Source organism: Streptomyces sp. CC228A, from assembly GCF_021390935.1.
In the GTDB taxonomy this organism is placed as follows: Bacteria; Actinomycetota; Actinomycetes; order Streptomycetales; family Streptomycetaceae; genus Streptomyces.
In genome coordinates, this window is record NZ_JAJPUI010000001.1 from 513,862 (window position 1) to 570,708 (window position 56,847).

Annotated in this window: 50 protein-coding genes and 1 pseudogene (2 of these 51 cut by a window edge); 7 read left to right on the plus strand and 44 right to left on the minus strand. The window is 72.9% G+C overall.

The annotated features are described in order from the left end of the window. The 6 genes and pseudogenes from carB to pyrR form a co-directional block, all read right to left on the minus strand. Positions 1 to 1,048, minus strand: the 5' portion of a protein-coding gene (carB, locus tag L6E17_RS02265) for a carbamoyl-phosphate synthase large subunit (RefSeq protein WP_236239087.1). Its footprint begins 2,261 nt before the window's first position; only the first 1,048 of its 3,309 coding nucleotides appear in the window; its start codon is at positions 1,046 to 1,048; its stop codon lies off the left edge, out of view. Continuing rightward, positions 1,041 to 2,180: a glutamine-hydrolyzing carbamoyl-phosphate synthase small subunit gene (carA, locus tag L6E17_RS02270; protein WP_236239088.1), complete on the minus strand. Its 1,140-nt coding sequence runs from the start codon at positions 2,178 to 2,180 to the stop codon at positions 1,041 to 1,043. Before carA ends, carB begins: the two co-directional genes overlap by 8 nt. Further along, positions 2,177 to 2,761, minus strand: a complete 585-nt coding sequence (locus L6E17_RS02275; protein ID WP_236239089.1) for a hypothetical protein — start codon at positions 2,759 to 2,761, stop codon at positions 2,177 to 2,179. Before L6E17_RS02275 ends, carA begins: the two co-directional genes overlap by 4 nt. Further along, positions 2,758 to 4,044: a dihydroorotase gene (locus L6E17_RS02280; RefSeq protein WP_236239090.1), complete on the minus strand. Its 1,287-nt coding sequence runs from the start codon at positions 4,042 to 4,044 to the stop codon at positions 2,758 to 2,760. Before L6E17_RS02280 ends, L6E17_RS02275 begins: the two co-directional genes overlap by 4 nt. 30 nt (positions 4,045 to 4,074) lie before the next feature. Beyond that, positions 4,075 to 5,043, minus strand: a complete 969-nt coding sequence (locus L6E17_RS02285; protein ID WP_236239091.1) for an aspartate carbamoyltransferase catalytic subunit — start codon at positions 5,041 to 5,043, stop codon at positions 4,075 to 4,077. Between the two features lie 245 nt (positions 5,044 to 5,288). Continuing rightward, positions 5,289 to 5,861 (minus strand): annotated as a pseudogene (gene pyrR, locus L6E17_RS02290) (bifunctional pyr operon transcriptional regulator/uracil phosphoribosyltransferase PyrR); the annotation flags it as partial. 199 nt (positions 5,862 to 6,060) lie between these two features. On the opposite strand from pyrR, the gene bldD reads away from it, so the two are divergent. Continuing rightward, positions 6,061 to 6,561, plus strand: coding sequence for a transcriptional regulator BldD (gene bldD, locus L6E17_RS02295; protein WP_030607052.1), 501 nt, complete (start codon positions 6,061 to 6,063; stop codon positions 6,559 to 6,561). A gap of 909 nt (positions 6,562 to 7,470) precedes the next feature. Here the strand turns inward: bldD and nusB are convergent. The 14 genes from nusB to L6E17_RS02365 form a co-directional block, all read right to left on the minus strand. Then, complete coding sequence (gene nusB, locus L6E17_RS02300; protein ID WP_071269365.1) at positions 7,471 to 7,899, minus strand: transcription antitermination factor NusB; 429 nt, start codon at positions 7,897 to 7,899, stop codon at positions 7,471 to 7,473. A 2-nt stretch (positions 7,900 to 7,901) separates the two neighbouring features. Beyond that, entirely contained in the window at positions 7,902 to 8,468 is a 567-nt protein-coding gene (gene efp / locus L6E17_RS02305; protein ID WP_071269366.1) for an elongation factor P, read from the minus strand. Positions 8,469 to 8,535: 67 nt separating this feature from the next. Beyond that, entirely contained in the window at positions 8,536 to 9,651 is a 1,116-nt protein-coding gene (locus L6E17_RS02310) for an aminopeptidase P family protein (protein WP_236239092.1), read from the minus strand. 505 nt (positions 9,652 to 10,156) lie between these two features. Continuing rightward, a complete protein-coding gene (locus L6E17_RS02315) occupies positions 10,157 to 10,990 on the minus strand; it encodes an AAA family ATPase (RefSeq protein WP_236239093.1) in 834 nt (277 codons plus the stop codon). A gap of 134 nt (positions 10,991 to 11,124) precedes the next feature. Beyond that, a complete protein-coding gene (aroQ, locus tag L6E17_RS02320) occupies positions 11,125 to 11,565 on the minus strand; it encodes a type II 3-dehydroquinate dehydratase (RefSeq protein WP_236239094.1) in 441 nt (146 codons plus the stop codon). Further along, complete coding sequence (aroB, locus tag L6E17_RS02325) at positions 11,562 to 12,650, minus strand: 3-dehydroquinate synthase (RefSeq protein WP_236239095.1); 1,089 nt, start codon at positions 12,648 to 12,650, stop codon at positions 11,562 to 11,564. The genes aroQ and aroB overlap by 4 nt, the downstream gene beginning before the upstream one ends. Continuing rightward, complete coding sequence (locus L6E17_RS02330; RefSeq protein WP_236239096.1) at positions 12,647 to 13,165, minus strand: shikimate kinase; 519 nt, start codon at positions 13,163 to 13,165, stop codon at positions 12,647 to 12,649. The genes aroB and L6E17_RS02330 overlap by 4 nt, the downstream gene beginning before the upstream one ends. Beyond that, positions 13,162 to 14,346: a chorismate synthase gene (gene aroC, locus L6E17_RS02335; RefSeq protein WP_236239097.1), complete on the minus strand. Its 1,185-nt coding sequence runs from the start codon at positions 14,344 to 14,346 to the stop codon at positions 13,162 to 13,164. The genes L6E17_RS02330 and aroC overlap by 4 nt, the downstream gene beginning before the upstream one ends. A 180-nt stretch (positions 14,347 to 14,526) precedes the next feature. Next, positions 14,527 to 15,369 (minus strand): shikimate dehydrogenase, encoded by an 843-nt coding sequence (locus L6E17_RS02340; protein WP_236239098.1) that lies wholly within the window; start codon positions 15,367 to 15,369, stop codon positions 14,527 to 14,529. After that, positions 15,350 to 17,068 carry an endolytic transglycosylase MltG gene (mltG, locus tag L6E17_RS02345; protein ID WP_236239099.1) on the minus strand — a complete coding sequence of 573 codons (1,719 nt, stop codon included), beginning with the start codon at positions 17,066 to 17,068 and terminating at the stop codon, positions 15,350 to 15,352. The genes L6E17_RS02340 and mltG overlap by 20 nt, the downstream gene beginning before the upstream one ends. 101 nt (positions 17,069 to 17,169) lie before the next feature. After that, the gene (gene ruvX, locus L6E17_RS02350; RefSeq protein ID WP_236239100.1) at positions 17,170 to 17,643 is read right to left on the minus strand and encodes a Holliday junction resolvase RuvX; all 474 of its coding nucleotides are present in this window, start codon (positions 17,641 to 17,643) and stop codon (positions 17,170 to 17,172) included. A gap of 5 nt (positions 17,644 to 17,648) precedes the next feature. After that, complete coding sequence (gene alaS, locus L6E17_RS02355) at positions 17,649 to 20,318, minus strand: alanine--tRNA ligase (protein WP_236239101.1); 2,670 nt, start codon at positions 20,316 to 20,318, stop codon at positions 17,649 to 17,651. Further along, positions 20,318 to 20,668, minus strand: coding sequence for a hypothetical protein (locus tag L6E17_RS02360; RefSeq protein WP_236239102.1), 351 nt, complete (start codon positions 20,666 to 20,668; stop codon positions 20,318 to 20,320). The genes alaS and L6E17_RS02360 overlap by 1 nt, the downstream gene beginning before the upstream one ends. An 8-nt stretch (positions 20,669 to 20,676) precedes the next feature. Beyond that, a complete protein-coding gene (locus tag L6E17_RS02365) occupies positions 20,677 to 21,126 on the minus strand; it encodes a DUF948 domain-containing protein (RefSeq protein WP_236239103.1) in 450 nt (149 codons plus the stop codon). 178 nt (positions 21,127 to 21,304) lie between these two features. Between L6E17_RS02365 and L6E17_RS02370 the strand changes: the two genes are divergently transcribed. Next, positions 21,305 to 23,449 (plus strand): AAA family ATPase, encoded by a 2,145-nt coding sequence (locus tag L6E17_RS02370; RefSeq protein WP_236239104.1) that lies wholly within the window; start codon positions 21,305 to 21,307, stop codon positions 23,447 to 23,449. Positions 23,450 to 23,534: 85 nt separating this feature from the next. Here L6E17_RS02370 and rpsD read toward each other — a convergent pair whose 3' ends face one another. Then, a complete protein-coding gene (rpsD, locus tag L6E17_RS02375; protein ID WP_236239105.1) occupies positions 23,535 to 24,149 on the minus strand; it encodes a 30S ribosomal protein S4 in 615 nt (204 codons plus the stop codon). A 191-nt stretch (positions 24,150 to 24,340) separates the two neighbouring features. Here rpsD and L6E17_RS02380 point away from each other — a divergent pair, with 191 nt between their 5' ends. Then, positions 24,341 to 25,126: a DUF2470 domain-containing protein gene (locus tag L6E17_RS02380; protein WP_236239613.1), complete on the plus strand. Its 786-nt coding sequence runs from the start codon at positions 24,341 to 24,343 to the stop codon at positions 25,124 to 25,126. Between the two features lie 29 nt (positions 25,127 to 25,155). On the opposite strand, the gene L6E17_RS02385 is transcribed toward L6E17_RS02380, so the two are convergent. The 4 genes from L6E17_RS02385 to L6E17_RS02400 all read right to left on the minus strand — a co-directional run bounded on the left by L6E17_RS02385 (position 25,156) and on the right by L6E17_RS02400 (position 29,367). Next, positions 25,156 to 26,514 carry a replication-associated recombination protein A gene (locus L6E17_RS02385; RefSeq protein ID WP_236239106.1) on the minus strand — a complete coding sequence of 453 codons (1,359 nt, stop codon included), beginning with the start codon at positions 26,512 to 26,514 and terminating at the stop codon, positions 25,156 to 25,158. Positions 26,515 to 26,583: 69 nt separating this feature from the next. After that, positions 26,584 to 27,204: a vitamin K epoxide reductase family protein gene (locus tag L6E17_RS02390; protein WP_236239107.1), complete on the minus strand. Its 621-nt coding sequence runs from the start codon at positions 27,202 to 27,204 to the stop codon at positions 26,584 to 26,586. Positions 27,205 to 27,384: 180 nt separating this feature from the next. Then, entirely contained in the window at positions 27,385 to 28,647 is a 1,263-nt protein-coding gene (hisS, locus tag L6E17_RS02395; RefSeq protein ID WP_236239108.1) for a histidine--tRNA ligase, read from the minus strand. A gap of 12 nt (positions 28,648 to 28,659) precedes the next feature. Next, positions 28,660 to 29,367 carry an MBL fold metallo-hydrolase gene (locus L6E17_RS02400; RefSeq protein ID WP_236239109.1) on the minus strand — a complete coding sequence of 236 codons (708 nt, stop codon included), beginning with the start codon at positions 29,365 to 29,367 and terminating at the stop codon, positions 28,660 to 28,662. A 153-nt stretch (positions 29,368 to 29,520) separates the two neighbouring features. Here L6E17_RS02400 and L6E17_RS02405 point away from each other — a divergent pair, with 153 nt between their 5' ends. Both L6E17_RS02405 and L6E17_RS02410 read left to right on the plus strand, forming a co-directional pair. Continuing rightward, the gene (locus L6E17_RS02405) at positions 29,521 to 30,306 is read left to right on the plus strand and encodes a peptidylprolyl isomerase (RefSeq protein ID WP_236239110.1); all 786 of its coding nucleotides are present in this window, start codon (positions 29,521 to 29,523) and stop codon (positions 30,304 to 30,306) included. A 237-nt stretch (positions 30,307 to 30,543) separates the two neighbouring features. Next, complete coding sequence (locus L6E17_RS02410) at positions 30,544 to 31,773, plus strand: DUF349 domain-containing protein (RefSeq protein WP_236239111.1); 1,230 nt, start codon at positions 30,544 to 30,546, stop codon at positions 31,771 to 31,773. 89 nt (positions 31,774 to 31,862) lie between these two features. Here the strand turns inward: L6E17_RS02410 and L6E17_RS02415 are convergent, their stop codons facing one another. From L6E17_RS02415 to pgsA, 15 genes are all read right to left on the minus strand, one after another. Then, entirely contained in the window at positions 31,863 to 34,403 is a 2,541-nt protein-coding gene (locus L6E17_RS02415) for a bifunctional (p)ppGpp synthetase/guanosine-3',5'-bis(diphosphate) 3'-pyrophosphohydrolase (RefSeq protein ID WP_236239112.1), read from the minus strand. Positions 34,404 to 34,575: 172 nt separating this feature from the next. Continuing rightward, a complete protein-coding gene (locus tag L6E17_RS02420; protein ID WP_236239113.1) occupies positions 34,576 to 35,118 on the minus strand; it encodes an adenine phosphoribosyltransferase in 543 nt (180 codons plus the stop codon). Next, positions 35,115 to 36,194, minus strand: coding sequence for a protein translocase subunit SecF (gene secF, locus L6E17_RS02425; RefSeq protein WP_236239114.1), 1,080 nt, complete (start codon positions 36,192 to 36,194; stop codon positions 35,115 to 35,117). Before secF ends, L6E17_RS02420 begins: the two co-directional genes overlap by 4 nt. A 1-nt stretch (position 36,195) precedes the next feature. Further along, entirely contained in the window at positions 36,196 to 38,025 is a 1,830-nt protein-coding gene (gene secD, locus L6E17_RS02430) for a protein translocase subunit SecD (protein WP_236239115.1), read from the minus strand. 147 nt (positions 38,026 to 38,172) lie between these two features. Further along, entirely contained in the window at positions 38,173 to 38,658 is a 486-nt protein-coding gene (gene yajC, locus L6E17_RS02435) for a preprotein translocase subunit YajC (protein WP_308315810.1), read from the minus strand. A 212-nt stretch (positions 38,659 to 38,870) separates the two neighbouring features. Beyond that, the gene (gene ruvB, locus L6E17_RS02440) at positions 38,871 to 39,962 is read right to left on the minus strand and encodes a Holliday junction branch migration DNA helicase RuvB (protein ID WP_236239116.1); all 1,092 of its coding nucleotides are present in this window, start codon (positions 39,960 to 39,962) and stop codon (positions 38,871 to 38,873) included. A gap of 49 nt (positions 39,963 to 40,011) precedes the next feature. After that, positions 40,012 to 40,629: a Holliday junction branch migration protein RuvA gene (ruvA, locus tag L6E17_RS02445; RefSeq protein ID WP_236239117.1), complete on the minus strand. Its 618-nt coding sequence runs from the start codon at positions 40,627 to 40,629 to the stop codon at positions 40,012 to 40,014. Continuing rightward, positions 40,626 to 41,159 (minus strand): crossover junction endodeoxyribonuclease RuvC, encoded by a 534-nt coding sequence (ruvC, locus tag L6E17_RS02450; protein WP_236239118.1) that lies wholly within the window; start codon positions 41,157 to 41,159, stop codon positions 40,626 to 40,628. The genes ruvA and ruvC overlap by 4 nt, the downstream gene beginning before the upstream one ends. Before the next feature lie 195 nt (positions 41,160 to 41,354). Beyond that, a complete protein-coding gene (locus L6E17_RS02455) occupies positions 41,355 to 42,104 on the minus strand; it encodes a YebC/PmpR family DNA-binding transcriptional regulator (protein WP_236239119.1) in 750 nt (249 codons plus the stop codon). 62 nt (positions 42,105 to 42,166) lie between these two features. After that, entirely contained in the window at positions 42,167 to 42,760 is a 594-nt protein-coding gene (gene pdxT / locus L6E17_RS02460) for a pyridoxal 5'-phosphate synthase glutaminase subunit PdxT (protein ID WP_236239120.1), read from the minus strand. A 6-nt stretch (positions 42,761 to 42,766) separates the two neighbouring features. Next, on the minus strand, positions 42,767 to 43,687 hold the full coding sequence (gene pdxS, locus L6E17_RS02465) for a pyridoxal 5'-phosphate synthase lyase subunit PdxS (RefSeq protein ID WP_308315811.1): 921 nt from the start codon (positions 43,685 to 43,687) through the stop codon (positions 42,767 to 42,769). Positions 43,688 to 44,530: 843 nt separating this feature from the next. Next, complete coding sequence (locus L6E17_RS02470; protein ID WP_236239121.1) at positions 44,531 to 45,079, minus strand: hypothetical protein; 549 nt, start codon at positions 45,077 to 45,079, stop codon at positions 44,531 to 44,533. Positions 45,080 to 45,379: 300 nt separating this feature from the next. Further along, positions 45,380 to 46,543, minus strand: coding sequence for a glycosyltransferase family 4 protein (locus L6E17_RS02475; RefSeq protein ID WP_236239122.1), 1,164 nt, complete (start codon positions 46,541 to 46,543; stop codon positions 45,380 to 45,382). Continuing rightward, positions 46,540 to 47,472, minus strand: a complete 933-nt coding sequence (locus tag L6E17_RS02480; protein WP_236239123.1) for a phosphatidylinositol mannoside acyltransferase — start codon at positions 47,470 to 47,472, stop codon at positions 46,540 to 46,542. The genes L6E17_RS02475 and L6E17_RS02480 overlap by 4 nt, the downstream gene beginning before the upstream one ends. Then, positions 47,469 to 48,200: a phosphatidylinositol phosphate synthase gene (gene pgsA / locus L6E17_RS02485; protein ID WP_236239616.1), complete on the minus strand. Its 732-nt coding sequence runs from the start codon at positions 48,198 to 48,200 to the stop codon at positions 47,469 to 47,471. Before pgsA ends, L6E17_RS02480 begins: the two co-directional genes overlap by 4 nt. 263 nt (positions 48,201 to 48,463) lie before the next feature. Between pgsA and L6E17_RS02490 the strand changes: the two genes are divergently transcribed. Together L6E17_RS02490 and L6E17_RS02495 are read left to right on the plus strand one after the other, a co-directional pair. Continuing rightward, positions 48,464 to 50,665, plus strand: coding sequence for an elongation factor G-like protein EF-G2 (locus tag L6E17_RS02490; protein WP_236239124.1), 2,202 nt, complete (start codon positions 48,464 to 48,466; stop codon positions 50,663 to 50,665). Between the two features lie 247 nt (positions 50,666 to 50,912). After that, entirely contained in the window at positions 50,913 to 52,535 is a 1,623-nt protein-coding gene (locus tag L6E17_RS02495) for a hypothetical protein (protein ID WP_236239617.1), read from the plus strand. A gap of 113 nt (positions 52,536 to 52,648) precedes the next feature. Here L6E17_RS02495 and L6E17_RS02500 read toward each other — a convergent pair whose 3' ends face one another. From L6E17_RS02500 to L6E17_RS02515, 4 genes are all read right to left on the minus strand, one after another. After that, positions 52,649 to 53,209, minus strand: coding sequence for an HIT domain-containing protein (locus L6E17_RS02500; RefSeq protein ID WP_236239125.1), 561 nt, complete (start codon positions 53,207 to 53,209; stop codon positions 52,649 to 52,651). A gap of 76 nt (positions 53,210 to 53,285) precedes the next feature. After that, positions 53,286 to 55,262, minus strand: a complete 1,977-nt coding sequence (gene thrS / locus L6E17_RS02505) for a threonine--tRNA ligase (RefSeq protein WP_236239126.1) — start codon at positions 55,260 to 55,262, stop codon at positions 53,286 to 53,288. 114 nt (positions 55,263 to 55,376) lie between these two features. Next, entirely contained in the window at positions 55,377 to 56,531 is a 1,155-nt protein-coding gene (locus L6E17_RS02510) for a hypothetical protein (protein WP_236239127.1), read from the minus strand. Next, positions 56,531 to 56,847 carry the 3' portion of a DUF4365 domain-containing protein gene (locus L6E17_RS02515; protein ID WP_236239128.1) on the minus strand. 166 nt of this gene lie beyond the right edge of the window, so 317 of the gene's 483 nt are visible here — the last part of the coding sequence; its start codon lies off the right edge, out of view; it ends in the stop codon at positions 56,531 to 56,533. The genes L6E17_RS02510 and L6E17_RS02515 overlap by 1 nt, the downstream gene beginning before the upstream one ends.

Below are 56,847 nucleotides of genomic sequence, written 5' to 3' on the forward strand. Positions count from 1 at the left end.
GGGTCTCGCGGGTGATGTCGTTGGGGATCTCGTCGAGCGTGTAGCCGACGGCCAGCTTCGCGGCGATCTTGGCGATGGGGAAGCCGGTGGCCTTCGACGCCAGGGCGGAGGAGCGGGAGACGCGCGGGTTCATCTCGATGACGATGACCCGGCCGTCCTCGGGGTTGACGGCGAACTGGATGTTGCAGCCGCCGGTGTCGACGCCGACCTCGCGGATGACGGCGATGCCGATGTCGCGCAGCACCTGGTACTCGCGGTCGGTGAGGGTCATCGACGGGGCGACGGTGATGGAGTCGCCGGTGTGGACGCCCATGGGGTCGAAGTTCTCGATGGAGCAGACGACCACGACGTTGTCGTGCTTGTCGCGCATCAGCTCCAGCTCGTACTCCTTCCAGCCGAGGATGGACTCCTCCAGGAGCACCTCGGTGGTCGGGGACAGGGCCAGGCCCTGGCCGGCGATGCGGCGCAGTTCGTCCTCGTCGTGGGCGAAGCCGGAGCCGGCGCCGCCCATGGTGAAGGAGGGGCGGACGACGACGGGGTAGCCGCCGAGCTCCTCGACGCCCCGCAGGACGTCGTCCATGGAGTGGCAGATCACCGAGCGGGCGGACTCGCCGTGGCCGATCTTGGCCTTGACGGCCTCGACGACCATCTTGAACTGGTCGCGGTCCTCGCCCTTGTGGATGGCCTCGACGTTGGCGCCGATGAGTTCGACGCCGTACTTGTCGAGGACGCCGTTCTCGTGGAGGGAGATCGCGGTGTTGAGCGCGGTCTGGCCGCCGAGGGTGGGCAGGAGCGCGTCGGGGCGCTCCTTGGCGATGATCTTCTCGACGAACTCGGGGGTGATCGGCTCGACGTACGTGGCGTCGGCGATCTCCGGGTCGGTCATGATCGTCGCGGGGTTGGAGTTGACGAGGATGACCCGCAGGCCCTCGGCCTTGAGGACGCGGCACGCCTGGGTGCCGGAGTAGTCGAATTCGGCGGCCTGGCCGATGACGATCGGGCCGGAGCCGATGACCAGGACGGACTGGATATCGGTGCGCTTAGGCACGCTCGGCCTCCATCAGGGAAACGAAGCGGTCGAACAGGTACGCGGCGTCGTGCGGGCCGGCGGCCGCCTCGGGGTGGTACTGGACGCTGAAGGCCGGCTGGTCGAGGAGCCGGAGGCCCTCCACCACGTCGTCGTTGAGGCAGACGTGGGAGACCTCGGCGCGGCCGTAGGGGGTCTCGGACACCGTGTCGAGCGGGGCGTCGACGGCGAAGCCGTGGTTGTGCGCGGTGACCTCCACCTTGCCGGTGGTCCGGTCCTGCACGGGCTGGTTGATGCCGCGGTGGCCGTACTTCAGCTTGTAGGTGCCGAAGCCGAGGGCGCGGCCGAGGATCTGGTTGCCGAAGCAGATGCCGAACAGCGGCGTCCTGCGCTCCAGCACGGCCCGCATGACGGAGACCGGGTGGTCGGCGGTGGCGGGGTCGCCGGGGCCGTTGGAGAAGAACACCCCGTCGGGGTTGACGGCGTAGACGTCGTCGGCGGTGGCGGTGGCGGGCAGCACGTGCACCTCGATGCCGCGCTCGGCCATCCGCTGCGGGGTCATGCCCTTGATGCCGAGGTCGATCGCGGCGACGGTGAACTTCTTCTCGCCGATCGCGGGGACGACGTACGGCTCGGAGGTGGCGACCTGGGCGGACAGGGCGGCGCCCTTCATCTGGGGCTGCGCCTGCACCTTGGCGAGCATCTCGTCGTCGCCGAGGACGGCGTCGCCGGAGAAGATGCCGACCCGCATCGCACCGCGCTCGCGCAGGTGGCGGGTGAGGGCGCGGGTGTCGACGCCGCTGATGCCGACGACGCCCTGCCGCTCCAGCTCCTCGTCGAGGGAGCGCGTGGCGCGCCAGTTGGAGGGGGTGCGGGCGGGGTCGCGGACCACGTAGCCGGAGACCCAGATGCGGGCCGACTCGGGGTCCTCGTCGTTGACGCCGGTGTTGCCCACGTGCGGGGCGGTCATGACGACGACCTGGCGGTGGTACGAGGGGTCGGTCAGGGTCTCCTGGTAGCCGGTCATGCCGGTGGAGAAGACGGCCTCACCGAAGGTCTCCCCCACGGCCCCGTAGGCGCGGCCGCGGAAGGCGCGGCCGTCCTCCAGGACGAGTACGGCGGGGGTCCTGGTCCCCCTAGAGGAGGTCGTCATCGTGCGGCGCCTTCCGTGTCGTTCTTGCTGTGCTTGTCGGTCATGGAGTCGAGGGCCTCGACCCAGTCGGTGTGCTCGGCGGCCCGGTCGGAGCGGAAGCCGGAGTCGATCAGCTGTCCTCCGTGCTCCCAGGTGACGACCAGCAGGCCGCCCTCGGCGAGGACCTTGCCCGCGATGCCCTTGTCGAGCCGGGCCCCGCGCAGCCGGTCGGCGGGGACGAAGAAGTCGTCCGCCCCGGGCCGTACGACGTGCAGGCCGGCGTCGGTGAGCGTGAGCTCGGCGCGGCTGCGGGTGCCGAGCCCGTGGGCCACGATCCGGTCGAGCCACTGCCCGGCGGTGGTGGACCCGTGGTAGCGGCCGCTCATGCTCAGTCTGGCCTCGCCGGGGGTTTCCGGCATGCCCGGCAGCTCCGGGAGGGCGGACTGGAGGCTGCCGCGCCACTTCCAGCCCTGGCACATCAGCCAGTACACGAGGGCGATGAAGAGCAGCAGTCCCGCGACCCAGCCGAGCCGGGCGGCCCAGTCGGTCACCTCCGCCGAGCGGGGTTCGTCGGCGGCGAGCAGGAGGAGAGTGGTGGTCACGCGAGCTTCCCGTCCATGAGCGTGGCGCGGCCCCGCAGGAAGGTGTGGGTGACGCGGCCCGGCAGCTCACGCCCCTCGTAGGGGGTGTTGCGGCTGCGGGACGCGAAGCCCGCGGGGTCCACGGTCCCACGGTATGCCGGATCGACCAGCGTCAGGTTGGCGGGCTCACCTGCCGAGACGGGGCGTCCGTGGCCGGTGGCGCCGCCGATCCTGGCGGGGCTGGAGGACATGCGGTCGGCGACGCCGGCCCAGTCCAGCAGCCCGGTCTCGACCATCGTGTGCTGGACGACGGACAGCGCGGTCTCCAGGCCGACCATGCCCATGGCGGCGGCGGCCCACTCGCAGTCCTTGTCCTCGTGCGGGTGCGGGGCGTGGTCGGTGGCCACGATGTCGATGGTGCCGTCGGCGAGGGCCTCGCGCAGCGCCATGACGTCGCGCTCGGTGCGCAGCGGCGGGTTCACCTTGTAGACCGGGTTGTACGTCCGGACCAGCTCGTCCGTGAGGAGGAGGTGGTGCGGGGTGACCTCGGCGGTGACGTCGATGCCGCGGGACTTCGCCCAGCGGACGATCTCGACGGAGCCGGCGGTCGACAGGTGGCAGATGTGGACGCGGGAGCCGACGTGCTCGGCGAGCAGCACGTCCCGGGCGATGATCGACTCCTCGGCGACGGCGGGCCAGCCGCCGAGGCCGAGCTCGGCTGAGACGACGCCCTCGTTCATCTGGGCGCCCTCGGTGAGGCGGGGCTCCTGGGCGTGCTGGGCGATGACGCCGCCGAAGGCCTTCACGTACTCCAGGGCGCGGCGCATGATCTGGGCGTCGTCGACGCACTTGCCGTCGTCGGAGAAGACGGTGACGCCGGCGGCGGACTCGTGCATGGCGCCGAGCTCGGCGAGCTTCCTGCCCTCCAGGCCGACGGTGACGGCGCCGATGGGCTGGACGTCGCAGTAGCCGTGCTCGCGGCCGAGGCGGTAGACCTGCTCGACGACGCCGGCTGTGTCGGCGACGGGGAAGGTGTTGGCCATGGCGAACACGGCGGTGTAGCCGCCGGAGGCGGCGGCGCGGGTGCCGGTGAGGACCGTCTCGGAGTCCTCGCGGCCCGGCTCGCGCAGGTGGGTGTGCAGGTCGACGAGGCCGGGCAGCAGGATCAGGCCCTCCGCCTCGACGACGGTGGCGCCCTCCGCGTCGAGGCCGGTCCCCACCTGGGCGATGGTCTCGCCGTCGACGAGGACGTCCCGGGCGTCGCCGCCGAGGACCTTCGCACCACGGATCAGGGTCTTGCTCATGGGTCGTACGTCTCCTCGGTACGGGGCCGGCTAGGCGGACGGGGTGGTGACGGCGGGCTCGTTGCCGCCGAGCAGCAGGTAGAGGACGGCCATGCGGACGGACACGCCGTTGGCGACCTGCTCGACGACGGTGCAGCGCGGGGAGTCGGCGACCTCGGCGGTGATCTCCATGCCGCGGACCATGGGGCCGGGGTGCATGACGACGGCGTGCTCCGGCATCCGCGCCATGCGGTCGGCGTCGAGGCCGTAGCGGCGGGAGTACTCGCGCTCGGTGGGGAAGAACGCCGCGTTCATGCGCTCGCGCTGGACGCGCAGCATCATCACGGCGTCCGACTTCGGCAGGACGGCGTCGAGGTCGTACGAGACCTCGCAGGGCCAGGCGTCGACGCCGACGGGGACGAGGGTGGGCGGGGCGACGAGGGTGACCTCGGCGCCGAGCGTGTGCAGCAGGGCGACGTTGGAGCGGGCGACCCGGCTGTGCAGGACGTCGCCGACGAGGGTGATGCGCTTGCCGGAGAGGTCCTGGCCGAGCCCGGCGTCGGGTCCGACGAGGCGGCGGCGCATGGTGAACGCGTCGAGGAGGGCCTGCGTGGGGTGCTGGTGGGTGCCGTCGCCGGCGTTGATGACGGGTGCGTCGATCCAGCCGGAGGTGGCGAGCCGGTAGGGCGCGCCGGACGCGCTGTGCCGGATGACGACGGCGTCGACACCCATGGCCTCCAGGGTCTGCGCGGTGTCCTTGAGGGACTCGCCCTTGGAGACGCTGGAGCCCTTGGCCGCGAAGTTGATGACGTCCGCGGAGAGCCGCTTCTCGGCCGCTTCGAAGGAGATGCGGGTGCGGGTGGAGTCCTCGAAGAAGAGGTTGCAGATGGTCCGGCCGCGCAGGGTGGGGAGCTTCTTGATCGGCCGGTCGGCGACCCGGGCCATCTCCTCGGCGGTGTCGAGGATGAGGACGGCGTCGTCGCGGGTGAGGTCGGCGGCCGAGATGAGGTGGCGCTTCATCAGGGGGTCTCTCTGGGTGTGGAGGGCGCTCGGTTCCGTGGGCCGGTCGTGGCAGGGCCGGGTGGCCGCGGTGGTGCCGTCCCGGTCCGGCGCGTGCGGGGGCGCTGTCCTGTGCGGGAGGGCGTGGGCGGTCGGGGCGGGCGTGCGGCCGGGTGCCGGTGCGGCACGGGGCTGCTGCCGGTCGGCCGACCGGGGTCGGCGGGGCCGGTGCGGGCGCGCGGGTGGGGCGCGCCGCCGCGGCTAGTTCCGCCGGGCGCGGCGGGTTCGCGCAGCCCGAGCAGCACGGCGTCGCGGCCGTCCTCCTCGGTCAGCTGGACCTTGACGGTCTCCCGCAGCGAGGTGGGCAGGTTCTTGCCGACGTAGTCGGCGCGGATGGGCAGCTCCCGGTGGCCGCGGTCGACGAGGACGGCGAGCTGGACGGCGCGGGGGCGGCCGATGCCGCCGAGGGCGTCGAGGGCGGCGCGGATGGTGCGGCCGGAGAAGAGCACGTCGTCGACGAGGACGACGAGGCGGCCGTCGACGCCGTCGCCGGGGATGTCCGTGCGGGCCAGCGCCCGCGCGGGGCGCATCCGCAGGTCGTCGCGGTACATGGTGATGTCGAGCGAGCCGACCGGGACCGGGCGGCCGGTGATCTGCTCCAGCTTCCCGGCGAGGCGCCGGGCCAGGAAGACCCCCCGGGTGGGGATGCCGAGGAGGACCACGTCGTCGGCGCCCTTGGCGCGCTCGACGATCTCGTGGGCGATGCGGGTCAGCACACGGGCGATGTCGGGGCCCTCGAGAACGGGGCGGGCGGCATCGGCCTGCTGGATGGTGTCCATACGGAAAGGACCTCCTTCTCCGCCTCACGGGACGGACCTTAAAGGACGTCTGGGTTTGCGTCGTCCACCGTACCAGGCCCCGGAAGGAGGTCGGCACGGACCGTTCGGCTTGACGGGCGCAGGTAACGCTGCGTAACCTCACAGTGAGTTACGAACCCGCGGCGGAGCCGCCACGTTGTCACAGTGTCCAGGGAGCTCTATGTCCAGCGAATACGCCAAACAGCTCGGGGCCAAGCTCCGTGCGATCCGCACCCAGCAGGGCCTCTCGCTCCACGGTGTGGAGGAGAAGTCCCAGGGCCGCTGGAAGGCCGTCGTGGTCGGTTCGTACGAGCGCGGCGACCGTGCCGTGACCGTGCAGCGCCTCGCCGAGCTGGCCGACTTCTACGGGGTCCCGGTGCAGGAGCTGCTGCCGGGCACCACGCCGGGCGGCGCCGCGGAGCCGCCGCCGAAGCTCGTCCTGGACCTGGAGCGCCTGGCCCACGTGCCCGCCGAGAAGGCCGGTCCGCTGCAGCGCTACGCGGCGACGATCCAGTCGCAGCGCGGCGACTACAACGGCAAGGTGCTGTCGATCCGCCAGGACGACCTGCGCACCCTCGCGGTCATCTACGACCAGTCGCCGTCGGTCCTGACCGAGCAGCTGATCAGCTGGGGCGTGCTGGACGCGGACGCGCGCCGCGCGGTCGCCCACGAGGAGAGCTGAGACCTCTCGGTCCCTGCCCCGCACCAGCAGAAACGTTGCCGCCGGAGGGTGGTCCCGGAAGGTTCCGGGGCCACCCTCCGGTGTTTCCCTCGAGGACGCGGGACGCTGAGCCGCTGGGCTGGGGTGGGCTGGGCTGGGCTGCCGGGTGTGCCCGCGTGCCGCCCACCACTGCGCCCCCGGCCTGGCGCCCTCGGCCCGCTGTTCCAAGCCGGCTGCGCTGCCTGGGGCCTGCCTCAGCGCGCCTTGGGCAGGCGGCGGGCGGTGTGGCCGTTCGGCGTGACGCACATGAGCGGCGAGGACGGGCACACCACAGCCCGGACGGGCAACCAATGGCGGCGGCCTGCGGACCTGCGCCCACGGGCCCGCGGCGAGCGGCGGGCGGTCGGGAGCCCGTACGGCACGATGTGAGCCTGGCGGGCCCTCGGCGGGCGGGCGGTGTCCTGTGGGGCGTGGCCCAGGGGCAGCCTCCCTGTGGGGCCGGGCGAGGCGGCAGCCGAGGCGGTCTCGGCGCTACGCGGGCCCAGGGGGCGGCGGGCGCCCGGCGGGGCGGGGGCCGGCCCCAGGGGGCGGGGGCCGGCCCCAGGGGGCGGGGGCCGGCCCCAGGCGCCCCACAGGCAGCAGTGTGCACGGCGGCCCTCCAACGCCCTGCGCGGCCCTCCAACGCCCTGCGGACGCGCCCGTCCGCCGGAACCACGTGACCGCGCGGACAGACACCACCGACGCACCCCTTCAGCGCACCGGCACGGGCACCACGCCCACGGACGCGCCCGCCTGCCGGAACCGCGTGGCCCCGGACCGGTGGCGCCTCCTCACGCGCAGGCGGCGGCCTGGCGCGAGAAGAAGCCGTACGGTACGCCGAAGGGCCCGCTGACGCGGGCCCTTCGGGCGGGTGCGGGCCGGGCGCGGCGGTCAGTCGCGGCGGATGCCGGGCTTCAGGTCCTTGAACCGGGCCAGGAGTCCGTTCACGAAGGACGGCGACTCGTCCGTCGAGAACTCCTTCGCGAGCTGCACCGCCTCGTCGATCGCCACGGCGTCCGGCACCGTGTCGACCCAGACCAGCTCGTACGTGCCGAGGCGCAGGATGTTGCGGTCGACGACCGGCATGCGGTCCAGCGTCCAGCCCACCGCGTAGGTGGCGATGAGCTCGTCGATGCGCCGGGCCTGCTGGGCGTACCCCTCGACCAGCTCCATCGTGTACTCGTTGACCGGCGGCTGCCGGTCGTCGGACCGCGCGTGCCGGATCCAGTCCGCGAGGACCTCCTGCGCGGAGGCCCCGCGCTGGTCGGCCTCGAAGAGGATCTGGAAGGCGCGCTTGCGGGCCTTGTTGCGGGCAGCCACGGTTAGCTGTTCACCCGGCCGAGGTAGTCGCTCGTGCGGGTGTCGACCTTGATCTTCTCACCGGTGGTGATGAAGAGGGGGACCTGGATCTGGTGGCCGGTCTCCAGGATGGCGGGCTTGGTGCCACCGGTGGAGCGGTCGCCCTGGACGCCCGGCTCCGTCTCCTTGATGACGAGCTCGACGGCGGCCGGGAGCTCGACGTACAGCACCTCGCCCTCGTGGGTGGCGACGGTGGCGGTGAAGCCCTCGATGAGGAAGTTGGCGGCGTCGCCGACGGCGGCGCGGGCGACGTGCAGCTGGTCGTAGGTCTGCATGTCCATGAAGACGAAGTAGTCGCCGTCCATGTACGAGAACTGCATGTCACGGCGGTCGACGGTGGCCGTCTCGACCTTGACACCGGCGTTGAAGGTCTTGTCGACGATCTTGCCGGAGAGCACGTTCTTGAGCTTGGTGCGCACGAAGGCCGGGCCCTTGCCGGGCTTGACGTGCTGGAACTCGACGACGGACCAGAGCTGGTCGTTGTCGAGCTTGAGCACCATGCCGTTCTTGAGGTCGTTCGTGGTGGCCACGGTTGCGGAATCTCCTGGACTGACGCTGTGGACGACCGAGGAAAGGGTGACTCGTGCGGCGCGCCGGCTACAGCGCGAGCAGCTCCTTGGTCGTGATGGTGAGTAGCTCGGGTCCGCCGTCCGCCTCCTGGCGCACGACGAGCGTGTCATCGATCCGGACCCCGCCCCGTCCCGGGAGGTGGACCCCTGGTTCGACGGTGACCGGCACGCAAGCGTCCAGTTTACCCATGGCGGACGGGGAGAGCTGCGGGTCCTCCTCGATTTCCAGCCCCACCCCGTGCCCGAGGGAGTGCGCCAGCCCCTCCCCGTACCCGGCCCCGTCCAGGATCTGCCGGGCTGCGCGGTCCACGTCGCGGCAGGCGGCGCCGGGTGCGAGCGCCTCCCGGGCGGCCCGCTGCGCGGTGAAGACGAGGTCGTACAGCTCGATCTGCCAGTCGGCGGGAGCGGAGCCGATGACGAACGTGCGGCCGATCTCGCAGCGGTAGCCGCGGTAGTTGGCGCCGAGGCACACGGAGAGGAAGTCGCCTTCCTCGACGCGCCGGTCCGAGGGCCGGTGGCCGCCGCGGCCGGAGTTCGGGCCGGTGGCGACGGAGGTGGGGAAGGCCGGGCCGTCGGCGCCGTGGTCGACGAGGCGGCGCTCCAGCTCCAGCGCGAGGTGCCGTTCGGTGCGGCCGACGAGGATCGACTCCAGCAGCTCCCCGAGGGCCTGGTCGGCGATCTCCGCGGCGATCCGGAGGCAGGTGATCTCCTCGTCGTCCTTGACGATCCGCTCCTGCTCGATGGCGGTGCCGAGGTCGGCGAGGCGCAGGCCGTCCGCGACGGAGCCGAGGGCCCGGTACCGGGCGACGCTCAGGTGGTGCTCCTCGACGGCCAGCACGTCGGCTCCGCTGCCGGCGGCGAGGTCGGCCGCGGCCACGGCGGCGTCCCCGTCGGCCTGCGGCAGCACGGTGACGCGCAGCGCCTCGTCCACGCGGCCTTCGGCGGGGTCCCCCACGGGCGGCCGCGGGCACAGGAGCACGTCCTGCTCCGCGCTTCCCGCGCGGAGCAGCAGGACGGCGCCGAGCGGGGCCCCTCCGGCGAGATAGCGGACGTTGGCGGGGCGGGAGACGAGCACCGCCGCGGATCCGCCGGCCGCGCAGCGCTCACGGAGCCTTTCGCGGCGGGGCGCATACACCTCGGACATGCCCCGAGCCTACGAGCCCTCCGGCGACCCGGCAGGTCGTGCGCGTCCGACCGGGTCCCCGCGCCGGGATACGGCACCGGTGCCGGCGGCCTCCGCCCACACGCGGCGGCCCGGGACGCGGGCCGAGAGCAGGCACGTGGGCCCCGGCGCATGGCGGGCGGACGCGCGGCGGACCGGCGCATGGCGGACGAACGCCTGGGCGGACGGGCGCATGGCGGCCCGGCACATGGCGGACAGGCGCATAGCCGGCCGGCGCGTGACGGACGAACGCGTGGGCGGACAAGCGCATGGCGGACAAACGCGTGGGCCCCGGCGCGTGGCGGACAGCGCGTTGCGGGCGGACGCGCGGCGGACCGGCGCGTGGCGGACAGCGCCTTGCGGGCGGACACGTGGCGGAGCGGCGCATGCGGCCCGGAGCACGGCGGACAGGCGTGTGGCCGGCCGGCGTATGGCGGACAGGCCTGTGAACGGAGGACGCGGGCCGGTAGGCCGGGGGCCTCGCGGGCTACCAGTTCGGGGGGCTGGCGACGGCCCGGCCGAGGATCTCGTCGAGGACGCGGGCGGTGGTCTCCACGTCGTACGTGGAGTTGTCGATGATCGGCAGGCCCGAGGCGTGCCAGCCCGCCATGCGGCCGTGGATGCCGGCGACCTCCTCGTCCGACAGGCGGCGGTTGCCGGTACGCCGGGCGTTGCGCTCCAGGACGACCTCCAGCCCGGGGAGCAGCACCACGGGCAGCAGGCCGGGCCCCACATGGCGCTTCCAGCCGCCGAGCCCGACCACCGGGCGGTCGGGGAAGACGGCGTCGTCGAGGATGCAGGAGATGCCGTTGGCGAGGAAGTTGCGGGCGGCGAAGCCGCAGGTGCGGCGGGCCAGGCGGTACTGCGCCTCGGAGCGGTCGTTCCAGCCGTCCTGCGGGTCGGCGAAGCCGGCGCACACCCATTCGCGCACGTCGTCGAGGCTGATGTGCGCCGTGGGCACCCGGCGGCGCTGCGCCCAGTGGCGGGCGACCGTCGTCTTGCCGGCGCCGGCCGGGCCGATGAGGAGGACGGCGAGGGTGGCGGTGCCCGTGCCGGGACCGCCGCCGCTCCGGACCGGGGGCGCGGTGGGCGCCGCGACGGGACCGCCCGGCGGAAGCCGGACGTGCCCGGTGGCGTCGGGGCCGGCGGGCGCCGGAGGCGGCGCGGACGGCAGGTGCGGGACGGGGCCGGAGCCCGGGGGCGGGGTCCAGCCGGGCGGCGCCGGCGGGTGGGCGGCCGCGTGGGTCGGCGGATGGGCCGGGGGCGGGGGCGTGCCGGGCCTGTGCGCCTGCTGCGTCCACCCCGCCGCTGCGTGCTGCATCCGGTGCCACTCCGTCTCGTCCGACTGACGCTGTTCGTGCGGCCATTCGGGTCCGCCGTTACCAAACCGTACCCTCCCGCACCGGAAGACGGGCAACGGTGCGGGAGGGTTCCTGGTAAGACGTGGCCGGTTTGTCAGTCCGTCAGTTCCTCGGCGAGTGCGCGCAGCGCCAGCCGGTAGGAGCCGATGCCGAAGCCGGCGATGGTGGCGGTGGCGACCGCGGCGACGACCGAGGTGTGCCGGAACTCCTCGCGGGCGTACGGGTTCGAGATGTGCACCTCGATCAGGGGTGCGGTGCGCTGCGCCGCCGCGTCCCGCATCGCGTACGAGTAGTGGGTGAACGCGCCGGGGTTGAGGACGACGGGGACCGATCCGTCCGCCGCCTCGTGCAGCCAGCGCACCAGCTCGCCCTCGTCGTTGGTCTCGCGGACCTCCACGTCGAAGCCGAGCTTCTCGCCGAGGGCGCGGCAGGTCTCCACGAGGCCGGTGTAGGAGGTGGCGCCGTACACGTCCGGCTCGCGTGAGCCGAGGCGGCCCAGGTTCGGGCCGTTGAGGACGAGCACGCGGCGGCTCACGCGGAGACCTCCCCGTACGCGGCGAGCAGGACCGCCGGGTCCGGGCCCTCCAGGACCGCGGGCTTGCCCAGGCCGTCGAGGACGATGAAGCGCAGCAGGTCGCCGCGGGACTTCTTGTCCACCTTCATGGTCTCCAGCAGCTTGGGCCACTGGTCGCCGCGGTAGGTGAGCGGGAGTCCGACGGCCTGGAGGACCGTGCGGTGCCGGTCGGCGGTCGCGTCGTCGAGCCGGCCGGCGAGCCGGCCGAGCTCGGCGGCGAACACCATGCCCACGGACACGGCGGCGCCGTGGCGCCACTTGTACCGCTCGTTCTTCTCGATGGCGTGGGCGAGGGTGTGCCCGTAGTTGAGGATCTCGCGGAGCCCGGACTCCTTGAGGTCGGAGGACACCACGTCGGCCTTCACCCGGATCGACCGCTCGATCAGCTCGGCGGTGTGCGGCCCGGCCGGGGTGCGGGCGCCCTCCGGGTCGGCCTCGACGAGGTCGAGGATCGCCGGGTCCGCGATGAACCCGGCCTTGATGACCTCGGCGAGGCCGCTGACGTAGTCGTGCACGGGCAGCGAGTCCAGCGCGGCCAGGTCGCACAGGACGCCGGCGGGCGGGTGGAAGGCGCCGACGAGGTTCTTGCCCTCGGCGGTGTTGATGCCGGTCTTGCCGCCCACGGCGGCGTCCACCATGGCGAGCACCGTGGTCGGTACGGCGATCCAGCGCACCCCGCGCAGCCAGGTCGCGGCGACGAACCCGGCGAGGTCCGTGGTGGCCCCGCCGCCGACGCCGACGATCACGTCGGTGCGGGTGAAGCCGGTCTGCCCGAGCGCCTTCCAGCAGTAGGCGGCGACCTCGACGGTCTTGGCCTCCTCGGCGTTCGGCACCTGGATGGCGACGGCCTCGTAGCCCTGCTCGGCGAGGTCGGCGCGCAGCGCCTCGCCGGTCTCGGCGAGCGCCTCGGGGTGGATGACGGCCACCCGCTTGGCCCGGTCGCCGATCAGCCCGCCCAGTTCTCCGAGCAGCTGCCGGCCGACGAGCACGTCGTACGGCTCCGAGCCGGCGCTGCCGCCGACGTGGATCCGGGTCACTTCGGTCATTGGTCCTTCAACTCCAGGGCGTCGACGATCGCGTCCGCGACCTCGTCCGGGGTCTTGTCGTCGGTGGCGACGACGACGCGCGCGACTTCGGTGTACAGGTGGCGGCGGGCCTCCATGAGCTCCCGCCACTGGCGGCGCGGGTTCACGGCGAGCAGCGGCCGGGCGGCGCCGAGCCCGACGCGCCGCACCGCCTCCTCCACGTCCATCGACAGGTAGACGACCGGCAGCCCGGCGAGGAGAGCGCGGGTGCCCTCGTCGAGGACGGCGCCGCCGCCGAGGGCGAGGACGCCGGTGTGCTCCGCGAGCGCCGCGCGGACGGCCGCCCGCTCCAGCTCCCGGAAGTACGGTTCGCCCTCGTCGACGAAGATGTCGGAGATCTCCCGGCCCTGGGCCGCGACGATGTCGGCGTCCGTGTCCCGGTACGCCACGCCGAGCCGCTCGGCGAGCAGCGCGCCCACCGTGGACTTGCCGGAGCCCATCGGGCCGACCAGGACGATCAGCGGCCCGCTGCTCACCGGATGGTCAGGTGGTCGAGGTAGGACCGCACGTTGCGGCGGGTCTCGGCCACGCTGTCGCCGCCGAACTTCTCGGCGACGGCGTCCGCGAGGACCAGGGCGACCATCGCCTCGGCGACGATGCCGGCGGCGGGCACGGCGCACACGTCGGAGCGCTGGTGGTGCGCGGCGGTCGGCTCGCCGGTGGTCACGTCGACGGTCCTGAGGGCGCGCGGCACGGTCGCGATGGGCTTCATCGCGGCACGGACGCGGAGCAGCTCGCCGGTGGAGAGGCCGCCCTCGGTACCGCCGGAGCGGCCGGAGGTGCGGCGGATGCCGTCGTCGGTGGGGACGATCTCGTCGTGCGCCTTCGATCCCGGCACGCGTGCCAGGTCGAAGCCGTCGCCGACCTCCACGCCCTTGATCGCCTGGATGCCCATGAGGGCGGCGGCGAGGCGGGCGTCGAGGCGCCGGTCCCAGTGCACGTGCGAGCCGAGCCCGACGGGCACGCCGTAGGCCAGGACCTCCACGACGCCGCCGAGGGTGTCGCCGTCCTTGTGGGCCTGGTCGATCTCGGCGACCATCGCCTTCGACGCGTCGGCGTCGAGGCAGCGCACGGGGTCCGCGTCGAGCCGCTCCACGTCGGCGGGCGTCGGGTAGACGCCGTAGGGCGCCTTGGCCGCGGCCAGCTCCACGACGTGGGAGACGATCTCGATCCCGGCGGTCTCCTTCAGGTACGACCGCGCCACCGCGCCGAGCGCGACCCGCGCGGCGGTCTCCCGGGCGGAGGCCCGCTCCAGGATGGGCCGCGCCTCGTCGAAGCCGTACTTCTGCATGCCCGCCAGGTCGGCGTGGCCCGGGCGGGGCCGGGTCAGCGGGGCGTTGCGGGCCAGCTCGGCGAGCTCCGCCGGGTCGACCGGGTCGGCGGCCATGACCTGCTCCCACTTGGGCCACTCGGTGTTGCCGACCATGACCGCGACCGGCGAGCCGAGGGTGAGCCCGTGGCGGACACCGCCCAGGAACGTGACCTCGTCGCGCTCGAACTTCATCCGGGCACCGCGGCCATAGCCCAGGCGCCGCCTGGCCAGGTGGTCCGCCACCATCTCCGTGGTGATCGGGACGCCGGCGGGAAGACCCTCCAGCGTCGCCACCAGCGCGGGGCCATGCGACTCCCCCGCCGTCAGCCAGCGCAACCTGCTCAACGGTGCTCCTTGATTACCTGGACCGTGCGAAGTACTCGCCCCCGATCCTCCCACGACTTGCGCCCGGGACCGCGCCCGCGTCCGCTGTGCGGACGCTCCGGCGGTCACGGGCGGCGTCGGGTCCGGTGCCGCGCCCGTACGGAAGGCACCGCGGTGGGGCGTCGGCGGGTACGGCCCCGGCTAGCGCGTCGCGAGGGCTTCCTCGCCGGCCGCGCGCATGGCGGCGAGCGGGGCAGGGGCGCGGCCGGTCATCTGCTCGACCTGGAGGACGGCCTGGTGGACGAGGAGGTCGAGGCCGCCGACGACCCGGCCGCCGCCTTCCGCCCAGGCGGCCGCGAGCGGCGTGGGCCACGGGTCGTACAGCACGTCGAAGAGGGTTCCGGCGCGCTCCGGTACGTACGGGGCGAGGGCGTCGGTGGTGCCCGCCGGGGTCGTCGCGATGACGAGCGGCACGTCGAAGGCGTGCACCGCCTCCTCCCAGGGGGCGGTGTGCACCTCGACGCCGAGACGCTCGCCCCAGCCGCGCATCTCCGCCGCCCGCGCCTCGCTCCGTACGAACGCGGTGACCGGGCCCGTGCAGATCCGGGCCAGCGCGGCGAGGGCGGAGGAGGCGGTGGCGCCCGCGCCGAGGACGGCGGCGGCCTCCACCTTGTCGACGCCCCCCTCGCGCAGGGCGGCGACCATGCCGGGGATATCCGTGTTGTCGCCTACCCGGCGGCCGTCGTCGGTGACCACGACGGTGTTGACCGCCTCGACGGAGCGGGCGGTCTCGCTGACCCCGTCGAGCAGCGGGATCACCGCGCGCTTGAGCGGCATGGTGAGGGACAGCCCCGCCCAGGAGGCGTCCAGCACCGACGCGAAGAAGTCGGGCAGCGCCGCCTCGTCCACCTCGAACCGGTCGTACGTCCAGTCCGCCAGGCCCAGCTCGGCGTAGGCGGCGCGGTGCAGCACCGGGGAGAGGGAGTGCGCGATGGGCGAGCCGAGGACGGCGGCGCGCCGGGGCTCAGTTGTCCAGGTTCTCATTGAGCTTGGCCTTCAGCTTCAAGAAGTCGTCGTGCGTCCTCGCGAACTCGGTCTTGTGGGCCCCGTCGGTCGCCACGAAGTACATCCAGCCCTCCGAGGTGGGATTGACGGCGGCCTCCAGCGCCTCACGGCCCGGGTTGCCGATCGGACCCGGGGTGAGCCCCTTCCGGGTGTACGTGTTGTACGGGTCCTTGTTGTTGTTGATCTCGGCCTCGCTGATCTTGATCTCGCTCTGGCCCATGAGGTAGTTGAAGGCCGAGTCGAACTGGAGCAGCTGGTTGGTCTCGGTGTTGGTGGGCTTGAGGCGGTTGTAGACGACCTCGCTCATCTTGCGGAAGTCGTCCTCCGTCTTGCCCTCCGCCTGCACCAGGCTCGCGACCGTGAGCAGCTCCCACGGGCCCTTCAGCTTCAAGGCGGCGGCCTTGGCCTCCATGTCGTACTTCGCGTACTCGCTGTTCGCCCGGGCCACCATCTTCTTGAGGACGTCCTCGGGCTTGCCGCCCTTCGGGGCCGGGTAGTCCGCCGGGTAGAGGAAGCCCTCCAGCGGGTCCTTCACGTCGGGGTGGCCCTTGGCCCAGTCAGGCAGGCCGAGTTCGCCGGCCTTCTCCTTGGCGACCTTCGCCGTGGTGCCCTCGTCGATCTCCAGCTTCTTGTCGATCATCTTGTAGATGCCGGCGTTGCGCTTGCCCTCGGGGATGATGAGGACGTTGCGGCTCTCCGCGCTGAGCATCGCCTCGACGGCCGCCGCGCCCGACATCTCCTTCTTCAGGGCGTAGAAGCCGGGCTGGATGAACCGCCCCTTGGGGTGCTTGTCCTGCGCGGTGGTGAACGCCTCGATGCTCTTGACGACACCGGCCTTGAGCAGGATCTCGCCGATCTGGGCGCCGCCCGCGCCGGCGGGGACCTCGATCTGGACGGGCTGGCCGCTGCCCGTGCCCGAGTAGTCCGGCGCAGCGCCGAACTGCCCCTGGTAGAACTGGTAGCCGAAGTAGCCGACGCCGCCCAGGCCGCCCACGAGGACGGCGGCGACGAAGAGGCAGGCCACGCCGTTGCGGCTCTTGCGCTTCTTGGAGCCGGCGGACCTCCCGCCGCGGCCGCGCCCGCGGCCCCGGCGGCCGGGAGCCGCCCCGTCGCCGGTGCCTTCGTCCTCGTCGTCGCGGCCGTCGGGCGCGTCGCGGTCCGGGCGGCGGTCGTCGTCCTCGTCCGCGGGTCCGTCGAAGAACGGGTGCCGCTCCTCCTCGGGGACCTGTGCCTGCCAGTCGTCGGCAGCGGGTTCGGGCTCCGCCCGCCGCTGGCCCGGGGGCTGCGGCGGGGGGTACGCCTCGGGGGTGCTGTACAGGTCGGCGCCCTGCGCGCCGTACGGGTCGGGGTGCGGGGGCTGCGCCCCGTAGTAGGGCATGGATGCCTGCTGGCCGGTGCCGGTGTCCCAGTGGCCGGTGCCGTACTGCTGCCCCTGCTGCCCCTCTTGCGGCGTCTGGCCGGTGGCGTATCCCTGGCCGCCGTACTGGTCGCCGCCGTAGCCCTGCTGCTGGTAGGGGTCGTGGGGGGCGGCGTCGTAGGGGTACTGCTGCGGTGACGTCTGCTGCTGGTGGTGCGGGTCGTTGCCGGGCTGGTGATGCGTGCCCCAGTCCTGGTCCCCGTACAGGGGGTCCTGGGGGTGCCAGGGCTGGTGCCCGGGCGTGCCGCCATACTCAGTCATCGATCCCCAAACAGCCGCGAGGCTTCCGGGACGTCCGCCTCTACGTTGTGCGGCAGCTGTTCGAACGCCACCGCATTGCGCGGAACGTTACCGTATCGCGATCAGATGACCACTTCGACGCCCTCGCCGGGCGGATTACCTGATACCCGTTCGGACTCAAGAGCGTTCTGCAGGATGATCACAGCGGCTGCCTGGTCGATGACCGAGCGGCCCTTCCTGGACTTCACCCCGGAGGCGCGCAGTCCGTGGCTCGCGGACACCGTGGTCATGCGCTCGTCGACCAGGCGCACCGGCACCGGGGCGATGCCCCGGGCCAGTTCCTGCGAGAACGCGCGGACCTTGGCGGCCGCCGGACCCTCGCCCCCGTTGAGGGAGCGGGGGAGGCCGACGACGACTTCCAGCGGCTCGTACTCCTCCACGAGCTGCTTCAGCCGCCGGTGGGCGGCCGGGACGTCACGCCCCGGCACGGTCTCCACCGGGGTGGCCAGGACCCCGTCGGGGTCGCACGAGGCGACCCCGATGCGGGCGTCCCCCACGTCGATCGCCAGTCGGCGCCCGCGTCGCATGGCAGTCATCCGGGTCAGGCCGTCTCGGCGACCAGGCGCTCGACGGCGGCGATGGCCTCGCCGACGGCCTCCGGGTTCTGGCCGCCGCCCTGCGCGACGTCCGGCTTGCCGCCGCCGCCGCCGCCGAGGGTCTTGGCGGCGGTGCGGACCAGGTCGCCGGCCTTGAGGCCGCGCTCGCGGGCGGCCTCGTTGGTGGCGATCACGGTCAGCGGGCGGCCGCCCGCGGTGGTGAACAGGGCGACGACGGCCGGGCGGCTCGCCGGGATCCGGCCGCGCACGTCGAGGACCAGCCTGCGCAGGTCGTCGGCGCCGGTGCCGTCCGGCACCTGACCGGTGACGAGGGAGACGCCGTGCACGTCGCGGGCGGAGTCCGCGAGGCCGGCGGCGGCCTGGAGGACCTTCTCCGCGCGGAACTTCTCGATCTCCTTCTCGGCGTCCTTCAGCTTGCCGAGCATGGCGGAGATCTTCTCCGGCAGCTCCTCCGGGCGGCCCTTGACCAGCTCCTGGAGCTGGGCGACGACCGTGTGCTCGCGAGCGAGGAAGTGGTACGCGTCGACGCCGACGAGGGCCTCGATACGGCGCACGCCGGAGCCGATGGAGGACTCGCCGAGCAGCTTCACCAGGCCGAGCTGGGCGGTGTTGTGCACGTGGGTGCCACCGCACAGCTCCTTGGAGAAGTCGCCGATGGTGACGACGCGGACCCGCTCGCCGTACTTCTCGCCGAACTCGGCGATGGCGCCCTGCCGCTTGGCCTCGTCGATCGGCATGACCTCGGCGTGCACGTCGAGCTCGCGGGCCAGCACTTCGTTGATCTTCTGCTCGACGTCGGTGAGGACCGTGCCGGGCACGGCGGACGGGGAGCCGAAGTCGAAGCGGAAGCGGCCCGGGGAGTTCTCGGAGCCGGCCTGGGCGGCCGTGGGGCCGAGGGCGTCGCGCAGCGCCTGGTGGGTGAGGTGGGTGGCGCTGTGGGAGCGGGCGATGGCGCGGCGGCGCCGGACGTCGATGGTGGCGTAGGCGGTGGCGCCGACGGTGACCTCGCCGACCTGGACGGAACCCTTGTGCACGGACACGCCCGGGACCGGCTGCTGGACGTCGCGGACCTGGATGACGGCGCCGCTGTGCAGCTTGATGCGGCCCTGGTCGGCGAGCTGGCCGCCGCCCTCGGCGTAGAAGGGGGTGCGGTCGAGGACCACCTCGACGTCGTCACCCTCGGAGGCGGCCGGGGAGGGCACGCCGTTGACGAGGAGGCCGACGACGGTGGTCTCGCCCTCGGTGCTGGTGTAGCCGGTGAACTCGGTGGCGCCGGAGGAGTCGGCGATCTCGCGGTACGCGGTGACGTCGGCGTGGCCGGTCTTCTTGGCCTGGGCGTCGGCCTTGGCGCGCTCGCGCTGCTCCTTCATGAGGCGGCGGAAGCCGTCCTCGTCCACGGTGAGGCCCTGCTCGGCGGCCATCTCCAGGGTGAGGTCGATGGGGAAGCCCCAGGTGTCGTGGAGCAGGAACGCCTTGTCGCCGGCGAGGACGGTGGAGCCGGCCTGCCTGGCCTCGGCGACAGCGCCGTCCAGGACGTTCGTCCCGGCGTTGAGGGTCTTGAGGAAGCGGGCCTCCTCGGCCAGGGCGACGGCCTCGATGCGCTCGCGGTCGGTCGCCAGCTCCGGGTACTGCTCGCCCATGGTCGTGATGACGGTGTCGACGAGCTCGCCGACGACCGGGCCGGTGGCGCCGAGCAGCCGCATGTTGCGGATGGCGCGGCGCATGATGCGGCGCAGCACGTAGCCGCGGCCCTCGTTGCCCGGGGTGACGCCGTCACCGATGAGCATCACGGAGGTGCGCATGTGGTCGGCGACCACGCGCAGGGACACGTCGGAGTCGTCGGCCCGGCCGTAGTCGACGCCGGTGAGCCCGGTGGCCTTGTCGATGACGACCTTCAGGGTGTCGGTCTCGTACATGTTCCGTACGCCCTGGAGGATCATCGCCAGGCGCTCCATGCCGAGGCCCGTGTCGATGTTCTTGCTCGGCAGGTCTCCGAGGATCTCGAAGTCGTCCTTGCCGGTGCCCTGGCCGCGCTCGTACTGCATGAAGACCAGGTTCCAGATCTCCACGTACCGCTCGTCGTTGACGGCGGGGCCGCCCTCGGCGCCGAACTCGGGGCCCCGGTCGTAGTTGATCTCGGAGCAGGGGCCGCAGGGGCCGGGCACGCCCATGGACCAGAAGTTGTCCTTCTTGCCGAGGCGCTGGATGCGCTCGGCGGGCACGCCGACGACGTCGCGCCAGATCTGCTCGGCCTCGTCGTCGTCCTGGTAGACGGTGATCCAGAGCTTCTCCGGCTCCAGGCCGTAGCCGCCGTGCTCGACCGGGCTGGTCAGCAGCTCCCAGGCGAGCTTGATGGCGCCTTCCTTGAAGTAGTCGCCGAAGGAGAAGTTGCCGCACATCTGGAAGAACGTGCCGTGCCGGGTGGTCTTGCCGACCTCTTCGATGTCGGGCGTGCGCACGCACTTCTGCACGCTGGCGGCGCGCGCGAACGGCGGCTTGACCTCACCGAGGAAGTAGGGCTTGAAGGGCACCATGCCCGCGGGGACGAGGAGGAGAGTCGGGTCGTCCGCGATGAGCGACGCCGAAGGCACGACGGTGTGCCCGCGCTCCTCGAAGAAGCTCAGCCAGCGGCGGCGGATTTCAGCCGACTCCATCAGTGGTCCTCATTCCGGTCGTACGGGTGGGTGGGGTGGGTGCGGTCTCGGTGGGCGGGGGCGGGGGCGGCGCCCCGTGCGGGGCCGAGGGCCGACCGGCGCGGGGCGGGCAGGGCGTCGGCGGGTGCGTCGATCCCCAGTGCCTGCTCCAGCTCGGCCTCGCGCTGCAGCATGCCCGCGCGGACGTCGAGCGCGAAGTCCTTGAGCCGGTGGCCCGCCTCGACGGCCTTGTCGGCGGCCTGGGCGGCGAGGCTCTCGGGGGTCAGCTGCCTGAGCTTGCGGTGCGCCTTGTTGGTGGCCCACACGCCGGCTGCCGCGCCGGCGGTGAACCAGAACGCTCGGCGGAACATGTGTCGCGTCAGCCCTTCCGGTTGCGGCCGCGCGCCTTGGGCACGGTGCGGCCGACGATGACGGTGCGCCGCGCCGCGGGCGCCGGTCGGTCGGGCCTCTCGGTGCGGTCCCCCGCGTCGCGGCTCATGGCCCGGCGTACGCCGTAGCCGAACGCCGCGACCTTCACGAGCGGGCCGCCGAGGGTGGAGGCCACGGTCGTGGAGAGGGCGGAGGCGTTGGAGGCGACCTCCTGGACGTCCGAGGCGATGGCGTCGACGCGGTCGAGCTGGGTCTGCGCGGAGCGGAGCGTCGCGGAGGCGTCGGCCAGCAGGGGCACCGCCTGCTCGGTCACGTCCGCCACGAGACGGGTGGTCGCCTTGAGCGTCTGGGCCAGCCTCACCAGCACCACGGCCAGGAAGGAGACCAGGATCGCCCAGAAGACGGCCACCAGGATCCCGGCAACCTCTCCACCGGTCACTGTGCACCGCTCTCTGCTCGTCGAAGTCCGTTGGTTCGCGTGTATCTCGGTCACTGAAGGTCGTTCTCCGAGCCTATCGCGCCCGTGGTGGCGCCCCGTACCGGATTGCGGGCCGCGCCGGGAAGGCGGGAGACGGGGTTTGTACGGAGAGCAGCGCGATCGGTACGCTCCGTGTCTCATGCGACGGAGCAATCTGCCTGCCGAGTTGAACCGGTTCGTCGGGCGTGACGCGGAACGCGGTGAGTTGGACCAGCTGCTGGCGGACTTCCGCCTGGTGACGGTGGTGGGGGTGGGCGGGGTCGGCAAGACCCGGCTGGTGGTGCAGGCGGCCCGGGAGGCGCAGAAACGCTACTGCGACGGTGTGCACCTCGTGGAGCTGGCGGGGCTGCGCGATCCGGAGCTGGTGGATCACGCGCTGGCGGAGGCGCTGGGGCCGGCCGACCAGACGAGCCGTCCACCGCGGGAGGTGCTGGCGGACCATCTGGCGGGGCGCAGGGTGCTGCTGGTGCTGGACGGCTTCGAGCACCTGGTGGACGCGTGCGCCGCCGTGGTGCGGCGGCTGCTGCTGAGCGCGCCGGGGCTGACGGTGCTCGCGGCGGGGCGGCGGCCGCTGCGGGTGGACGGCGAGGCGGTGCTGGCTCTGGCGCCGATGCCGGACGGGGACGCGGTGCGGCTGTTCACGGACCGCGCACGGGCGGTGTGCCCCGGGTTCGAGGCCGGCGACCCCGACCCCGTGCGGGAGCTGTGCCGGCGCCTGGACGGGATCCCGCTGGCTCTGGAACTGGCGGCGGGCCGGCTGCCCGCGCTGTCGGTGGAGCAGGTGCTGGAGCGGCTCGACGACCGGTTCCGGCTGCTGACCCGGGGTAGCCGGGGTGCGGCGGCACGGCACCGGACGCTGCGCACGGCCATCGGGTGGAGCCATGAGCTGTGCACCCCGGAGGAGCGGCTGCTGTGGGCCCGCCTGTCGGTCTTCGCGGGCCCCTTCGACCTGGAGGCGGTGGAGTACGTGTGCACGGGCCCCGAGCTGCCGCCGGAGCGGGTGCTCGACGTGCTGGACGAGCTGATCGCCCAGTCGGTGGTGCTGCGTGACGGCACGGGCCCGGCGGGGTTGCGCTACCGCATGCTGGACACGGTCGCCGCCTACGGGGCGGAGTGGCTGTCCGCGCTGGGCGACACGCCCCGGCTGCGGCGGCGCCACCGCGACTGGTACATGGGGCTGGCCACGTGGTGCGAGCTGGAGTGGTTCAGCCCCCGGCAGGCGGAGGTGGCGGCGTGCGCGGAGAGTGCGCTGCCGAACCTGCGGGCGGCGCTGGAGCTGTGCCTGGAGGTGCCGGGCGAGGCGCACCTGGCGCAGCACCTGGCGGGGACGCTGTGGTTCTACTGGGTGGGCTGCGGGCGGCTCTCGGAGGGGCGGCACTGGCTGGACCGGGCGGTGGCGCTGGAGTCCGGCAACGAGGACGCGCGGCTGAAGGCCCTGTGGGTGCTGGGGTACGTGGCGATCCTGCAGGGCGACGGGACGGCGGCGGTGGGTGCCCTGCACGAGTGCGGGGAGCGGGCGGAGCGCGTCGGCCACGCGCTGGCCCAGGCGTACACCACGCACCGGAAGGGGTGCCTGGCGCTGCTGTCGGACGACATGCAGGGGGCGCAGGAGCTGCTGGGACGGGCGCTCGCGGCGTACCGGAAGCTGGGCGAGCTGAACAGCCAGGTGCTCATGGGCCAGGTGGAGTTGGCGATCACCAAGGTGTTCCAGGGGGACCTGGAGGCCGCGGTCGCGCTGTGCGGCGAGGTGCGGGAGGTGTGCGAGGAGCGCGGCGAGCGGTGGACGCGGGCGTACGCCCTGTACGTGCTGGCGTACGCGGCGTGGACGCGGGGCGACCCGGTCGCGGCGCGGGAGCTGCTCGACGAGTGCGTGGTGATCGACCACGCGTTCCACGACCTGGTGGGCCTGGTGCTGGCCGTGGAGCTGCTGGCGCTGGTCACCGCGGGCGAGGGCGACCCGGTGGAGGCGGCGGTGCTCCAGGGTGCGGCCGGCCGGATGTGGGAGTCGGTGGGGCCGCCGCTGTTCGGTTCGGCGTATTTCAGCGCGCCGCGGCGGCTGTGCGAGCAGCGGGTGCGGGAGGCGCTGGGGCAGGAGGCGTTCCTGGCGTACGTCGCGGAGGGCAGGGCGCTGGAGCTGGACGCGGCGGTGGAGCGGGCGCTGTCGGGGCGTCCGCGCCCGGCGGCGCCCGCGGCGGAGCGGGTGCGCGGCGGGCGCGGCCTGCTGCCGCAGACGCGGAAGCCCGCCGACTCCCCCACCGTGAAGGGCGGGGAGCCGACGGGCTGAACGCACGCCGGGGCGCTGCGGGCGGCGCGCCCGGTCCCGCGGGGGCCGGGCGCGCCGGGTTCGCGGTACGGGTACCGCGCCCGGGTCAGCGGGCGTAGTACTCGACGACGAGCTGCTCGTCGCAGACGACCGGGATCTCCTTGCGGTTCGGCTCGCGGTCGAGGCGGAAGGCCAGGGCCTTCAGGTTGACCTGCAGGTAGCGCGGGGTCTCGCCGTCGGGGGCGAAGCCACCCTCGCGGGCGACCTGGAACAGGGTCTTGCTGCGCGAGCGCTCGCGGACCATCACGACGTCGTCCGGGCGGACGCGGAAGGACGGCTTGTCGACCTTCTGGCCGTTGACCTGGATGTGGCCGTGGACGACCATCTGGCGGGCCTGGTAGATGGTGCGGGCGATGCCCGAGCGCAGGACCAGGGCGTCGAGGCGGCGCTCCAGCTCGACCACCAGGGCCTCGCCCGTCTTGCCCTCGGCCTTCTTGGCGCGGTCGTAGGCGCGGGCCATCTGGCGCTCGCTGATGTCGTACTGGGCGCGCAGGCGCTGCTTCTCCAGCAGACGGACCTTGTAGTCCGAGTTCTGCTTGCGTCCGCGGCCGTGCTCGCCCGGCGGGTACGGACGGGCCTCGAAGTACTTGACGGCCTTCGGCGTCAGCGCGATGCCGAGCGCACGGGACTTCTTGACCTTGGGACGCGACTGGTTAGGCACGTTCTCCAGACCTCCGAAATAGGTTAGGTTAGGCTCACCTTACTCAAGGAGATCGCATGTCTCGCCCTGGGAACACCACACGCATCACGGACGGCAGCACGAAGAACGATGCCTCTCAGCAGGGCATCGACGTGACGGAGGTCCGATCAGCTCATGGTCAGCCGCGTCCCAGCGGGCCAGAAACCGCCCGGATGCCGTCAGCAGCCGAGCGCACACGAACTCTCGTACAGGGTACATGCTCCGCGGCGCTGCTCGTCCCGGGGCCCGCGGCGCCCGGCCCGGACCAGCAGCTTCCCGACCCGCTCCCGCTCCACCTCCAGCCCGACGCCCGCGCGGTGGGCCCGGACGGCGAGGTCCTGCTGCTGTACCCGGCGGACTCCCCGGCCGTACGGGCCGCCACCCACGCCCAGGACGACGAGCTGCCCGCCGTGCTGGAGCTCACGGACGTGGCACCGGTCGCCGTCCCCCACCGTATCCGCGCCCGCGCCTGGGTGCGCGGCTGGCTCACCACCGTGCCCGGCTTGGCCGAACCCGGCCACATGATGCTGCGCCTGGAGGTCGGCGAGGTGTACGTCGACGACCTGTGGGGAGCCGGACCCGTCGACCCGGAGGACTTCGCCCGCGCCGCACCCGACCCGCTCAGGCAGCACGAGACGGAGCTGCTCCAGCACCTGGCGGCCGCCCACGGCGACCGGATGGCGACGCTGGCCTCCCTGCTGGGGGACCGCGCCGGCCACGGGGACGCGGCGGTGCGGAGCACGGTGCCGCTGGCCCTGGACCGCTTCGGGCTGCGGGTGCGCTGCCGGGACGCCGCGGCGCGCTCCTTCGACGCGCGCTTCGACTTCCCCGAGCCGGTGAGGGACGTGCACGGGCTGCGGCGCGCCATGCACCGGCTCTTCGGCGAGGCCGCCGCCGCCCACGACGCGAGGACGCCCGCCGGCGGGGAGGCGGAAGGCGGGCCGGGGCAGCGCGCCTGAGCCCTGCCCCCGCGGCGCGGCCGCGCACCTCAGGCGCCGCTCTCGCCGCGCAGCCGCTCGCGCACCTTCTCCACCACGTCGGCGTACCGCGCCTCGGCGCCGTAGCGGGTCGGCCGGTAGTACCGCCGGTCCTGGATCGCGTCGGGTGCGTACTGCTGGGCGGCGATCCCGCCCGGCACGTCGTGCGGGTACACGTACCCCTGGGCGTGGCCCAGCGAGGCCGCGCCCTTGTAGTGGCCGTCTCGCAGGTGGGCGGGGACCGGCCCGGCCAGCCCTTCCCGCACGTCCGCCCGGGCCGCCTGGATCGCGAGCGTCGCCGCGTTCGACTTCGGGGCCAGCGCGAGGGCGATCGTGGCGTGGCTGAGGGTGAGCGCCGCCTCGGGGAAGCCGATCATCGCCACCGCCTGCGCCGCCGCGACCGCCAGCGGCAGCGCCGTCGGGTCGGCGAGCCCGATGTCCTCGCTCGCCGAGATCATCAGCCGGCGCGCGATGAACCGCGGGTCCTCGCCCGCCTCGATCATCCGCGCCAGGTAGTGCAGGGCCGCGTCCGCGTCGGAGCCGCGGATCGACTTGATCAGGGCGCTCGCCACGTCGTAGTGCTGGTCGCCGTCCCGGTCGTAGGCCACCGCCGCCCGGTCCACCGCCGCCTCCAGCGTCGCCAGGCTGATCTCCTGCTCACCGAGGGCGAGCGCGGCCCCCGCCGCGGCCTCCAGCGCCGTCAGCGCCCGCCGCGCGTCCCCGCCCGCGACCCGCAGCAGGTGCGCCTCGGCGTCCTCGGGCAGCGTGACGGCGCCGCCCAGCCCGCGCTCCTCGGTCAGGGCCCGGTGCAGCAGTCCGCGCAGGTCGTCGTCGGTGAGCGGCTCCAGGGTGAGCAGCAGGGAGCGGGACAGCAGCGGCGAGATCACCGAGAAGTACGGGTTCTCGGTGGTCGCGGCGATCAGGGTGACCCAGCGGTTCTCCACGGCGGGCAGCAGCGAGTCCTGCTGCGCCTTGCTGAACCGGTGGATCTCGTCCAGGAACAGGACGGTCTCCTTGCCGAAGCCGCCCGCCGCGCGCCGGGCCCCGTCGATCACGGCCCGGACCTCCTTGACGCCCGCGGTGATCGCGGACAGCTCCACGAACCGCTTGTCGGTGGCCTTGGACACCACGTATGCGAGCGTCGTCTTGCCGATGCCGGGCGGGCCCCACAGGATCACGGACGAGGAGCCCGCCGGTCCCCGGCCGCCCTCGCCGACCAGCCGCCGCAGCGGCGACCCCGGCTTCAGCAGGTGCCGCTGGCCGACCACCTCGTCGAGGGTGCGCGGGCGCATCCGGACGGCCAGGGGGCTGCTCGACGGGTCCTTCTCCTGGCGTTCCTCTGCTGCGGCGGTGAAAAGATCGGGCTCCACGCCATGAAGCCTAAGCGAGCCCGCCGACAGTCCCGCCCGGCCGGCCGCCGCCCCGGCGGGCTCCCGGGGTCAGCTCGTCCAGAGCAGGTCCCACCAGCGGGTCAGGATCAGCATGACGATGATCCCGATGTGCAGGACGGGCACGACCCACGTGAACTCGTCGAAGAAGCGCCGCAGCCACCCCGGCGCGGGCAGCACGCCCTTGCGCACGTTGAACGAGGTGACGTACCAGAACATCACGATCGTCGCGGCCCAGGCGAGGCAGCACCACAGGCACAGCGAGTTGATGACGTACAGGGACTGCTGCATCAGCCAGGTGCAGAAGCCCACACCGAAGAGCATGCCGCCGTTGAGGCCGAGCCAGTACCAGCGGCGGTAGCGGGCGCCCGCGAGCAGCCCGGCGCCGATCGCGACGACCATGCCGTACGTGACCAGGCCGAGCATCGGGTTCGGGAAGCCGAAGACCGAGGCCTGCTCGCTCTTCATGATGTTCCCGCACGACACGATCGGGTTGAGGCTGCAGCCGGGGACGAAGTCCGGGTCCTCCAGCAGCTTGAACTTGTCGAGCGTGATGATCCACGCGGCGAGCAGCCCCGCGGCACCGGTGACGACGAGCATCCAGGAGAACGCCCTGCTCGCACCGAGCGCGCGCGAGTCCGGGGACACGGTGTCTGCAACTGCTTTCGTCATCACGGCCGTTCCGTCGATGGGTCTGCTGCGGGGCGTCGGGGCGCCGTGGTCATTGTGCCGGACGCGGCACGGCGTGCGCCGTTCGATGCGGATAAAGAGCGGCCGGAAACAGCCGCCGAGGGCGGGCGCCCGCACGGCGCCCGCCCTCGTGCGCCCGGGAGCGCGGTGACGGCGGGCGGCTCAGGCCAGCTTCCCGCGCAGCGTGTCCGTGAGCGCGTCCAGCGCGACCGCCTCCTGCTCGCCGGACTCCATGTCCTTGAGCTGGACCACGCCTTCCGCGAGGTCGCGCTCGCCCGCGATCACCGTGAAGCGGGCGCCCGAGCGGTGCGCCGCCTTCATGCCGGCCTTCATGCTCTTGCCGCCGTACGCCATGTCCGTGGCGACACCGGCCTTGCGCAACTCGGTGACCAGCGCGAACACCCGCCGCTTGGCGTCCTCTCCGAGTGCCACGGCGAACACGTCGGTTGCGGCCGGGATGTCCAGGACGACGCCCTCGGCCTCCAGCGCCAGGACCGTGCGGTCCACGCCGAGGGCCCAGCCGACGGACGGCAGCGCCGGGCCGCCGATCATCTCGGACAGGCCGTCGTAGCGGCCGCCGCCGCCGACCGCGGACTGCGAGCCGAGGCCGTCGTGGACGAACTCGAACGTCGTGCGCGTGTAGTAGTCCAGGCCCCGCACCAGCTTCGGGTCGTCCTCGAAGGCCACGCCCGCCGCCGCCAGCAGCTCGCGCACCTCCTCGTGGTACGCCTTGCACGCGTCGCACAGGTAGTCGCGCAGCAGCGGCGCGCCGACCAGCTGCTTCTGCACCTCGGCCCGCTTGTCGTCGAGGACCCGCAGCGGGTTGATGTCGATGCGGCGCCGGGTGTCCTCGTCGAGGTCGAGGCCGCGCAGGAAGTCCTGGAGGGCCGCCCGGTAGACGGGGCGGCACTCCTGGTCGCCCAGCGAGTTGAGCAGGATGCGGAACTCGCGCAGGCCCAGCGAGCGGTACGCCTGGTCGGCCAGGATGATCAGCTCGGCGTCCAGGGCCGGGTCCTCGGCGCCGATCGCCTCGGCGCCCACCTGGGAGAAGTGGCGGTAGCGGCCCTTCTGCGGGCGCTCGTAGCGGTAGTACGAGCCGGAGTACCAGAGCTTGACGGGCAGGTTGCCGGCCTTGTGGAGGCTGGCCTCCAGCGCGGCGCGCAGCACGGAGGCGGTGCCTTCGGGGCGCAGGGCCAGCTGGTCGCCGCCCTTCGTCTCGAAGGCGTACATCTCCTTGGTCACGATGTCGGTGGACTCGCCCACGCCCCGCGCGAACAGCTCGACGTTCTCGAAGCCGGGCGTCTCGACGTAGCCGTAGCCGGACCTCCGCAGCGGCGCGGCGATGGCCTCGCGCACGGCCAGGAACGTGGCGGAATCGGGGGGCAGAAGGTCGTACGTGCCCTTGGGGGCCTTGAAGGTGCTCACGGAAGTCTCTCGTCACATTCCTCGTCGGGGAGCCTGGGCGCTCCCGAGGCCGGCGGCCACCTGCCGCAGATAGGGGTTGGTGGCGCGCTCGTGGCCGATGGTCGTCTGGGGGCCGTGGCCGGACAGGACCACGGTCGAGTCGTCGAGCGGCAGGACCACGCGGCCCAGCGAGTCGAGCATCTCGGCCATGTCACCGCCCGGCAGGTCGGTGCGTCCGATGGAGCCGGCGAAGAGCAGGTCGCCCGAGAAGAAGACCGGCGGGATGTCCGCGGCCTCGGGCAGCCCGAAGGTCACCGACCCCTTGGTATGGCCGGGCGCGTGCGCGACGGTGAGCTCCAGCCCCGCCAGCTCCAGGCGGGCGCCGTCGGTGAGCTCGTGGACGTCGTCCGGCTCCCCCACGGTCAGCTCCCCCATGAGCGGCATGCCGATGGACCGGCCCAGGGCTTTCTCCGGGTCGCTCATCATGTAGCGGTCGGCCGGGTGGATCCAGGCGGGCACGTCGTGGGCCCCGCAGACCGGGACGACGGAGGCGACGTGGTCGATGTGGCCGTGCGTGAGCACGACGGCGACCGGCTTGAGCCGATGCTTCCTGAGCGTCTCCTCGACTCCCTGCGCGGCCTGGTGGCCCGGATCGATGATCACGCACTCCTCACCGGCGGCGGGGGCGACCAGGTAGCAGTTGGTCCCCCAGGCCCCGGCGGGGAACCCGGCAATAAGCACGATCGTCCTCAGAATGTCGTCGGCGGGTCGGCCTTCGGAAGAAATGCAGCAGATCAGAGCCTACCGGCGCTGCTCATTCCCCGGCCAACCCGTATACGGTACGGGCACACCAGCCCCAGCCCTGCACATCAGACGTACGAGGAGACAGACCCGGTGGTCAGCAGCGATCAGCGACGGCGGCAGGCCGCGAGGAAGAGGTACGAGCGCCAGCAGCAGCGACGCAGGGAGGCCCAGCAGAAGGCCAGGCGTCGCAACGCGGTGATCGCGGGCGCCCTGACCGTCGTCCTCGCCGCGAGCGCGGGCGCGTACGCGTCGGGGGTGCTGGGCGGCGGCAAGGAGGACAAGGCGGCGGCCGGTGCGAGCGGGGAGCCCACGCCGAGCGCTCCGGAGAAGTCGCCGGAGCCGTCGATGGCCATCGACACGAAGGCCGCCTACACCATGGCGCTGAAGACGAACCACGGCGACATCACCATCGCGATGGACGCCGCCAAGGCGCCGCGCACGGTGAACTCCTTCTCGTACCTCGCCGGCAGGAAGTTCTTCGACGACACGACCTGCCACCGCCTCACGACCAAGCCGGCGAGCATCTTCGTCCTCCAGTGCGGCGACCCGGAGGGCACGGGCTACGGCAACCCGGGCTACGAGCTGCCCGACGAGAACCTGGACTCCCTGGGCAAGGCCGGCGCCGACGGCATGGTCACGTACAAGGCCGGCACGGTGGCCATGGCCAACAGCGGGCCGAACACGGCGGGCAGCCAGTTCTTCCTCGTGTACGAGGACAGCAAGCTGCCTCCGGGCTTCACGCCCTTCGGCACCATGGACGAGGCGGGGCTGAAGGCCGTGCGGAAGGTCGCCGAGGGCGGCGCCGAGGGCAGCGCCGGCGACGGCGCCCCGAAGAAGCCGGTCACGATCGAGCAGGCGACCGTGACCAGGAAATGACCTGCGTCTCCCGCGTCCCCCGGTGAAGACCGGGGAACACGGGGGGCCGGGGGAATTGTGTGCCGACGAGTGCGGACAGCCGGGCGGCGGTTCGCCTAGATTGGCGTTGTGCAGCGCGTACGGGGGCCTGTGGGACCCGGTGCGTGCGCCGTGGAGGACGGGCGAGGCCCGTCCGGGACAACCGTGGACGATGCCCAGGGGGGATTCCCCTCATCGGCATCATGTGGAGGAGGCGCTGTGAGCAGCGACCCGTGGGGCCGCGTCGACGAGACGGGCACCGTGTACGTGCGTACCGCCGACGGCGAGAAGGTCGTCGGATCGTGGCAGGCGGGCACCCCCGAGGAGGCCCTGGCCTACTTCGAGCGCAAGTACGAGGGCTTGGTGGTCGAGATCGGCCTCCTCGAACGGCGGGTGAAGACCACCGACCTGTCCGCGAAGGACGCGATGGCGGCGATCGAGCACCTGCGCACGCAGGTGGACGAGCACCACGCGGTCGGTGACCTCGACGCGCTCGCCAAGCGGCTCGACCGGCTCGTCGAGCGGGTGGAGGCGCGCCGCGAGGAGCGCAAGGCGAAGAAGGCCCAGCAGACGGAGGAGGCGCGGCGCGCCAAGGAGGAACTGGTCGCGGAGGCCGAGCAGCTCGCGCAGAGCGAGCAGTGGCGCGCGGCCGGTGAGCGGCTGCGGGCGCTGGTGGACACCTGGAAGGGCCTGCCGCGGCTGGACCGGAAGTCCGACGACGAGCTGTGGCACCGGTTCTCGCACGCCCGGTCGGCGTTCTCCAAGCGCCGCAAGGCGCACTTCGCGGCGCTGGACTCCCAGCGTGAGGACGCCCGGCGGGTCAAGGAGCGGCTGGCCGCGGAGGCCGAGGCGCTGCAGGACTCCACCGACTGGGGGGCGACGGCCGCCCGCTACCGCGAGCTGATGGCGGAGTGGAAGGCCGCGGGCCGTGCACAGCGCGAGCACGAGGACGCCCTGTGGAACCGCTTCCGCGGTGCGCAGGACGTGTTCTTCGCGGCGCGCGGTGCCGTGTTCGCCGAGCGGGACGCGGAGCAGGCGGAGAACCTCAAGCTGAAGGAGGAGCTCGCCGCCGAGGCCGAGAAGCTGGTGCCGGTGTCGGACCTGAAGGCGGCGCGGGCCGCGTTCCGGGAGATCAACGAGCGCTGGGAGGCCATCGGCCACGTGCCGCGCGACGCCCGGTCGAAGGTCGAGGGCCGGATGCACGCAGTGGAGCGGGCGCTGCAGGAGGCCGAGGAGACCGAGTGGCGCCGCACCAACCCGGAGGCCCGGGCGCGGGCCGCGGGTCTGACGGGGCAGCTCCAGGACGCCGTGGACAAGCTGCGGGCGCAGGTCGACGCGGCGCGTGCGGCCGGCAACGACGCGAAGGCCGACAAGCTGGCGCGTGAGCTGGAGGGCCGGCAGGCGCTGCTGGACCAGGCCCTGAAGGGTCTGCGGGAGTTCGGCGGCTGAAGCCGCGCCGGGGACGGGCGCCGCCGCAGCCCCCGGTGCTCGGCGTGCGACGGGCGGGTCGGACGTGTCGTCCGGCCCGCCCGTCGCCGTCAGGGCCTGCGGGCGGACGTCACGCGGTACACGTCGTAGACGCCTTCCACGCCCCGGACCGCCTTCAGGACGTGGCCCAGGTGCTTGGGGTCGCCCATCTCGAAGGTGAAGCGGGAGGTGGCCACCCGGTCGCGGGACGTCTGGACGGCCGCCGACAGGATGTTGACGTGCTGGTCGGACAGGACGCGGGTGACGTCCGACAGCAGCCGGGAGCGGTCCAGCGCCTCCACCTGGATGGCGACGAGGAACACCGACGACTGGGTGGGGGCCCACTCGACGTCGAGCATCCGCTCGGGCTGCTGCGCGAGGGAGTCGACGTTGACGCAGTCGGCGCGGTGCACCGACACGCCGCTGCCGCGGGTGACGAAGCCGATGATGGGGTCGCCGGGCACGGGGGTGCAGCAGCGGGCCAGCTTCACCCACACGTCGTCGACGCCCTTGACGACGACGCCCGGGTCGGCCTTGGAGCGGCGCTTGCCGCGGCCGCGGGCCGGGGGCGCCGTCTCCGCGATGTCCTCGGTGGCGGCTTCCTCCCCGCCCAGCGCCTGCACGAGCTTCTGGACGATGGACTGGGCCGTGACGTGGCCCTCGCCGATCGCCGCGTACAGCGAGGAGATGTCGCTGTAGCGCATCTCGTGGGCGAGGGTGACCAGGGAGTCGCCGGTGAGGATGCGCTGGATCGGCAGGTTCTGCTTGCGCATCGCGCGGGCTATGGCGTCCTTGCCCTGCTCGATGGCCTCGTCGCGGCGCTCCTTGGAGAACCAGGCGCGGATCTTGTTGCGGGCCCGGGGTGACTTGACGAAGCCGAGCCAGTCGCGGGACGGGCCGGCGCCGGCGGCCTTGGAGGTGAAGACCTCCACCAGGTCGCCGTTGTCGAGCGTGGACTCCAGCGGCACCAGGCGGCCGTTGACCCTGGCCCCTATGGTGCGGTGGCCGACCTCGGTGTGGACGGCGTACGCGAAGTCGACCGGGGTGGCCCCGGCGGGCAGGGCGATGACGTCGCCCTTGGGGGTGAAGACGAAGACCTCGTTGCGGGACAGGTCGAAGCGGAGGGACTCCAGGAACTCGCCCGGGTCCTCGGTCTCCTTCTGCCAGTCGAGCAGCTGCCGCAGCCACGCCATGTCGTTGACGGCGGCCGCGTCCTTGCCCCTTCCGCTGCCGGCCCGCGGGGTGTCGGTGCGGACCTTGGAGGCGCCGGCGACGGCGTCCTGCTTGTACTTCCAGTGCGCGGCGATGCCGTACTCGGCGCGGCGGTGCATGTCGAAGGTGCGGATCTGCAGTTCGACGGGCTTGCCGCCGGGGCCGATGACCGTCGTGTGGAGCGACTGGTACATGTTGAACTTCGGCATCGCGATGTAGTCCTTGAACCGGCCGGGGACCGGGTTCCATCGCGCGTGGATGGTGCCGAGGGCGGCGTAGCAGTCGCGGACGGTGTCGACGAGGACGCGGATGCCGACCAGGTCGTAGATCTCCGCGAAGTCCCGGCCGCGGACAATCATCTTCTGGTAGACGCTGTAGTAGTGCTTGGGGCGGCCGGTGACGGTGGCCTTGATCCGGGCGGCCCGCAGGTCGGCCTGCACCTCGTCGGTGACGATGGCGAGGTACTCGTCGCGCTTGGGGGCGCGCTCGGCGACGAGCCGCACGATCTCGTCGTACATCTTGGGGTAGAGGATCGCGAAGGCGAGGTCCTCCAGCTCCCACTTGATGGTGTTCATGCCCAGGCGGTGGGCGAGCGGCGCGTAGATCTCCAGGGTCTCGCGGGCCTTCTGCTCCTGCTTCTCCCGCTTGAGGTAGCGCATGGTGCGCATGTTGTGCAGGCGGTCCGCGAGCTTGATGACGAGGACCCGGGGGTCCTTGGCCATGGCGACGACCATCTTGCGGACGGTCTCCGCCTGCGCGGCCTCGCCGAACTTGACCTTGTCGAGCTTGGTGACCCCGTCGACGAGGAGCGCGACCTGGTCGCCGAAGTCGCGGCGCAGGTCCTCCAGGCCGTATTCGGTGTCCTCGACGGTGTCGTGCAGGAGCCCGGCCATGAGCGTGGCGGGGTCCATGCCGAGCTCGGCGAGGATCGTGGTGACGGCGAGGGGGTGCGTGATGTACGGGTCGCCGCTCTTGCGCTTCTGTCCGCGGTGCCAGCGCTCGGCGACCTGGTAGGCGTGCTCGATCTGGCGGAGCGTGGCCGTCTCGATCTTCGGGTCGTTGCTGCGGACTATGCGCAGCAGCGGTTCGAGGACCGGGTTGTACGTCGTGGAGCGCTGCACGCCGAGGCGGGCCAGGCGGGCGCGGACGCGGCTGGAGGAGCCGCTGGTGCGGCTCGGCGCGGTCGGCGCGGGCTTGGCGGGCGGTGCGGGCTTGGGGGCCGGGGCGCCCGGCTTGGCCGTGGGCCCGGGGGCGGAGCGCGCGGTGCGGGGCGCGGCCGCGGGCGGGGTGCCGTCTGCGCCCCTGTCCGGTGGCGTGGCGGAGGTCGCCGCGGCTTTCTGTGCCTGGTCGGCCCGCTGGTCGGGGGTCGCGGCGGAGAGTGGCTTGACCTCGTCTGGCAAGGGCGCTCCTCGTGCGGGTCCGGGTCCCCCGGTGAGTCCCGGAAATCCCATGGTATCGACCCCGGGCGCCCCTCTCGCCCCGGGCGGGCCCCCCGACAACACGGGACGGGCACCCGGGGGTACCCGGATGCCCGTCCCGTGGGCGTCTGCCGTGTCCGCGGCCGCGGCGGCGTCAGACGGTGATCAGCGCCTCCAGCGGGGCTCCGCGCAGTGCGGGCTCCAGCCGGCTGCGGCCGGCGAGGAAGCCGAGCTCCATCAGGACGGCGACGCCGGCGACGTCGGCGCCGGCCCGGCGGATGAGCTCCAGCGACGCTTCCGCGGTGCCGCCGGTGGCGAGGACGTCGTCGATGACGAGGACGCGGTCGCCCGCGGCCAGGTCCTCGGCGTGGACCTCGATCTCGGCGGTGCCGTACTCCAGCTCGTACGCCTGCCGGAGCGTGGCGCCCGGAAGCTTGCCCGCCTTGCGGACGGGCACGAACCCGACCTGGGCGGTGACGGCCACGGGGGCGGCGAGGATGAACCCGCGCGCCTCCAGGCCGACGATCTTCGTGGCGCCGTACCGGGTGCACAGCTCGGCGAAGGCACCGGTGAGCGCGGCGAAGGCGACCGGGTCCGCGAGCAGCGGCGTGATGTCCTTGAACACCACGCCGGGCTTGGGGTGGTCGGGGACGTCGCGGATCCGGCTGAGCAGCAGGTCGCGGGTGGCGGTCGTCATCCCCTGCTCCCGGTGGGGCGTCCGCCGCGGCGGGCGCGCTGGCCGGCGAGCGCGGTGGCGGCGCCCTCGGGCAGGTCGGCGGCACCCGGCTCGTCGCCGTCCTTGGCCGCGCCCGCGGCCCGCTTGGCGAGGACGCGCTTGCGCAGGGCCTTGATCTGCGGGTCGCGTTCCTTGAAGTCCGCGACCAGAGGCGTGGCGATGAAGATCGACGAGTACGCGCCCGCGGCGAGGCCGACGAACAGCGACAGCGAGATGTCGTTCAGCATGCCCGCGCCGAGGAAGCCGCCGCCGATGAAGAGCAGGCCGGCCACCGGCAGCAGCGCCACGACGGTGGTGTTGATGGAGCGGACCAGGGTGCCGTTGAGGCTCCGGTTCGCCATCTCGCTGTAGGTGAAGCGGGTCTGCTTGGTGATGTCCTTCGACCCCTCCTTGAGACCGTCGAAGACGACGACGGTGTCGTAGAGGGAGTAGCCGAGGATGGTCAGCAGACCGATCACGGTGCCGGGGGTGACCTCGAACCCGACGAGGGAGTACACGCCGACCGTGATGGTGAGGTCGTGGACGAGGGCGATGAGGGCGGCGAGCGCCATGCGCCACTCGAAGGCGATCGCGAGGTAGATCACCACGAGGATCATGAAGACCGCGAGGCCGGTCCACGCCTTGTTGGCGATCTGCGCGCCCCAGCTGGGACCGACCAGCTCGGCGGTGATGCTCTCCTCGGAGACGCCGAGGCCGTCGGCGATCTCGCCCTTGATGTCGTTGGCCCGCTGGGTGTCCAGGTCGGCGACCTGGATGCGCATGGTGCCGTTGCCGAGCTTCTGGACGATGCTGCCGTGCCCGGCGGCCTCCTCCGTGATGTCCTGCGCCTGGGCGACGGAGACCGGGGTGGCGGGGGTCGTGAAGACCGCGCCGCCCCGGAACTCGATGCCCATGTTCAGGCCGCGCACGCCGAGGGCGACGATGGCGGTGATGGTGATCAGGATCGAGACCCCGTACCACAGCTTGCGCTTGGCGACGAAGTCGTAGCCGACCTCACCGCGGTAGAGACGGGCGCCGAGATTTCCGAGTCGCGACATCTCACGCCTCCTTCGGTTCGGTCAGGGCGGACGCGGGGCGGCGGGTGCGCCGCAGCGGCGGCTGCGCGCCGAGCCGCTTCGGGTCGAGGCCGGACCAGGGGTGCTGTCCGCCGAAGAACTTGCCGCGGGCCAGGAGCGTCATGAGCGGCTTGGTGAAGAAGAACACCACGACGACGTCCAGGGCCGTGGTCAGGCCGAGGGTGAAGGCGAAGCCCTGCACCTTGCCGACGGTGACGACGAACAGCACCGCGGCGGCCAGGAACGACACGAAGTCGGAGACCAGGATCGTGCGCCGGGCACGCGGCCAGGCCCGCTCGACGGCCGGTCGCAGGGTGCGGCCCTCGCGGATCTCGTCGCGGATGCGCTCGAAGTACACGATGAACGAGTCCGCGGTGATACCGATGGCGACGATGGCGCCGCAGACCGCGGGCAGGTTCAGCGCGAAGCCGATGGCCGGGCCGAGCAGCGACATGATCGTGTAGGTGAGGACCGCGGACACGCCCAGGGAGGCGATGGCGACCAGCGCCAGGCCCCGGTAGTAGACCAGCAGGTAGATGATGACCAGCGCGAGGCCGATGGCGCCCGCGATGAGGCCGGCGCGCAGCTGCTCGCTGCCGAGCGCGGGCGTCACGGTGTCGACGGACTGCTCGTGGAAGGTGAGGGGCAGGGCGCCGTAGGACAGGATGTTGCCGAGGTCCTGGGCGCTCTTCTGGTTGAAGCTGCCGGAGATCTCCGCCTGGCCGCCGGTGATCGCCTGGTCCACGGACGGCGCGGAGACCACCTCGCCGTCGAGGACGATGGCGAACCGGTTGTTCGGGTCGGCCTGGCCGGCCAGCTTGCTCGTGGTGTCGGCGAACTTCTTGCTGCCGGAGCCGGTGAACTCCAGCTGGACGATCCACTGGCCGCGGGTGGGGTCGAGGACGCCCTGGGCGTCGTCGACGTCCTTGCCGTCCACCTCGGCCGGGCCGAGGATGTACTTCTCCCACAGGCCCTGCGGGTTCTCGCCGCAGGCCACGATCGGCTCTTCGGGCTTCACGTTCTTGCTCACCGCGACGCGCTGCTTCTCGTCGGTGCACTTCAGCTCGGTGAACCGGGCCTGGAGGGCGGCGTCAGCGGTGGGGTCGGCGCTCGGGGAGACCGCGGGCGCGGGCAGCTGGGGCGCCGACGCGCTGGGGGCCGGGGCGCCGGGGGCGTCCGCGGACGCCCCGGGGCTGGGGGCCTTCGCCAGGGCGTCGGTGACCGCGCGGCCCTGAGTGGTGGCGCCGGCCGAGGGCGCGGCGGACTCGTCCTTCTGCGCGTCCTTGTCGGGCGCGGAGGCGGACGGGGAACCGCTCGCGGACGGGCTGGGAGAACCGCTGGCGGAGGGGCTGGGAGAACCGCTGGGAGAACCGCTGCCGGAGGGCTGGGGTGCCTCGGGCTCGCTCAGGGCGACCGCCAGGACGGGGCGGAAGAACAGCTGCGCTGTGGTGCCCACCTGCTGGCGCGCCTGCTCCTGGTCCGTCCCCTTGGGGATGTTCACGATGATGTTCTCGCGGCCCTGGGTCTGGACCTCGGCCTCCTGAACACCCAGACCATTGACACGGCGCTCGATGATGCCGACCGCCGTGGCCATGTTGGTCTCGTTGACGGCGCTTTCCTTGCCGGGCTCGGCCTCCGCCTTCAGCGTGATCGTCGTACCGCCGGCCAGGTCGATGCCCAGCCGCGGCGTGGTGTGACCGGACCAGAACATGCCGCCGGTCAGCGCGACCATCGCGATCAGGATCAGGACCAGGACACGCCCTGGCCTTCCCTGGCCCCCCGACGGCCTTCTGCCCTTCTTCGGTGCTGCCACCTTGTCGTTTCTCCCTGTCCAACCGCCCCGCGCCGGTGTGCGCGGGGCGGCCACGAAGTGTGTGTGGGGACCTGCCCCCGCAGCTGCAGATGTGGACGCGGTCAGGGGACCCGGGGCGCGGTGGCGCCCCGGGTCCCCCGTCCACGCCTACTTCGCGTCGGTCCCGCCGTCGCCCTTGCCGTCCTTGCGCGCGGCGTCGGCCTCGTCGGCGTCCGCCTTCTTCGTCAGGTCCGGCTTGGCGTCGTCCTCGGCCCGGCCGGCGTCGGAGGACTCGATCAGCGAGGAGGCGTCGTCCGGCACGGCGGGCAGGTCGTCGCTGCCCAGGTCACCGCTGGTGGCCGAGTCCGTCTCGCCGTGGACGATGCGGTTGTACTCCTCGTCGTCGAGGACGGCGCCGATCGCGTTCTTCGCGTAGACGGCGTGGACGCCGGGGGCGACCTCGAGGAGGACCGTGTCGTCGCCGACCTCCTTGACGGTGGCGTACATCCCCCCGATGGTCCGCACACCGGTTCCGGGCTGCATGCTGTTGCGCATCTGCGCCGCCTGCTGCTGCTTCTTCTTCGCAGAGCGGGTCATCAGGAACATGGCCCCGATCAGCACGATGAAGGGGAGAAGGGTGACGAGATTGTCCACGGGACAGATTTCCTTCGCACGACCGCGCTGGCGAGCGGCCTGGTCTACGGGGGTGGGCACGCCGACCTGAAAGGGCGGCATCGGCGGAGTCTAGGCGAGTCCGCATGGATGGAACAACGCCCAGCATCGCACCACGGTTCCCGACCGGGCGAGCGTCCGCGCCGTCACATGAAGGTCACGCTGCTGTCACCGCTCCCCGGGCGTGCCTGCCGTCACCCGCCGAACAGTCCCTGCTGGCCGCCGGGCGCCTGGCCCTGCGGAGGCACGAGTCCCAGGTGGGCCCAGGCGGCGGGGGTGGCGACGCGGCCCCTGGGCGTGCGGGCCAGCAGCCCCTCCCGTACGAGGAAGGGCTCGGCGACCTCCTCGACCGTCTCGCGCTCCTCCCCCACGGCCACGGCCAGGGTGGACAGGCCGACGGGCCCCCCGCCGAACAGCTTGAGCAGGGCCTCCAGCACCGCGCGGTCGAGCCGGTCGAGGCCGCGTCCGTCGACCTCGTACACGGCGAGGGCGGTCGCGGCGACCTCGCGGGTGATCACTCCGTCGGCCCTGACCTGCGCGTAGTCGCGGACGCGGCGCAGCAGCCGGTTCGCGATGCGGGGGGTGCCGCGGGAGCGCCCGGCGATCTCGGCGGCGCCCTCGGCGCCGATCTCGACGTCGAGGAGCCGGGCGGAGCGGTGGATCACCCGCTCCAGCTCGGCAGGGGAATAGAACTCCATGTGGGCGGTGAAGCCGAAGCGGTCGCGCAGCGGCGGCGGCAGCAGGCCGGCCCGCGTGGTGGCGCCGACCAGGGTGAAGGGCGGCAGTTCGAGGGGGATGGCGGTGGCGCCGGGCCCCTTGCCGACGATGACGTCGACGCGGAAGTCCTCCATCGCCATGTACAGCATCTCCTCGGCGGGCCGGGACATGCGGTGGATCTCGTCGAGGAACAGCACCTCGCCCTCCTGGAGGGAGGAGAGGATCGCGGCGAGGTCGCCGGCGTGCTGGATGGCGGGACCGGAGGTGATGCGGATGGGGGCGCCCATCTCCGCGGCGATGATCATGGAGAGGGTGGTCTTGCCGAGGCCGGGGGCGCCGGAGAGCAGCACGTGGTCGGCGGTGGCGCCGCGGGCGCGGGCGGCCTTGAGGACGAGGTCGAGCTGCTCGCGCACCTTCTCCTGGCCGATGAACTCGTCCAGGTCCTTGGGGCGCAGCGCGGCCTCGACGGCCTGGTCCTCGCGGTCGGCGACCGAGCCCACCAGCCGGTCGGCGGCGGGGCCGGCGGACCGCTCGGCGGCGGTCGTGCCGCTCGTGTCGTCCCAGTTCACGGGTGTTCTCCTCGCAGTGGCGGGCCGGGGTCGTGCGGGGGCGGGCGGCTCAGCGGGCCCGGTTGAGGGTCTGCAGCGCCGCTGAGGAGCCGGCCGACCTGCGGTGCGCCGCCGCCGCCTCGGCCTGCGGGGCCACCGCGGTGACGGCTTCCTCCGCCTCGCGGGGCGCGTAGCCGAGGCCGACCAGGGCGGCGTGCAGCTGGTCGCGCCAGGGGGGCGGCGCGGCGGCGACCGCCGCGGTCCCTGCGGCTGCGGGGGTGCCGAGGGGGGTGCCGAGCCGGTCCTTCAGCTCCAGCAGGAGTTTCTGCGCGCCCTTCTTGCCGATGCCGGGCACGGCGGTCAGTGCCTTCTCGTCGCCTGACGCGACCGCGGCGCGCAGGGCGTCCGGGCTGTGCACGGCGAGCATGGCCTGGGCGAGGCGCGGGCCCACACCGCTGGCGGTCTGGAGGAGCTCGAAGACCTGCCGCTCGTCGTCGTCCGCGAAGCCGTACAGGGTGAGGGAGTCCTCGCGGACCACCAGCGAGGTGTGCAGCACGGCCTGCTGACCGATCGTCAGGCGGGCGAGGGTGTTCGGGGTGCACTGGACGGCCATGCCGACGCCGCCGACCTCGACCACGGCGGTGGTGGGGGCGAGGGCAGCGACCTGGCCCGTCACGAAGGCGATCATGCGGTGCGGCCTTTCAGAGCTCGGTGCGCGGCGACCGCCTGCTGGAGGCGGTTCTGTGCGGGGGCGCGCCAGATGTGGCAGATGGCGAGGGCGAGGGCGTCGGCGGCGTCGGCCGGCTTCGGTGGCGCGTCGAGCCGCAGCAGCCGGGTCACCATCGCCCCGACCTGGGCCTTGTCGGCGCGGCCTGTGCCGGTGACGGCGGCCTTGACCTCGCTGGGGGTGTGCAGGGCGACGGGGATGCCGCGGCGGGCGGCGCACAGCATGGCGACCGCGCTGGCCTGGGCGGTGCCCATCACCGTACGGACGTTGTGCTGGCTGAAGACGCGCTCCACGGCGACCCGTTCGGGCCGGTGGGCGTCGAGCCACTCCTCGATGCCCCGTTCGACGGCGATGAGGCGGTCGGGGGTCTCGGCGTCGGCGGAGGTGCGGACCACTCCGACGCCGAGCATGGTCAGCGGCCGTCCTGCGACGCCCTCGACGACGCCGATCCCGCAGCGGGTCAGCCCCGGGTCCACCCCCAGCACACGCACGTCAGCCTCCCTGGTCCTTCTGTTCGTGCAGGCTATCGGGTGCCACTGACAACGCGGCGGGCCGACGGGGTGTGTTCCCGTCGGCCCGCCGCGTCGCGCCGGCGGCCGTGTCCGGCCGGCCGGCCCTGCTGCCTCAGTGTCGCCGGCGCCGTGGCGCCGCCCGCCCGGCGGTGCCGGACGTCGTGCTCCGCGACCTCAGTCGATGGCCGCCATGACCTCGTCGGTCACGTCGAAGTTCGCGAAGACGTTCTGCACGTCGTCGCTGTCCTCCAGCGCGTCGATGAGCTTGAAGATCTTCTTCGCGCCTTCCTCGTCCAGCTGGACCTGCATGGTCGGGACGAAGCTGGAGTCCGCCGAGTCGTAGTCGATCCCGGCCTCCTGGAGGGCGGTGCGGACCGCGACCAGGTCGGTGGCCTCGCTGATCACCTCGAAGTTCTCACCGAGGTCGTTGACCTCCTCGGCACCCGCGTCGAGGACCGCGCCCAGCACGTCGTCCTCGGTCAGCTCGCCCTTGGGGACGATCACGACGCCCTTGCGGTTGAACAGGTACGACACGGAGCCCGGGTCGGCCATGGAGCCGCCGTTGCGGGTCATGGCGACGCGGACGTCCGAGGCGGCGCGGTTGCGGTTGTCGGTGAGGCACTCGATGAGCACCGCGACGCCGTTCGGGCCGTAGCCCTCGTACATGATCGTCTCGTAGTCCACGCCGCCGGCCTCCAGGCCGCCGCCGCGCTTGACCGCGGAGTCGATGTTCTTGTTCGGGACGGACTGCTTCTTCGCCTTCTGGATGGCGTCGAAGAGCGTGGGGTTGCCCTCGGGGTCGGCGCCGCCGGTGCGGGCCGCGACCTCGATGTTCTTGATCAGCTTCGCGAAGAGCTTGCCGCGCTTGGCGTCGATCACGGCCTTCTTGTGCTTCGTCGTAGCCCATTTAGAGTGGCCGGACATCTGCCTGTCTCCTTCGCGTAACCAAATTCAGAACGAACCCCAGAGATCCTACCGGGATCTGCTCAGAGGGCGGCGCGCACCATGTCGACGAACAGCGCGTGCACCCGGTGGTCGCCGGTCAGTTCGGGATGGAACGACGTGGCGAGGGCGTTGCCCTGGCGGACGGCGACGATGTGGCCGTCGTACTCGGCGACGACCTCGGCCGCGGCACCGACCGACTCGACCCACGGGGCGCGGATGAAGACGCCCTCCACCGGACCGCCCTCGATGCCGGCGACGTCCACGCCCGCCTCGAAGGACTCGTTCTGCCGGCCGAACGCGTTGCGCCGGACGATCATGTCGATGCCGCCGAAGGTCTCCTGGCCCGAGCGCGGGTCGAGGATCTTGTCGGCGAGCATGATCAGGCCGGCGCAGGTGCCGTACACGGGCATGCCGGCCGCGATGCGCGCGCGCAGGGGCCCGGCCATGCCGAAGAGGTCGGCCAGCTTGGAGATGGTGGTGGACTCGCCGCCGGGGATGACGAGGCCGTCGACCTGGGCGAGTTCCTCGGGGCGCCGGACCGGCCTGGCCACGGCGTCCGCCGCGGCCAGGGCGATCAGGTGCTCCCGTACGTCGCCCTGGAGGGCCAGGACGCCGATCACGGGGGTGGTGCTCATCGGTGCTTACCAGCCCCGGTTCGCGTAGCGCTCGGCCTCGGGCAGGGTGTCGCAGTTGATGCCGACCATGGCCTCGCCGAGGTTGCGGGACGCGTCCGCGATGATCTTCGGGTCGTCGTAGAAGGTGGTGGCCTTCACGATGGCGGCGGCGCGCTTGGCCGGGTCGCCGGACTTGAAGATGCCGGAGCCGACGAAGACGCCCTCGGCGCCCAGCTGGCGCATCAGCGCGGCGTCGGCCGGGGTGGCCACACCGCCGGCGGAGAACAGGACGACCGGGAGCTTGCCGAGCTCGGCGACCTCCTTGACGAGCTCGTACGGGGCGCGCAGCTCCTTGGCGGCGGCGTACAGCTCGTTGTTGTCGAAGCCGCGCAGCTTGGCGATCTCGTTCTTGATCTGGCGCAGGTGGCGGACGGCCTCGACGACGTTGCCGGTGCCGGCCTCGCCCTTGGAGCGGATCATGGCCGCGCCCTCGGCGATGCGGCGCAGGGCCTCGCCCAGGTTGGTGGCGCCGCAGACGAAGGGGGTGGTGAACGCCCACTTGTCGGAGTGGTTGACCTCGTCGGCCGGGGTGAGCACCTCGGACTCGTCGATGTAGTCGACACCCAGGGACTGCAGGACCTGCGCCTCGACGAAGTGGCCGATGCGGGACTTGGCCATGACCGGGATGGAGACGGCGTTGATGATGCCCTCGATCATGTCCGGGTCGGACATGCGGGCGACGCCGCCGTCCTTGCGGATGTCGGCGGGCACGCGCTCCAGGGCCATGACGGCGACGGCGCCGGCGTCCTCGGCGATCTTGGCCTGCTCCGGCGTGACGACGTCCATGATCACGCCGCCCTTGAGCTGCTCGGCCATGCCGCGCTTGACGCGCGCGGTGCCAGTCGCCGGGGACTCGGTGGACTGCGGGGTGGTGGGCGTGGTGGACACGGAGGACCTCACTCGGAAAACGGGGCGGGGTCCCGGCGGTTCGGGGCCCCAGACAACACACCGAGCAAACAGCGCCGGACCAGTCCACATCAAGGGCCAATGGTGAGACGGTGGCTCGTTTTGCGGAAAACACCAGGTGGGGCCGGCACCGGCATCCGCCGCGGCCGCCGGCCCCGCACCCGCACCGACCGGGGCCCTCGCCCGACCGGGGCCACCGGCCGCCCCGGGAAGCGGACCGCACGCGACACCGCCTGTACGGGCCGCTGCCCGCCGCGCGGAGCAGCCACGCCTGGCGGGCGGCGACCGCCCGCCGGCAAGGGACCGAGGCGGAGGCTGAGCGCCGGGCAGAGGGGGGCGGCGGCGGCCTGCGGGGGCCGGGTAGAGGGGGCGACAGCGGCCCGCGGGGGCCGAGCAAGGGTGTGGCGCGGCAGCCACCCGCAAGCACCGGGCACAGGAGGCAGCAGCCACCCCGACGGCCGGGCGGAGGAAGCGGAGGCACCCCGAGGGCCCAGCGGAGGGCACGCCGGGCACCCGCAAGCACCGGGCAGAGGAGGCGGAGGCCAGCGGCCCTCTTGCAGGACCAAAGATGACGGGGTGCGCCGGTCGCCCGCGGACGGCAAACGGAGGGGGCGGCTGACCGCAGGTACGGGGCCGCAGCAGACGCGGGGGCCGTGAAGAGAAGCGGCGACCGCATCCCCGGGGCCAGGCCGGGAAGAGGGCAGGGCCCGGAAGAGGAGCGGCGACCGCATCCCCGGGGCCAGACCGGGGCAGGGCCCGGAAGAGGAGCGGCCGCATCCCCGGGGGCGGCCGAGAGCAGGGGGCGGCTCACCGCGCCCCGGCGGATCAGCCCTGGGCGGCGCGGTCGGCGAGGGCGGACGGCGGCTCATCGTCCATCTCGAACGCCAGGGGGAACGGCGCGTGCCCCGCCAGCCGGAACCAGCGCACCTTCCGGTGCCTGCGCAGCGCCCGCGCCGCGCGCACCGCGTCGTTGTGGAAGCGCCGCGCCATGGGCACCCGGCGGACCGCGGCGGCCAGCTCGCCGGCCGCCTCCTCGCCGCCCGGGACGCGCCGGACGGCCTCCACCTGCTCCGGCTCGCCGAAGACCGCGCGCAGCGCCTGGCTGAGCTCGCTCTCGGCGACCTCCCGCTGCTCCTCCTCGGCCTGCCGCGCGGCGTGCGCGGCCTGGTACAGCACGATCGACGCCGCCGGGTCCAGCATCCCGGAGGTGGCCACCTCCTGCGCCACCGACGCCCGCCGCAGCAGCTGCGCGTCGAGCGCGGCCCGGGCGGCGTCGAGCCGGGCGTGCAGGCGGTCGAGGCGGCCCGCGGTCCAGCTCAGGTACAGGCCGATCGCGACGAGGGCGACGGCGATCCAGATCAGGGTGGTCCACACGGACCGACAGGCTACCGGTGCCCCGGCGCGCGCCCTTCCCGCGCGGGGCGTTCACCCGCGGGTCGGCATCCGCAGAGCGCCCCGCCCTCCGGGTGGGGGCGCGCCGCCCAGGCGGCGGCCCGTGCCCCGGAGGCGGCCGACCGGTCGCTCGGGACGCCGCGAGGGCGGAGACCGGGGCAGGTGGCCGGCCAGGCGGATGGCCGACGGGACAGGTGGCCGGACCGGAGCAGGGAAGCCAGAGCATCAGGGAAGGGGGAGAGCAGGCAAGGCGACCGCGGGGAGAGCCGCAGCCGCCGCCCGTCACTCCCGTACGAGCCCCCAGCGGGCCCGGAGCCCGGTCGTGCGCTCGTCCGCGGCGACCGACGCCGCCCCGTCCGTCACCGTCTCGTACACCGCGAGGACGTCCGCCCCCACCGTGGACCAGTCGAAGCGCCGCACGTGCGCGCTGCCCCGGGTGCGCAGTTCCTCGCGCCGGGCCGGGTCGCCCAGCAGCCGGACCGCGGCGTCCGCGAGCGCGTCCGCGTCCTCGTTGGCGAACAGCTCGCCCGCGGCGCCCCCGTCCAGGACCTGCGCGAACGCGTCCAGATCGCTGGCCAGCACCGGTGCGCCCGCCGACAGGGCCTCCACCAGGATGATCCCGAAGCTCTCGCCGCCCGTGTTCGGCGCCACGTACACGTCGACGCTGCGCAGCAGCCGCGCCTTGTCCTCGTCGCTGACCATGCCGAGGAACTCGACCCGGTCGCGGAACTCCGGCGGCAGCGTCGCCACCGCTTCCTTCTCGTCGCCGCGCCCCGCCACCAGCAGCCGCGCCTCGGGGCGGGCCGCGAAGATCTTCGGCAGGGCCCGCATGAGCACGGGCAGGCCCTTGCGGGGTTCGTCGATCCGGCCGATGAAGCCGAGCGTGCCGCCCTGCCACGCCTCCTTCGACTCGGCCCGCGCGAAGAAGTCCACGTCCACGCCGTTCGGGATGACCACCGCGTCCCCGCCGAGGTGCTCGACCAGCGTGCGCCGGGCGTACTCGCTCACCGCGATCCGCGCGCTGATCTTCTCCAGCGCGGGCTGGAGGATCGGGTACGCCGCGATCATCGCCCGCGACCTGGGGTTCGAGGTGTGGAACGTCGCCACGATGGGTCCCTCGGCCGCCCAGCACGCGAGCAGCCCCAGCGACGGGGACATCGGCTCATGGATGTGGATCACGTCGAACGTGCCCTCGTGCAGCCACCGCCGCACCCGCGCCGCCGACAGGAACCCGAAGTTCAGCCGCGCCACCGACCCGTTGTACGGCACCGGCACCGCGCGCCCCGCCGACACCGCGTACGGCGGCAGTGGCGTCTCGTCGTCCGCCGGGGCCAGCACCGACACCTCGTGCCCCCGCCGGATCAGGTCCTCGGCCAGGTCGCGGATGTGGTACTGGACGCCGCCCGGCACGTCCCACGCGTACGGGCAGACGATGCCGATCCTCACGGCTGCCGCCCCTCCGTGCGCCGCGGCGCCTTCGCCGGGTCGAGATCCGCGAGCCACAGCCGCTGCAGCATGTGCCAGTCCTCCGGGTGGTCGGCGATTCCGCCGGCGAACGCGTCCGCCAGCGCCTGCGTCATGACAGACGTCTTCTCCGCCCGGCTGCCTGACTGCGGCACCTCGACCGGCGGGTGCACGCGGCCCCGCATCACCGGCGGTTCGTCGTACCACAGCGTGACCGGCAGCAGCAGCGCCCCGGTCTGCTGGGCCAGCAGCGCCGGCCCGGCGGGCATCCGCGCCCGCTCCCCGAAGAAGTCGACCTCCACACCGGACGCCGACAGGTCCCGGTCCGCGACCAGGCACACCAGCCCGCCCGAACGCAGCCGCCGCGCCAGCGTCCCGAAGGCCGCACCGCCGGTGTGCGGCAGCACCTCCATGCCGAGGGACTCCCGGTACGCCACGAACCGGTCGTACAGGGACTCCGGCTTCAGCCGCTCGGCGACCGTCGTGAACGGCACCCCGAGGGCGCGGGTGGCCCACACGCCCGCCAGATCCCAGTTCGCCAGGTGGGGAAGGGCCAGCACGACCCCGCGCCCGGATTCCAGGCCGTCCGTCAGGTGGTGGAGGTCCTTGGGTTCGAAGGACTCCGCCACCCGCTCCCGGCTCCACGCCGGCAGCCGGAACGACTCCATCCAGTAGCGCATGTACGAGCGCATGCCGGCCCGCGACAGCTCTGCGAGCCGCGCCGGCCCGGCGTCCGGCACCACCCGCGCCAGATTGGCCTCAAGCCGCAGCACGCCCGGGCCGCGCCGCTTCCACGCCGTGTCGGCGATCCGCCGCCCGAGGCCCGCGGCGACCGGCTCGGGCAGCTTCTTCACCGCGCCCCAGCCCAGTCCGTACAACCCGTCCGTCAACCGCTCGCTCACCCGGCTCATGACGTGGCCTCGCTCCCCCTCTGCGTCCCTCCATTGTCCGCGGCGTCCGCCTCCGCCGCCTCACGCCGTACCGTGACCATCCGCTGCCCCAACGTCACCAGGCTGCCCGCGGCCACCAGCCACAGCGCGACGGGCAGCAGCACGTCGACACCCGGGACCCCGAAGGCGTGCAGGCCCGCCAGGCCCGCCGCGACCAGCGACACGACCAGCCGCTCGGCCCGCTCCACCAGCCCGTTCACCGCCACCGGCAGCCCGATGGACTCACCGCGCGCCTTCGTGTACGAGACCACCTGCCCGCTCGCCAGGCAGAAGATCGACACCGCGCACAGCACGTCGTCGTTCCCGCCGCCCGCGTACCACAGCGCGAACCCGCCGAAGATCGCACCGTCCGCGACCCGGTCCAGCGTCGAGTCGAGGAAGGCGCCCCAGCGGCTGGACACCCCCGCCTGCCGCGCCATGTTCCCGTCCACGAGGTCCGAGAACACGAACAGCGTGATCACGATCGTGCCCCAGAAGAACTCCCCCCGCGGGAAGAACACCAGCGCCCCCGCCACGACACCCGCCGTACCGACGAGCGTCACCGCGTCGGGACTCACCCCACGGCGGAGCAGAAACGCGGCGAACGGTGTGAGAACACGCGTGAAGAATGCACGCGCGTACTTGTTCAGCATGGCCTTCCCGAGGGTCCGGAGGTGCCGGGCGGCCCCCACGGCCACCGGCTGGCCCATCGTAGCCACGCGCCACGCCGCGGCACCCCCGGGCACCCGCACGACACCCCGGCCGGACGCGCCGCCGCCCAGGGCACCGGGAGGTGTCCGCCGTATGGACGCGGACCCGACACAGTGGAAAGCTCGAAGGACGACCGCGGGCACCGCCGGAGCTGCCCGACCGGGCCGGACCCGCGCCCGCCGCGCCAAGGACCGCACCCGCACCGCTCCCCCGCGCCCGCGCCCCCCACCTCACCGTCCAGCAGCGATCGGGAGGAAGAACCATGGGCGACAAGGCGAACACCAACCCCGGGGCCGCCGGCAGGGCTCTGACGGCCGACCAGCCCTCATCCCTCAGGAACGTGGTGCTGGTCGGCCACAGCGGCTCCGGCAAGACCACCCTCGTCGAGGCGCTCGCCCTCACCGCCGGCGCCGTCAACCGCGCCGGCCGCGTCGAGGACGGCACCAGCCTCTCCGACCACGACGACATCGAGCACCGCCAGCAGCGCTCCGTCCAGCTCTCCCTGGTACCCCTCACCTGGGACGACTGCAAGATCAACCTCCTGGACGCCCCCGGCTACGCCGACTTCGTCGGGGAGCTCCGCGCCGGACTGCGCGCCGCCGACGCCGCGCTGTTCGTGGTCTCCGCCGCCCAGGAAGCCGACGCCGTCGCCGGCTCCACCCGCCTCATCTGGGAGGAGTGCGCCGCCGTCGGCATGCCCCGGGCCATCGTCGTGACCCATCTCGACACCGCCCGCACCGACTTCGAGCAGCTCACCGGCATCTGCGCGGAGATCTTCGGCGGCGACGACCCCGACGCCGTACTGCCCCTCTACCTGCCCGTCCTCGGCCCCGAGGCCGCCGACGGACACGCGCCGGCCACCGGGCTCGTCGGGCTCCTCACCCAGAAGATCTTCGACTACTCCACCGGGGAACGGCAGGAGAACCCCCCGGACGAGGCCCAGATCCCCCTGATCCGGGAGGCGCGCAACCGCCTCATCGAAGGGATCATCGCCGAGAGCGAGGACGAGTCCCTCATGGACCGCTACCTCGGCGGTGAGGACATCGACCTGAAGACCCTCGTCGACGACCTGGAGAAGGCCGTGGCCCGCGGCACCTTCCACCCGGTGCTCGCCGCCGCCCCCGCCGCCCCGGGCAGGCCCCACGGACTCGGCACCGTCGAGCTCCTCGACCTCATCGTCCGCGGCTTCCCCACCCCCCTCGAACGCCCCGTCCCCGAGGTCACCACCCCCGACGGCAGGCCGCGCCCCGCCCTCACCTGCGACCCCGCGGGCCCCCTGGCCGCGGAGGTCGTCAAGACGGCCTCCGACCCGTACGTCGGCCGCATCTCGCTGGTCCGCGTCTTCTCCGGCACCCTGCGCCCCGACGACACCGTCCACGTGTCCGGGCACGGACTCACCGACCGCGGCCACGAGGACCACGACGTCGACGAGCGCATCGGCGCCCTCTTCGCGCCCTTCGGCAAGCAGCAGCGCCCCCTCGCCCAGTGCATCGCGGGCGACCTCGCCTGCGTCGCCAAGCTCACCCGCGCCGAGACCGGCGACACCCTGTCCGCCAAGGACGACCCGCTCCTCATGGAGCCCTGGACCATGCCCGACCCGCTGCTCCCCGTCGCCATCAGGGCCCACAGCAAGGCCGACGAGGACAAGCTCTCCCAGGGGCTCGCCCGCCTCGCCGCCGAGGACCCGACCATGCGGCTCGAACAGAACCAGGACACCCGGCAGGTCGTGCTGTGGTGCCTCGGCGAAGCGCACGTGGAAGTCGCCCTCGAACGGCTCCGCAGCCGCTACGGCGTCCACGTCGACACCGTCCCCCACAAGGTGGCCCTCCGCGAGACCTTCGGCGGCAGGGCCTCGGCGCGCGGCCGCCACGTGAAGCAGTCCGGCGGCCACGGCCAGTACGCCATCTGCGAGATCGAGGTCGAACCCCTCCCCCAGGGCTCCGGCATCGAGTTCGTCGACAAGGTCGTCGGCGGCGCCGTCCCCCGCCAGTTCATCCCGTCCGTCGAGAAGGGCGTACGCGCCCAGGCCGCCCGCGGCGTCACCGCCGGCTACCCCCTCGTCGACGTCCGGGTCACCCTCGTCGACGGCAAGGCCCACTCCGTGGACTCCTCGGACGCCGCCTTCCAGACCGCCGGCGCGCTGGCCCTGCGCGAAGCCGCCGCCGACACCCCGATCCGCCTGCTGGAACCCGTCGCCGAAGTGCAGGTCCTCGTCCCCGACGAGTACGTGGGACCGATCATGAGCGACCTGTCCGGGCGCCGCGGCCGCGTCGTCGGCACCGAGCAGGCCGCCCCCGGCAGGACGCTGGTCCGCGCGGACGTCCCCGAGGCGGAGATCGACCGGTACGCCATCGACCTGCGCTCCCTGTCCCACGGCACCGGCCGCTTCCACCGCGCCTACGTGCGCCACGAGGCCATGCCCCCGCACCTCGCCGAGAAGGTCCGCGCCGAAGCCGCCTCCTGACCGCCGGACCGCGCCCACCGGTCGTACCGCTCGGACAGGGCGGTACGGCCGGCCGCGCAGGGGGCGGTACGACCGGCTGTGCCGCATCTGCCGGGAAGCGCCCTGCCGCGCGGCCCCCGTCCCCGATAGGCTGGAGCGCCCAGCTCACCAGGTGTGCGCCGCCGCCGAGTTGGGAAGGCCGCAAGGCGGAGCACGGCAGGCAAGAGCAGCGGTGGCGGCACAGGCGTCGATGGGGGCGGCAGTGACAATGGACGGTTTCGGCCCCGGGGCACAGGTCCCGCTCCAGGGCTCGGCAGCGCAGACGGTGGCCACCAACGCCCTGGCCTCCGCCGCGTACCGCGACAGCCCGGTCGAGGACATCCTCAAGGCCAACAACGACTGGTACGCATCCACCGTCAAGAAGGGCAAGTTCAGCCTCTTCGAGCCGAACCTCGGGGAGGCGTTCTGCCGTGCCGTGACCGTCCGCATGCTCGGCGGCGGACGCGCACCCCTCATCCAGTCCTTCGGCACCGAGCCGCAGCCCGTCGTCGAGCACTGCCTCGCCGCGAACCGCATCCGCAAGCAGCGCGACACCCGCCTCACCCTCATCACCCTGCTGTGCGGCGTCGTCTTCCTTCCCGGACTCCTCCTGTGGCTGGTCGTCTTCCAGCTCCGCCGCAGCATGTCCGGCGCGGACGGCAAGAAGGCCGGCGCACTCAGCACCGCCCTCCTGATCGGCGCCGGCATCCTGGCCGTGCTCGTCCTCCTCAAGCTGCCCGTGACCGGCTTCTGGTCGCTCTACCTGCGCGCCATGATCATCGCCCCGGTGATCGGCTGGTACCTCGCCAAGCACGTCTGCGAGAAGACCGCCAAGGACCTGCGCGCCCGCTGGGACGGCCTCCTCAGCGGAGGCGGCGTCGCCGCGAAGATCCCCGAGGCGGTGCCCCGCAACCCCGGCGAGACGGCCGCCGAGGAACTCCGCCGGAACCTGGAGAAGCTCACCGCGGAGCAGAAGTCCAACGTCGTCTTCTACGCCGGCCCCCGAGGCATACTCGGCATGGGCACCCGCTGGGGCGGCTGGCACCTCGCCGAGGAACTCAAGCCCCGCGACGGCAAGGAGATCCACGCCTTCCGGACCTGGGACGTCATACGCCCCATCCACGACCAGCTGAAGCTCCTGGAACGCGGCTCCCTCAAGAGCGGCTTCCCGGTCCCCTCGGTGAACCACTGGATCGTGGTCCCCGTGGGCGACGGGGCGAAGGAGGTCTCCCGGCCCGACGGCGAGGACGTCGTCGCCTTCCAGGTCAAGCCGCACGAGATCCAGCGGATCTGCAACGAGAACCAGTTCGGCAAGGGCAACCGCCACTACCTCGGCGTCCAGTTCGTGCTGTGGGACGGCCAGCTCGTCCTGACGATGCTGGTCACCGTCACGGCCCTGCTGCACACCCTGCGCATCGAGGTCTCCGGCCACGCCCTCGGCCCGGTGCACGGCCTCTTCCTCGGCAAGCCGGCGGGCAAGACGAAGTCGGTGCCGAAGACGTTCCGCTTCTGGGAGACCAAGGAGGTCAAGCTGCCCCTGATCGAGACGAACGAGGTGGTCCGCCTGGCCGTGCGCGCCCCGCTGACCTGGTTCCCCCCGGTCCTCGACTTCCTCGGCGGCAAGCTGGTGCTGCCCGAGCCCTTCGGTCTGCGCCACGTGTGGGCGGAGGCCCCGTGGAAGCACCGGTTCATGGCCGACGACGCCATCCGCGCGGCCACGCCGGTGATGCGCGCGGTCCACGCGGCGACCGTGAAGATGCTGGAGGAGCACGGCGTGGACACCAGCTCCATGGCGGGCAGCAGCTTCGCGGCGGACCCCGCACCGAAGAAGGCGGACGTGTACGACGCGTGAGGCGGGGGCGCGGCAGCGCCGGCGGGACTGCGAGGGGCGTTCTTCACCGCCCCTTCCGCCTGCCGGCACCCGGCCCGCCCCGCGGGTGGACGGCGCTGCCCGGCAGGCACTCCTCAGGCGGCGGGCCACGCCTCCGCGAGCATCCGCCGGGTGTCGGCGAGGAGCTGGGGCAGGACCTTGGTGTGGCCCACGACCGGCATGAAGTTGGTGTCGCCGCCCCAGCGCGGCACGATGTGCTGGTGCAGGTGGGCGGCGATGCCGGCGCCGGCCGCGTCGCCCTGGTTCATCCCGAGGTTGAAGCCGTGCGCGCCGGACGCGGCGCGCAGCGCCTTCATGGCCCGCTTGGTGAACTCGGCCAGCTCGGCGGTCTCGGGCCCGTCGAGCTCGGTGTAGTCGGCGACGTGCCGGAACGGGACGATCATGAGGTGCCCGCCGTTGTACGGGTACAGGTTCAGCACGGCGTAGACGCTCTCGCCCCGGGCGACGATCAGCCCGTCCTCGTCGGACTTGGCCGGGATCGAGCAGAACGGGCAGCCGTCGTCGGCGCCCGAGCCGGTGGGCTTGTTCTCGCCCTGGATGTAGGCCATCCGGTGGGGCGTCCACAGGCGCTGGAACGCGTCCGGCGTCCCCACTCCGATCTGCTGCTCCGGCTCATTCGTCATGCGGATCAGCATATGGGCTGCGGGGGTCCGCGAATGCGCCGAGGGGGCGGTACCCGGCCGGGTACCGCCCCCTCGGTCCTGCCGCAGGTCAGACCTGCACGCGGCGTTCGACGACGTCGGCCAGCTTGGCCAGGGCCTCGTCCTTCGGAATGCCGTTCTCCTGCGAACCGTCGCGGTACCGGAAGGAGACCGTGCCCGCGCTCATGTCGTCGTCACCGACGATGATCATGAACGGGACCTTCAGCTTCTGGTGGTTCCTGATCTTCTTCTGCATCCGGTCCGAGGAGGCGTCCACCTCGACCCGCAGGCCCTTGCGCTTGGCCTCGGCGGCGAACTCCTGGAGGTACGCGACGTGCGCGTCGCCGACCGGGATACCGACCGCCTGGACCGGGGCCAGCCACGGGGGCATGGCGCCTGCGTAGTGCTCCAGCAGGACGGCGAAGAAACGCTCGATGGAGCCGAACAGTGCACGGTGGATCATGACCGGGCGCTGCTTGGTGCCGTCGGCTGCCGTGTACTCCAGGTCGAAACGGGCCGGGAGGTTGAAGTCGAGCTGGATGGTCGACATCTGCCAGGTCCTGCCAATGGCATCCTTCGCCTGGACGGAGATCTTCGGGCCGTAGAAAGCCGCGCCGCCCGGGTCGGGGGTGAGGGGCAGGCCCTGCTTCTCGGCGACCTTGCGCAGGGTCTCGGTGGCCTCTTCCCAGACCTCGTCGCTGCCGACGAACTTGCTCTCGTCCTTGGTGGACAGCTCCAGGTAGAAGTCGGTCAGACCGTAGTCGCGCAGCAGGTTCAGGACGAAGGTGAGCGTCTTGTCGAGCTCCTCCGCCATCTGCTCGCGGGTGCAGTAGATGTGCGCGTCGTCCTGCGTGAAGCCGCGGGCGCGGGTCAGTCCGTGCACGACGCCCGACTTCTCGTACCGGTACACCGTCCCGAACTCGAAGAGCCGCAGCGGCAGCTCGCGGTACGAGCGGCCCCGCGCGTCGAAGATCAGGTTGTGCATCGGGCAGTTCATGGGCTTGAGGTAGTAGTCCACGCCCTCATCGAGCTGCATGGGCGGGTACATGCCGTCGGCGTACCAGTCCAGGTGGCCCGAGGTCTCGAAAAGCTTCCCCTTGGTGGCGTGCGGGGTGTAGACAAACTCGTACCCGGCCTCTTCGTGCTTGGCCCGCGAGTAGTCCTCCATGACCCGGCGGATGATGCCGCCCCTGGGGTGGAAGACCGCGAGGCCGGAGCCGATCTGCTCGGGGATGGAGAAGAGGTCCAGCTCGCTGCCGAGCTTGCGGTGGTCGCGCTTCTCGGCCTCGGCGAGGAAGTCCAGGTGCGCCTTCAGCTCGTCCTTGGACGGCCAGGCGGTGCCGTAGATCCGCTGGAGCATGGGGTTCTTCTCGCTGCCACGCCAGTACGCGGCGGCGTTCCGCATCAGCTTGAACGCCGGGATGTTGCGGGTGGTGGGCAGGTGCGGGCCCCGGCACAGGTCCTTCCAGCACAGCTCGCCGGTCTTCGCGTCCAGGTTGTCGTAGATGGTCAGCTCGCCGGCGCCCACCTCGACGTCCGCGCCGTCCTCGCTGGAGGCGGAGCCCTTGAGGCCGATGAGCTCCAGCTTGTACGGCTCGTTCGCCAGCTCCTCGCGGGCGGCCTCGTCCGTGACGACGCGGCGGGAGAAGCGCTGGCCGCGCTTCTGGATGGCCTGCATCTGCTTCTCGATGGCCTTGAGGTCCTCGGGCGTGAACGGCTTGTCCACGTCGAAGTCGTAGTAGAAGCCGTCCTTGACCGGCGGGCCGATGCCCAGCTTGGCCTCGGGGAAGAGCTCCTGCACGGCCTGGGCCATGACATGCGCGGTGGAGTGGCGCAGGATGGCGAGGCCGTCCTCGGAGGAGATCTCGACGCCCTCGACGGTCTCGCCGTCCGCGAGCTCGTACGCGAGGTCCTTCAGCTCGCCGTCCACGCGGGCCGCGACGACGGTGCGCTCCCCGGCGAAGAGGTCGGCGGCCGTAGTGCCCGTCGTCACCACGCGCTCTTCCCGCTCGGAATCGCGTTGGATGATCACACGGACGTCTGACACCGGTCTCTCCTGACTGAAGGGGGCAGCGCGGCCACTTCCGATGGCGCGCGCGATACGTCCTGGCATGGTACCGAGCCGCACTCCCCCTCCGCGAAACCGTTTGTCCCCGGCCCCTCAGTCCTCCTCGTGCGCCTTGAGCAGCCGCTCCCGCTCCGCCTCGTCGACCTGCACCGGCTCGGCCCCGCGGGCGCCCGTGAGGTGGCGGAAGCCGCTGCGGCTCTCCAGGCGGCCCGCGACCCGCAGGGGCAGCCCGGCGAGGTGGGCGCGGACGGCGGTGCGGTAGCCGTCCTCGTCGAGGGTGACGCGCAGGTGGGAGACGTCGGCGCCGGTCAGGACGCGGAGGCGGACGGTGCCGGGCCCGTGCGGGGCGGCGCGGCGGAGCCGCACGACGGTGCCGGTGACCCGTACCGGTACGGCGGGCTCGTCGCTCAGGTACCGCACGGAGGCGCGGCGCAGGGCGGGGAGGTCTCCGGGGGTGAACTCGACGGGCTCGGGGCGGGCGGCGCAGCCGCCGGGCGGGCCGGCCGCGGGGGCCCAGGCGAGGGTGACGGCGGCGCCCTGGGTGCGGTGGACGAGGGTGATGAGCGCTTCGGTGAGCTCGCGGCCGGCGCCCGCGGCGACGGCGGTGTCGAAGGCGTCGGGCCGGCCGGTGGCGCGCTCGTAGTCGACGGCGTCGCGGGTGGCGTGGAGGGCGTGGTGCAGGCGCTCGGTGAGGGGGCGGCCGGGGTCGACGGGGACGAAGGCGGTGAGGGCGCGGGCGGCGGGTGCGGTGCCGACGAGGACGGGTTCGAGAAGGCGCCGGGCGCTGCGGCGGTGGCGGGCGCCGTGGTGGCGCGCCGGGCCGTGGACGGCGAGGGCGGCGGCGAGGAGGAGCCGGCGGGCGGCGGTGCGCAGGTGCGTGTCGGCGGTCCACGGGGCGGTGTCGGCGGTGGCCCAGGGGCCGGTGCCGCGGGGGGCGGGGTGGGTGGTGTCGCGGGTCCAGCGGATCTCGTCGGTGGGGGCGGTGAGGCCGGTGAGGATGTCGCGGGCAGTGGGGTCGGGGCAGCGGACCAGGGCGGCGACGGCTTCGGCGAGGAGGTCACCGGAGTCGGGGAAGGCGCGTCCGGCGGGCACGAGGAGGCTGACAGGTCCGGCGATGTGGCCCGGCGGCGGCGTCCAGCGGGTGCAGGGGCCGGTGCGGCTGCCGTGCGGCTGCCAGCCGTGGCGGTGGAGGAGGGCGGTGAGGACGCCCGGGTCGATGTCGGCGGGTGCGGTGGGCCGGTGGTGCATCAGGGTCTCCCTCCCGCCCCGACCCGGGCCATGATCGCGCAGAGGGCCCGGTCGTCGAAGATCCGGGTGGTGGGGATGCGGACGGTGGTGCGGTGCCGTCCGGTGGCGGGGTGGCCGGCGAGGTTGGTCCAGTAGCAGCAGTGGCGCAGGTCGAGCCGGTCGTGGTGGGCGCGGAGCCAGTCGTCCTGGGTGCGGGGGACGAGCATGACGACGAGGATCTTGTGGACGGCGACGGGTGTGCGGGCCAGTTTGGCGAGGTGGGCGTTGTCGAGGGTGAACGAGAAGGCGGGGCCGGGGGGTTGGGGTGGTATCTGGT

What these genes read in the sequence shown, in the direction of transcription:
- aroB (WP_236239095.1), bottom strand. Translation starts at nt 12,650, where the DNA reads ATGACCGAAGTGACCCGGATCCACGTCGGCGGCAGCGCCGGCTCGGAG.
- carA (WP_236239088.1), bottom strand. Translation starts at nt 2,180, where the DNA reads ATGACGACCTCCTCTAGGGGGACCAGGACCCCCGCCGTACTCGTCCTG.
- ruvX (WP_236239100.1), bottom strand. Translation starts at nt 17,643, where the DNA reads ATGACTGCCATGCGACGCGGGCGCCGACTGGCGATCGACGTGGGGGAC.
- L6E17_RS02490 (WP_236239124.1), top strand. Translation starts at nt 48,464, where the DNA reads ATGGGCGACAAGGCGAACACCAACCCCGGGGCCGCCGGCAGGGCTCTG.
- bldD (WP_030607052.1), top strand. Translation starts at nt 6,061, where the DNA reads ATGTCCAGCGAATACGCCAAACAGCTCGGGGCCAAGCTCCGTGCGATC.
- L6E17_RS02360 (WP_236239102.1), bottom strand. Translation starts at nt 20,668, where the DNA reads ATGTTCCGCCGAGCGTTCTGGTTCACCGCCGGCGCGGCAGCCGGCGTG.
- alaS (WP_236239101.1), bottom strand. Translation starts at nt 20,318, where the DNA reads ATGGAGTCGGCTGAAATCCGCCGCCGCTGGCTGAGCTTCTTCGAGGAG.
- L6E17_RS02315 (WP_236239093.1), bottom strand. Translation starts at nt 10,990, where the DNA reads ATGCAGCACGCAGCGGCGGGGTGGACGCAGCAGGCGCACAGGCCCGGC.
- ruvA (WP_236239117.1), bottom strand. Translation starts at nt 40,629, where the DNA reads ATGATCGCCTTCGTGACGGGCCAGGTCGCTGCCCTCGCCCCCACCACC.
- secF (WP_236239114.1), bottom strand. Translation starts at nt 36,194, where the DNA reads ATGTCGCGACTCGGAAATCTCGGCGCCCGTCTCTACCGCGGTGAGGTC.
- L6E17_RS02390 (WP_236239107.1), bottom strand. Translation starts at nt 27,204, where the DNA reads ATGACGAAAGCAGTTGCAGACACCGTGTCCCCGGACTCGCGCGCGCTC.
- L6E17_RS02340 (WP_236239098.1), bottom strand. Translation starts at nt 15,369, where the DNA reads ATGAGAACCTGGACAACTGAGCCCCGGCGCGCCGCCGTCCTCGGCTCG.
- L6E17_RS02370 (WP_236239104.1), top strand. Translation starts at nt 21,305, where the DNA reads ATGCGACGGAGCAATCTGCCTGCCGAGTTGAACCGGTTCGTCGGGCGT.
- L6E17_RS02285 (WP_236239091.1), bottom strand. Translation starts at nt 5,043, where the DNA reads ATGAAGCGCCACCTCATCTCGGCCGCCGACCTCACCCGCGACGACGCC.
- mltG (WP_236239099.1), bottom strand. Translation starts at nt 17,068, where the DNA reads ATGACTGAGTATGGCGGCACGCCCGGGCACCAGCCCTGGCACCCCCAG.
- L6E17_RS02380 (WP_236239613.1), top strand. Translation starts at nt 24,341, where the DNA reads ATGCCGTCAGCAGCCGAGCGCACACGAACTCTCGTACAGGGTACATGC.
- L6E17_RS02500 (WP_236239125.1), bottom strand. Translation starts at nt 53,209, where the DNA reads ATGCTGATCCGCATGACGAATGAGCCGGAGCAGCAGATCGGAGTGGGG.
- L6E17_RS02310 (WP_236239092.1), bottom strand. Translation starts at nt 9,651, where the DNA reads ATGTCCGAGGTGTATGCGCCCCGCCGCGAAAGGCTCCGTGAGCGCTGC.
- pgsA (WP_236239616.1), bottom strand. Translation starts at nt 48,200, where the DNA reads ATGGGCCAGCCGGTGGCCGTGGGGGCCGCCCGGCACCTCCGGACCCTC.
- L6E17_RS02280 (WP_236239090.1), bottom strand. Translation starts at nt 4,044, where the DNA reads ATGAGCAAGACCCTGATCCGTGGTGCGAAGGTCCTCGGCGGCGACGCC.
- L6E17_RS02455 (WP_236239119.1), bottom strand. Translation starts at nt 42,104, where the DNA reads ATGTCCGGCCACTCTAAATGGGCTACGACGAAGCACAAGAAGGCCGTG.
- L6E17_RS02420 (WP_236239113.1), bottom strand. Translation starts at nt 35,118, where the DNA reads ATGACGACCGCCACCCGCGACCTGCTGCTCAGCCGGATCCGCGACGTC.
- L6E17_RS02495 (WP_236239617.1), top strand. Translation starts at nt 50,913, where the DNA reads ATGGACGGTTTCGGCCCCGGGGCACAGGTCCCGCTCCAGGGCTCGGCA.
- L6E17_RS02510 (WP_236239127.1), bottom strand. Translation starts at nt 56,531, where the DNA reads ATGCACCACCGGCCCACCGCACCCGCCGACATCGACCCGGGCGTCCTC.
- pdxT (WP_236239120.1), bottom strand. Translation starts at nt 42,760, where the DNA reads ATGAGCACCACCCCCGTGATCGGCGTCCTGGCCCTCCAGGGCGACGTA.
- L6E17_RS02480 (WP_236239123.1), bottom strand. Translation starts at nt 47,472, where the DNA reads ATGAGCCGGGTGAGCGAGCGGTTGACGGACGGGTTGTACGGACTGGGC.